Genomic DNA, 47,084 nt, shown 5'->3' with positions numbered 1-47,084 from the left:
AATTATTTTACAGACTCTATTTTCGCTAGGTTCAATCTTTATGAATACCAACGGCATTAAGTTTTTAATTATTAACTTAGAAATTTTACCTCTATTTTAAAATACATGGATATTATATAATATAGAAAATTGAAGTGCTTTAAAAAGCTGAAATTTACTAAACTGGCTTAAAGCTTTATTAACTGAAGTAGTAAGGGATGATTTGGATTATGGCCAGGGAGTAGTGGTTATGAAAACACTGTAAGATTATAATATTTAACTTTAGATTTTATAGGCTTTAGAACGAAAAATAACCAAGGTTTCTTAGAATTTAGTAATAAAAGGTGAACATGTTTATATTAGTTTTTATTATACAGTGTATTAGTTTTACTTATATATGGAGGAGTCAATATGAATTTAAAAGAACAACTATATGTATGTACTTTAGCTGAAGAAGGTAATATGTCAAAAGCAGCTAAAAAATTATTTATTTCTCAGCCAGCCTTGAGTCTATATATTAACAATTTGGAAAAGACTTTAGGTGCTAAATTGTTTTTAAGAAAGGGCAATTCTTATACATTAACTTATATGGGAGAAAAATATGTTGCAAAGGCTAGAGAAATGCTTTTCCTAGAACGTGAGTTCAATACTGAGTTACATAATTTTTTTAGAGGTAGCACAGGAAGATTAAGAGTAGGCGTACAGCTCCGAAGATCCCCATATATAGTAGCTGAAATTGCAAGTCATTTTAGGGAGACTTATCCAGAAATAGAATTAGTGTTTACTGAGTCTAATACCAGTGTATTAGAGGCTATGGTTGCAAATTACGAACTAGATTTGATTATTTATAGTTGTATGAAAAGAAGAAAAGATTTAAATTATGTACATATTTTTAACGATAACTTATTTTTAGCTGTTAACTCATCTAGTAAACTAAGAAGAAAAGCTAAGTGGCTTGAAGATGGGAATTTTCAATATATTGATTTTAAAGAATTAGAGGAAGAGACTTTTATTTTGCCTCAAAGGGGACAAAGCTTAAGAGAAGCTAGTGATATTTTGTTTGAAAAGGCAGAAATAATTCCTAAAAAGATTATAGAAATTAGAAATATAGAAACTATAATGAAGCTAGTTTCAGCAAACTTTGGCATCGGATTCAATAGAGTAAGCTATATCAACTACATGTCCCACATAAAAAATGTTGAATATTATAATGTAATACAGGATGAGATAACTTCGGAACTAGTTATTGCATACCCAAATGTTTCAATGGAAATTAAGAATTTTAATAAAATTATTAATTCAATTAAGGGCATATTTAGTGGAGATGTATAAGTTAAACTTATACTAAATATAAAATTTAAAACCTTTACATAAATATTTTGAATGTTTACAATTACACTAAGTTATACGGCCGTGTAAGTGATTTGATAAATTTGTAAAGGAGTTTTTCATATGAGTAAAAAGGTTCATAAAGAAAATAAAAAAAACTTTAAAATGCCGCATTCCTTAGTAATTATTGCTCTTATTGTATTTGTAGCAGCGATTTGTACATGGATAGTTCCAGCAGGACAATATGACAAAATAGTAAATTCAGCTGGGAAAAAAGTTATTGATGCAGAATCATTTAAATACATAGCTAATACACCAGTAAATATTTTCAAACTAGGTAATTATGCAATAAGCGGTTATATTGAGACCGCAAGTCTTATATTTGTAATTTTATTTTCAGGAGCTGCCTTTAATGTAATAGTAACTAGTGGAGCTTTACAGTCTCTTATAGCAATGGTTTCAAAAAAGCTATCTTCTAAAGAGACAATATTCATTCCAATTGTTACATTAATATTTGCTTTAATTTGTACAACTCAAGGTGTTAATACCTTTATAGGATTTGCACCAGTCATGGTAATGTTTGCAAAAGTCTTAGGATTTGATTCTATAGTTGGTGCTGGAATCATACTTTTAGGTGGTGCTGTAGGATTTTCAACAGGAACATTAAATGTAAACACTACTATAGTGGCACAAAATATAGCAGGGTTACCACCTTACTCAGGTATAGGATACAGAGCCATATGTTTTATCGTATTTTATATAGTAACTAACATTTACCTTATTAGGTATGCAAAGAAAGTTAGACTTAATCCAGAATCCAGTTATATGTATGATTTAGATATAGCAAATGAATCAAATAATAGTGATGCAGCAGAATTTGATAAGCCAATGGATGCAAGAAAATGGCTTGTAATAGTTACACTATTTGCCTTACTAGGACTTATTGTATATGGTGGAGTAAAGCTTGATTGGGACTTAGAAGAAACTGCTGCAGTATTTATCTGGATGGGTATAATAGCTGGTGCATGTGCTGGTTTTGGGCCAAGTAAGATTGCAAAGTGTATGGTAGAAGGCGCAAAGAAAATGATAGGAGCAGCGTTGGTTATAGGTCTTGCTCGTTCAGTTTCGGGAATACTAACTGCAGGTAAAATAATGGATACATGCATCTACGGAATGGCTCAAGTTTTAGGATTTTTACCAGCTTATGTACAAGGAGCAGCAATGTACATAGCAAACCTTATACTGAACTTATTTATAACATCAGGAAGTGGACTTGCGAACACTGTAATGCCTTTATTTGTACCATTAGCAGATTTAGTTGGACTTACAAGACAATCAGCAGTACTTGCATTCAACTTTGGTGACGGCTTTGGAAACTATGTACTGCCAACATCTTCTGCACTTATGGGTATACTTGGTGCAGCTAACATTCCATACGATAGATGGATGAAATTTATGGGGAAATTATTCCTTATATGGGTAGCTGTTGGATGTACCTTAATGGTAATTGCACAAATGATAAAATATGGTCCTATGTAAGGGAGAGATAAAATTGAAAGAAAGCTTATTTAAGAATATAGATGATAGAAGTAGTGATTTAATAGAAATGGCTGACTATATTTTTGATAACCCAGAACTTGCCTTTAAAGAATATAAAGCTAGTAAATTACTTACAGATTACTTAAAGGAACAGGGCTTTATGGTTGAACTAGGGCTTGGAAGCCTAGATACAGCATTTAAAGCTATATTTGAAAATGGAGTTGGTGGACCCAATATAGGACTTTTATGTGAATATGATGCATTGCCTATGGGACATGGATGTGGACACCATATGCAGGGTCCTGCAATTATTGGAGCTGCAACTTCAATTAAAGAATTATATAAGGACAAGCCATATAAATTAACAGTTTATGGAACACCAGCAGAAGAAGGTGGCGGCGGTAAAATAAAGATGATAAAAGAGGGCTATATCAAAGAGCTAGATGTGGCACTTATGATGCATGGTGGCCCCGCTACTCAAGTAGATATTAAATCCTTAGCAGCTAGCAGTATTAAAGTTATTTACCACGGTAAGAGTGCCCATGCAGCCTTAAAACCAGAGCAGGGAAGAAGTGCGTTGGATGCCCTGTTGTTAACCTTCCAAGCAGTTGAATTTTTAAGAGAACACGTTCAAGAAGATACAAAAATGCATTATACAGTTGTTGATGCAGGTGGTCCAAATAATGTAGTACCTAAAATAGCATCTGGTTCTTTTAGCTTGAGATCTTATAATTCTTCCTATTTAAAGTCAGTAGTAGAACGATTTGAAGATATTGTTAAGGGTGCTGCACTTATGACAGGAACCACCTATGAGATTATAAGAGAGAAAGATTTGGATAGTAAGGTACCAGTTTACTGCTTAAATGATGTAGTTATGAATAATGCAAAGTTAATAAATGCACCTAATATTAAGCCTGCAAGAGAAAAAACTGGATCTTCAGATTTTGGTAATGTTATGTACATTATACCAGGGTCATGTATAAGAATATCTTTCGTAGATGAAAATGCTTCATCCCACTCACAAGAGTTTTTAGATGATGGAAAAACTCAAAGGGGACACGATGCAGTAATAAATGCAGCTAAAATAGTTGCTGGAACTGCTTTTGATTTAATTGATAATCCTAGTATTCTCTCTGAGGTAAAGCAAGAATTTAATGATACAAAGGCTAAAATGAGTTTAGTATAAAATTTTATCTCCCTCAAACTTAGGGTTGGGGGAGATTAGTATTTTCTAGAATAATATAAATTTTGATTCTAGTTAAAAATATTGGATATATTTAGCTTCTAAGTTTTTATAGTAAGGTTACTTTCTTTAATAGCAAATTTTGCAGTCAAAGTTAAGTGAAAATTTAAATTTATTGAAATAAGTAAGATCTGCTTAAAAATTAAAAAACTATTCATTAAATTGTAAGTTTATACCTTTGATTACTACAGTATTTTGGGTTATAATTTATTAGTACAAGTTATCGATAACTTTATATAATTTATAGAACTTAAAGCAGATGGGCGGCTTATCACCCATTTGCTTTATTTTTTTATGTACAATAACATAGGAAAAGGAGGGGTAGTATGAAAAGACTTTTTAAAGACAAAGAGTTTTTTGCAACTATTCTTACATTGGTTATTCCAATAACACTTCAAAATTTAATTAGTTCCTCATTAAACATGGTGGATAATGTGATGATAGGAAGATTAGGAGAAAATGAAATAGCAGCAGTTGGACTTGTTAATCAGTATTTTTTCATTTTCATGCTTTGCTTATCTGGGATAAATGCTGGAGCTAGCATATTTATGGCACAATATTGGGGACGAAAAGACAAATCCAGCATTAAAAAAGTACTTGGCTTGGATTTAGTTTTAGGAACTATTGCTTCAGTTATATTTACATTAATTGCGCTATTTATACCGGAATCTATTATGAGAGTATTTACCAATGAAGTAATAATAATTGACTTAGGAGTTCAATACTTAAGAATTATATCAATAACTTTTATGCTCACTAACATAACTCAAGGTTTTTCAACGGCTTTAAGATGTACAGGCATTGCGAAGCCACCTATGTTTGCAAGTTTAATTGGAGTATTAACAAATGCTTTTTTAAATTGGATATTTATATTTGGAAATCTTGGTGCACCTGTAATGGGAGTTGCTGGAGCAGCTTTAGCTACAAGTATAGCTAGGTTGGTTGAAACAGCTATAGTTTTAGTTTATGCATATAGTCCTCAAAGTGTTGTTAGAGGAAAATTTAGGGAACTTTTAAGCTTTAATCTGGAATTTATTAAGAATTATTTTAAAACTTCTTACTCAGTAATTTTGAATGAATTAGTTTGGGCTTTAGGGATGACTACTTATTCAGTAATCTATGCAAGGATTGGAATTAAGGAAGTTGCAAGTATGCAAATTGCCACTACGATAAATAATATGTTCATGGTATTATGTATAGGTCTTGCTGTTGCAGCTAGTATAATGGTAGGTAATAAAATTGGAGCAGGTGAAGAAGAAGTTGCTATTAATTACGCAGGAAAACTTGGTGTGCTTGCTCCTATGATTGGAGTAGTAATAGGAGCAGCTCTATGGATTTCCGCACCAATAGTAACGGGAGCTTTCAAGATTAGTGAGGATACAATAAAACTAACAGTTACTGTGCTGAGAACTATGGCTTTTTTTGCACCTTTAAGATTTTTTAATGTACTTATGATCGTTGGTATATTTAGAGGTGGTGGAGATACCACTTATTCCATGCTTGTTCAACTTGGTACTATTTGGTGTTTCTCTATTCCTGTAGGATTTATTGGAGCAGTGTACTTTAAATTATCTCTTCCAGCTGTTTATTTAATAATTTGCATGGAAGAATTGATAAAAGTCATATTTGAGTGGGCTAGGCTACGATCAAAGAAATGGGTTAAAAGCATTATAGATGATAAAGAACCAATAAAAGTTAGTGCTTAGAAACATATAAGTGAAGGCTACCAGAAAAAATTACTGGTAGTCTTCACTTATATGGCTTAAATTTTCTAAGCTTAAAATGTATGGCTGCAAGAAAAGCTCCAATAGTATTTGCAATCATATCTACATCTGTATCAATCAAGGATTCCTGTGCTGGATTTGAAGGTTTTAAGAAAATATCAATTGAAAACTCTAGAAATTCAAAACATTGCCCTAAAGCCATACCTAAAACCACAATAAAAATAAAATCATAAATTCGGAGAGGTAATTTGGTTTTAGTAAGTTTTAGAAAAACTGAGTAAATAAGAAGAGTAAAAGCATAAGTTCCCAAAACATGAAGAAATTTATCAAAGATAAATGATGTAGTGTAAAGCTTAAGGTAATCTCCTACAGAGGTATGGAGAATTAAGGTTAGCATAACAATTAATCTAGTATAGTTATTTATGTAAAAGTCATATTTTATTTCTAAAAAAGTTCCTAGTAAAACCAATATTACTATAGCAACAACTTCATATAAATAATCAAGTTCACTCTGTTTAAATAATCCAAGCCCGATGATGACTTGAGTAGCTATAAAAATTACTGTCATAAAATTTATTAATTTTATTTTGTATTTCATTTATATACCTCCAGTTACATATTATTTTTAGAGTAACCAATAAATTATTTCTTATGTAGAAAAACAAATGAATAATAGGACAAAATAATAAAACCTATGAGGTGCATAGGTTTTATTAGGTGGTAAATTCCAAATATAATTAGTAGGGTTTAAAAGCAACTTATGGTAGAGTTTTACTTTGAAGCTTCCTCAAAAGCCATACGCACTATATCTTTTGTAGTGCCGCCTTCATAGATTTTATTTTTTCCAACATAGTAGGTTGGAACATAATAGTAGTCATATTCTTTAGAAACTTCAGGATGTTTTTCTTCATCAATAACTTCCACATTAATATCCTTATACTTTGGATTTTCAGCTTTAACTTCCTCTATCCAAGTAAGAGCTCTTTTACAGTGAGGGCACCAGTCAGTTATAAACATAGTAATATTTTTCATTAATTTTCCACCTTTCATTTAGAATATATTGGTCTATATAAGCTGCAACACTGCTTTGCATTTCAAGAGCTTATGAAGCAACTTATACAAAAAAGAATGCAAAATAAAATTTTATATTTTTGTTTCTTTATTGCATTCTATACTAATATTATATACCTTTAATAAGTATTTTAAAGATTCATATGGAATTTTATGTTTGACTTATAACTGTAAATATTAAACTTTAATATTGCAATTTATTAGCTTATTTACAAAATAGGCTTAGAAGAACTAATTTCTTTTAGGTTAATTCAATGTTTTAGTGACCTTTATTGTTGAATAATGTTTATTTATGGTATATAATTTAAATAATGTTTTGGAGTGTTAATAATAAGAATTCCAAATTAAGACTATAATAGACATATAGATGTCTATTATTTTTTTATGGGGGTATTAACTATGGATTTTTTAGTTAAAGCTAATGAAATAAAGGATGAGTTAATTCAAATTAGAAGAGATTTTCACAGAAATCCTGAGCTAGGATTTGAATTACATAGAACTTCACAAAAGGTTAGAGATTTTTTGGAAAGAGAAGGAATAGAATATAGAATCGTTGCTGAAACTGGAATTGAAGCTATTATACGAGGAGGAGAAACTGGTAATGGTAAAACTATTGCTATAAGAGGAGATATGGATGCATTGCCCCTATTAGACAAAAAGAACGCTTCATATTCTTCCAAAGACATGGGTAAAATGCATGCTTGTGGACATGATGCCCATACTACCATGCTCCTTGGAACTGCTAAAATAATGAACGCTATGAAAAAGGAACTTAAAGGAAATATTAAGTTGTTTTTTGAGCCAGCAGAAGAAACTGTTGGTGGAGCTAGATTAATGATCGAACAAGGTGTCCTTGAAAATCCCCATGTTGATGCTATAATCGGATGTCACGTGGATGAAGGGTTGCCAGTTGGTACCATTGGTATAAAAAATGATGTAGTATATGCGGCGTCTAATCCTTTTAAAATAACCATTTATGGAAAAGGTGCTCATGGTGCTAGTCCCCATAAGGCAGTAGACCCAATAATTATAGGAAGCAATGTAATAGTTGCTATACAAACTTTAGTAAGCAGAGAAGTTAGCCCCACATCACCAGCAGTGGTTACAGTTGGTACATTTAATGGAGGCACTGCTCAAAATATAATACCAGAAGAGGTAATCATTAGCGGAATTATTAGAACTATGAAACTAGAAGATAGGGAATATTTTAAATCAAGGTTGAAAGAAATAGTTGAATCAGTAGTTAAGGCTTTTAGAGGAACCTGTGAAATAGAAATTCAGGAAAGTTATCCTTGTCTTTATAATAATAATGAAATGTATAAATTTTTTCAAAGGGTAGCTACTGATGTTTTAAGTGATAAAAATGTAAACATAGTAAAAGAGCCAACTATGGGAGTTGAAAGCTTTGCATATTTTTCTCTTGAAAGACCAGCTATGTTTTACTGGTTGGGATGTGGAAATAAGGAAAAAGGAATTATATATCCTGCACACAGTAGTTTGTTTGATATTGACGAAGAATGTATTCCAATTGGTGTAGCATTACATTGTGCTGCAGCTTTTGAGTTTTTAAATAATAACTAAAGCAACATTTAGTAATTTGGAGGAAGAAATGAAAATAGATATAGGAATAAATGAAGCAGGTCAAAGAAGTGATAAATTTGTAAGGAAATTATTAAAGGATGTACCATTAAGTGCTATTTATAGAGCCTTTAGAAAAGGTGATGTTAAAGTAAATGGAAAGAAAATAAAAGAAAAATATTCTCTAGTAGAAGGGGATGTTTTGGAAATAAGAGAAATACAAAGTAATAGTGAAAAGAAGCATTTTGAAAGAATTGAAAACAAACTTAAAATTACTTATGAAGATGAAAATATAATAATGGTTGAGAAATGGCCAGGTGTTTTAGTACATAGTGATAAAAAGAATGGAGAGGCTACGCTTACTGATTATGTGCTATCTTATCTTTATGACAAAGGGGACTATGAACCTGAAAAAGAACTAACTTTTACACCAGCTCCCTGTAATAGACTAGACAGAAACACCTCCGGAATAGTTATTTTTGGGAAAAACTTTTCTTCTTTAAAGCTTTTAAATGAAATGATTAGAGAAAGAAAAATAAAGAAACATTATATGGCTCTAGTAAAAGACCGTATAAAAGATGGAATTTATGAAGCATATATATTGAAAAATGAGGAAAATAATGTATCTAAAATATATGATAATGAAGTTAAGGGTTCTAAAAAAATAGCTATGGAAGTAACAAATATTCAAAGCTGCGGAACTTTTTCATTAATTGAAATTGATCTTATAACTGGCAGAAGCCATCAATTAAGAGCACATCTAAAACATCTTGGGAATCCAATAATCGGAGATCCAAAGTATGGAGATAAAAAGGTTAATAACTTTTTTATAAACAGGTATGGGTTAGATTATCAATACCTATATGCATTTAAGGTATTATTTAAGGATACTCCACAAGAGTTAGCTTACATGGAAAATAAAACTATAGCTGAATCATTGCCACCAGTATTAAAAAAGATTAAGAATGATGTTTTTAAATTTTAGTGGAGGTTTTGTATGGAAGAAGGTTCAAAGTTAACACAGCAATCAGCAGCAAAAGGCTTTGCTGTGCTTACAGCTTCTATGCTGCTTGTAAAAGTATTATCTCTTTTATACGTACCAGTGTTAAGAGGAATTTTAGGAAAACAAGGATTAGGTGTATATTACTCAGCTTATTCTATATTTTCCTTTATCTATGTTCTTGCTAATGCAGGAATTCCAGTAGCAATATCTAAAATGGTAGCTGAGTTAGATGCATTAGGCAATTATAAGGATGCTTTAAAAACTTTTAAGATTGCCAGATCTCTATTAGTAGGCTTCGGATTAACTATATCCATATTTATGTTTATTTTTGCAGGACCTTTATCTAGGAGCTTAGAAAGCTCAGAGTCTACTCTTGCAATTCAAGCACTATGCCCAACTATCTTTATTACTGCAATTTTATGTTCTTATAAGGGATATTTTCAAGGGAAAAGTAATATGACTCCCACGGCAATATCGCAAGTAGTAGAACAAGTATTTAACATAGTATTTAGTTTATTGTTTGCCTATATTCTCATATCCTTTGGGGATAGCTATGGAGCCGCAGGAGGAACTGTTGGTACTACCTTAGGTGCTCTTGGAGCTGCACTGTATTTAATTTATGCTTACAATAAAAATAAGAGATTTAGCATACCTAAGGGTGGAAATAATCCAGAGGTTAAAAGACTTTCAAATGAAGAGATAATAAAAAGAGTATTGGCATATGCAGTACCTATAACTATTGGGGTAGCTCTTCAGAATTCAGGCATGATTGTAGACTTAAAGATAGTTAAGTCTAGATTGTTAATCGCAGGTTTTGGTAGTAATATTGTTGAAGAATTATGGGGAGTGCTTAGCCAATATAATACCTTAGTATCAGTTCCTATGGCCATTATTGGTTCTTTATCAATATCCATATTAACAATAATATCAAGGCATAATGCTATTAAAGATAAGAAAGCTCTAAAATCTAGCGTGAGTTCCACTTATAGAGTTACCTATATCATTGCAGCGCCTTGCGCTTTTGGACTTGCAGCACTTAGCACTCAGATTCTAACGCTTATTGGTTATGATATTCAAGCAGCGCCTTTATTTACTTATGGGCCTTTAGTTATAATTCTAACAGGAATATCACTAGTACAAACCTCAATTCTACAAGGTTTGGGAAAAGTAAAAATGGTGACAGTGTATTCCTTAATGGGACTTTTAGGGAAAATAATTGTAAACTATATTTTTGTTGCTATTCCCTCAATAAATATCTTAGGAGCAGTGATAGGAAATGGTGTGGGCTTTTTAATTATGGTTATACTTAGCCAAAGATTAATAAACAATACTTTAAAACTAAGAATAAAATTAATTAAGCCTAGTATTAAACCTATATTTGCAAGCTTAACTATGTGGATTGCAACTGTATTGGCTTATAAGGCGATAAATATAGTGTTTTCTATATTTATATCAGGATATATTTTAAATGCTCTTTGTACAATGATAGCTATAATTATAGCAGTGCTTGTATATATTATTGTACTATTTAGTATTGGGGGAATAAGAAGAAAAGATTTAGACTCTTTGCCAAGAAAAATAGTAAGATTTGTACCAACTAAGCTATTGAATAAAGTAAAATAAAATAAAATTATATAATTTAAAAATAAAATGACTTTGAATTAATTAAAGTCATTTTATTTTTTTCTTTTAAGAGGATTTCCTCACTAAAAATGTTGAAACTAAAAATAATGAAAAACCGGTGAAAATTATAATAATATTTTTTACTAGGAAAATGTTATCTGGAATTGTAGAGTTTAAAATCAATATTAACATGATTACTAATACTGTAAGAAGACACATTATGAGAAATTCTCCTAAGGAAAACCTTAATGTGACTACTTTGGAGATTTCATATAAATTCATAATAAGGCCGATAAGGGCTGAGGCCGCCATGGAAATCCCATATCCCATAATATTAATTGAAGGAATTCCAATTAATATAAATATTAAAACTAACTGAATTAGGGATGTGATTATAGAGTTTATGAGAATAACTTTTTGTTTTCCAAGTCCATTGAGTATTCCGTAGGAGCAAGCAGAAGCATAAAGAAAAGGTGCGCTTATTGCAGCAATCTTAATAAAAGAACCTAAATCAGTTCGATTAAAGAATAATTTACCTAAGGAATCTGGGATAAGATAACAAATTAAAAGAGTTGAAACTCCTAGTAAAAAGCACATTTTAATTACTTCGCTAACTCTAGCTTCTAAGTTACTATAATCCTTTTGGGTTATGCTTCTTGAAATATCTGGGATTAATACTGTAGACATTGATGCAACGATAACTATAGGGAAGAACACAATTGCTAGAGCCATACCATTAAATTTACCAATAAGCTCTAAAGCTGTTACATGATCAAAACCTGCAACCATTAATCTTAAAGGAACTAACAACGTAGACACACTGTGAATGGCTGTTGAAAGAAATCCATTGATAGCTAAAGGTAATGCCATCACTAATACATTAAATAATAACTGAGCACGGTTTTCACCTTTTTCTCCACTAGGTATAAATTTGCGTTTGCTTCTTTTAAAAAACATATAAAGAAAAACAAAACTAATTATTTCACCTATGGTAAAAGAAAAGTAAGTAGCTGCCACAGTAGATTTGATATCTTTTAAGGCAAAATAATTAATTACTCCTACCATTAAAAACATCCTCACTGCTTTTTCTACAATGTCAATTACTGATGGAGTAATCACCTCTGAAACACCATAAAAATACCCTTTATATACTGAGGATAGAGCAATAAAGATTAACGCTGGGCAAATGATCCAAAGTGAATAAAGTGAACGACTATCTCTAATTATATAAGTGCTTAGTAAAGGTGAGATTAAAAAAATAATAAGTGTTATGGTGATAGACCAAAGCAAGGTAAAAGCAAAGGTAATACTAACACTTTTATTTAAGTTGCCGTAGTGGTTTGTCCCATAATAAGCTGAGGCTTCCTTCGATAAAGCAGCAACTAAACCACCACAAACAAGACAAGTGAATAAATCATATATAGGCATTATTAAGCCATATAGGCCTACTCCTTCTGGACCAAGCTGTCTAGATAAAATAATTGAAAACATAAATCTTAAAATACCCATGGCTAAATTAGATATAGTTAATACAAATGTATCTCTATAAAAAGTATCTTTTCCCATAAAAACCCCCACATAAATAATATATTAATACTTATGTAGGGGTTCTGGTTATTATTCTATTATTTTAAGTTTTCAGGGTTTAAGCATTTTAGCTCGTCTATAACAAATAAACCATCTTTTCTTATTAGTACATCATCAAAGTAGATTTCTCCGCCACCATATTCTGGTCTTTGAATATAAACAAGATCCCAGTGTATTGCAGATTTGTTACCATTAAATGCATCATCATAAGAACTTCCAGGAGTAAAGTGAATTGAACCTGCGATTTTCTCATCGAATAATGTATCTTTCATTGGTGTTAAGATATAAGGATTTACGCCTATTGCAAATTCACCAATATATCTTGCACCTTCATCTGTATCAAAGATGTTATTAATTTTTTCTGTGTTATTAGCAGTGGCATTAACTATTTTACCATCTTTGAATTCTAGCTTTATGTTTTCGTAAGTATATCCTTGGTAAACAGCTGGTGCATTGTAGCTTAAACAGCCATTTACAGAATCCTTAATTGGAGCTGTATAAACTTCTCCATCAGGTATATTAAGCTCTCCAGCACATTTAATAGCATTCATTCCCTTAATTGAGAAAGATAAGTCAGTACCTTCACCCTTAATATGAACTTTATCAGTTCTTTCCATTAGATTAACTAAGTTATCCATAGCCTTTGACATCTTGCTATAATCTAAGTTACATACATTAAAATAGAAGTCCTCAAATCCTTCAGTACTCATATTAGCTGATTGAGCCATAGAGTAGTTTGGATATCTTAAAACAACCCATCTAGTTTTTGGAACTCTTATTCCACCATGAACTGGAGCCCATAAATACTTAGAGTATATAGACATTTTTTCAGAAGGTACATCAGATTGCTCAGTAATGTTGTTACCAGCTCTTATACCTATGTATGCATCCATATCAGACATTCTTTCAGCCTCATACTTTGCCATCATTTCCATTTGCTCTTGAGAGCAACCCATAAGTATAGCTCTGTCTACCTCTTTATCTTTAATAGTAACAAAAGGTAGAGCACCTACAGCATAAGTTTGTTTAACTAATTCTGTTACTAGTGGTGTTTCAAGACCTACAGCCTCTATAAGCACCTTTTCTCCTGCTTTTAATTTACATGAGTAATTAATTAAGTTTTTCGCCAAAGTTTCAATTCTAGGATCCTTCAAAATAATTCCTCCTTCGTTTTAAATTGCAATACATATTATATGTATCCTAAAAAATATAATAACAGTTTATATTCAATTGGTAAATATTATTAGTAAAACTTTTCAGTGGATTTTAATTAAACTAATAATTCTATATTTTCTTTCTTTCAAATATATATAAACTAAGAAATATATAGTGGGGGATTTTATGAAGAAATTAGTTGGTTGGATAATAATAATTATATTTTCAATATCTATATTGTTTTTAGTAAGCAAAAATAACAATCAATATAGTATTAGTTGCAACGACAAAAAGATAGAAGTACAATTAAAGTACAAGGGGTTAGAAAACTCAGTAGATTTTACTAAGGATAATAAGGGAACTTATTTCATAGCTTTCACAAATAAAGTTGTAGCTATAGAGAAAAATGGAAAAAGTTACGTGCTAATGGAAGATAATGATTTTAATATTTGGAGCATGGAATACTATAATAATAAGTTATATATTGCAACTAAGGATAAGTTAGTGTCATATGACATTGAAAGTAGACAAATGGAAAACTGCATAGAAAATATCCCAAACTATGGGGATTTTCCTAGGATTTTAATGAAAGTGAAGGGTGATTATCTATTTATAACAGTAGGTGCAGCTACCAATTCTGGTGTGGTTGGACCGGATAATAAGTGGATATCTACTTATCCTAGTCATCATGATTATACTCCTAAAAAAATAACTCTAAAGGGAACTAAGTTTGGTGAAAATAACAATGGGGCTTTTGTCCCAAATAATACGGAAAATATAAAAGGCCAGATTATAGAAGGTAGTAAAATTGGAACATCAACAGTTCTTATATATAATCTTAATACAAAGGCCTACGAAACCTTTGCATGGGGAGTTAGGAACATTTCTGGTTTAGATTTTTCAAGTGAGGGTAAAATTTATGGAACTATAGGTGGAATGGAAGATAGAGGGTTAAGACCTGTTGCAAATGATTCTGATTATATTTATGAAATAAAAAAAGGGGTTTGGCATGGCTTTCCAGATTTTTCGGGTGGGGACCCAGTTACCTCACCAAGATTTTCTAGTAAAGAAAATGTAACTAATTCTTTTTTATTGGAAAAGCATCCTAGCAACAATCCACCTGCACCTGTTTACCAGCATAATGACGTAAAAACTCTTGGTAGTCTTTGTATCGATACTAAAGGACTATTAATAGGTAAGGATAATATTATTTTTTACGATAAAAAAAATAATGAAATTTTATCATACAATACAAAAGAAAGACCAGTAACCTTCCTAAGTCTAGGAGACAAGAGTAATATAACAAGTATGAAAATTATAGAGGATCAGTTATTATTATTAGAAAATAGTGAGGGTATACTATATAGTGTTAGTTCTAAAACAGACAGTGATTCAACTTATTTTAACAATAATATGTATCTAAGTTTATTAGTTATAACTTTAACTTCCATTGTATCTATTATTTTATTGCTATTAAGAGTAAAACATAAATAATATTAATATAAAATTTATATACTAACATAGTAAATAAGTTTTATAAATAAATAAAGTACTAGATATTTAGACGTGTTTCTAATAAAATATATTAGGCATCTTCAAAAAATAAATAAGTCATTATGCTGGCCTATTTTGTGTTATACTTCGTTAACAGAACCCTTAGATAGCGGAACCTGCTTCCTTGCCTAACTCAAAATATCCTTCACATCTTTGACTTGTTATTTATTTTAAGATGCCTTAGTGAAAGAATTAGTAGTGAAAAAGTTACTTAATAAGCTAAAGATCTGCAAAATATAAATTTCTTATGATACTTGTAAAATATTATAAACTGAAGGTGAAATCATGAAAAAACGAATAGAAAGCACTTACAGTAATACAATGAAAGTATTTCTTTATATGGTTAATCCCATAAAGAAAAAAGTTAAAAGGACAGATTGTGTAGTTCATAAATTCATTAATTTAGAAGCTTTAGACATGTTAAAAAGTGAAGGTTATGATAAAGAATACAGTTTTTTCAAGAAATATGAGGAGTCGTTAAATAAAGGGGTGGTTTGGGCAGATTCAGATTTTAAAAGTACTAATCACTTTTATCATCATGAAGAAGGAAATGGCCTTTATGGTTTTTCTAATGCATTCACAGAATGCACTAGGTATTACAATACAGCAATATGTTATGCTAAAAATAAGGAGTATGAAAAATCTATGTTTTTTCTGGGGGCTGCTTGTCATTTAATTCAAGATTCCACAGTGCCTGCCCATGCCAAGAGAAAATTAAGGAATCACAAAGGTTTTGAAACCTATGTGATAAGCGAAGTAACTAATGGATATAAGCATCACATAAGGCATGGAGTTTTGACATTCAAAAGTCCGGAAGAATTTATAATGGAAAACACTAAGTACGCTGTTGCTGTAGAGAAAAAATTTCAAAATTTAAGGAATAAGGATGAAAGGTTTAGTAAGATTACTGAAAAAGTTTTGTTAAGAGCAAATCAAACCACTGCTGGATTCCTATTGATGTTCTATGAAAATTTTAAAAATTTATATAGCTAAGAAGGAATTTACACCTCTTTGGAGAAGTATATGGTAAAATATTCCAAAGAGGTGAAATTATGAATAATATTTTTATAAGCTTAGAAAAGGAAATATTTAGAGGTAACATCTTAGATGTTGGATTAGATAACAGTGGAGTGATTTATAATGTTTATAAATACTATGATGAGGATTTAGATGTAGATTATTTAGAAGGGCAACAAAGTAATGAAGCTCTGAAGAATAATTACTATGATTCCTGCATATTATTTTTTTCTTTGCACAATATAGTCAATAGTAAAGAAAAGAAAAAGTTATTTGAAAATATAAATGGTTCTCTAAAGAGTAATGGATATGTTTATATTTGGGATGTAGACAAAAAGCCATTAAAACTTTTTAAGGGAAATATTAAGGTTTCTTTGCCTGATAAATCCTTAAAAGATTTCAAAATAAATTGTTATAACCCATTTACAAATAATTCAAAAGAAAAAATAATAAGTGTATTAAAGGAGTTTTTTGAAGTTTTAGATATAAAGCACTCTGATAATATATTTAGTATAGTTTGCAAAAAGAGAGGAATTTGAAGAGTATGAAAGTAGTTTTAGTTGGTGTTAATTCCAAGTTTGTTCACAGTAACTTAGCAATTAGGTATTTAGAGGCTTATACTAGAGACTTACGATATAGCTGTGAACTTATGGAGTTTTCCATTAATGATAGGCCCGAAAGAGTTGTAGAGGATATTTTAGCTGAAAAACCTAGCATACTAGGTTTTTCCTGTTATATATGGAATGTTGAATTTATTAATAGATTAACAACTTTAATTCGATTAATTAAACCAGAGATAGAGATATTTTATGGAGGACCTGAATCTAGTTTCGATGCTGAGGATTTTATAAGCAGAAATGTAGGGGAGTATGTTATTGAAGGTGAAGGCGAAGAAACTTTTAGAGAATTTATTCAGGGAAAAATATATGAAGATGAACACAAGGAGAGGTTTAACTTCCAGCAAGTCAAGGGACTATATATAAGAAAAGATAATAAAATAACTTACGGTGGAAAAAGGCAACTCATGGATATGAATAAAATAGTTTTCCCATATACAGAACAAGAAGACTTAAATAACAAGATTGTATATTATGAAGGCTCAAGAGGCTGTCCCTTTAACTGTAAATATTGTTTATCATCCACTACTCATGGAGTTAGATTTTTAGATATGGAGAGGGTAAAAAGGGATTTAAAATTTTTTATTGAAAAAGGGGTAAGGTTAGTTAAATTCGTAGATAGAACCTTTAACTGTAATAAAAAATTTGCCAACGAAATATGGGAGTTCTTGGTAAAAGAAGGTGGAGATTGTAGTTTTCATTTTGAGATTTCTGCTGATTTATTAAGCAAGGAGTCTTTAAAAGTTTTAGCTTGTGCAAAACCAAATACTATTCAATTTGAAATAGGAGTTCAAAGCACAAATAAACAGGTATTAAAGAATATAAATAGGGAAATTGATTTTTCAAACATTAAAGAGGAAGTAGAAGAACTAAAGAAAATAAAGAATGTTAAGCAGCATTTAGATTTAATTGCGGGACTTCCTGGAGAAGATTATAAGTCTTTCAGAAACTCTTTTAATGAAGTGTATGAAATAGAACCCGATGAACTCCAACTGGGTTTTTTAAAACTTTTAAAAGGATCCTCTATGCGAGAAGAAGCTGAAAAATGGGGAATGGTTTATTCGCCTTATCCGCCTTATGAAATTTTAAAGACAAAGGACATATCTTACGAAGAACTAATTGTTTTAAAGAAAATAGAACATGTGGTTGATAAATATTTAAATAGTGGTAAATTTAATAATATTCTGCAGTGTTTTATTAATAGTGCCTATTTTGAAACACCTTTTGATTTCTATTATGAACTTGCTCAATTTTTTGAGAATATGGGGTATTTTAAAAGAAATATTTCTTCATCTGATTACTACAAGGTTTTCATTGATTTCAACGAAACCATGAGTATAAAAAATACTGAACTAGTTAAGGATATAGTTAAATTTGATTATTTAAGATTTAATAAGAAAAAAGGACTTCCTACTTTCTTGGAAAATAAGATAGATAAAACCATAGAAAGAGCTATTAAAGATGAGTTAATTGAGGAAAGGAAAATAGATAACCCTAATGAGATTACAATACATAAATTTAACTTTAATATAGAAACTTTTATAGTTGAAAAATTAGAGATTTTCAAGGAAACCTATATTGCCTTTTCAAACACTGATGATGATTATGTTTTCATTAGCAAAAATAAGAAAAAATAGCTGTTAGATTAAATTTAATTAAATATAAATGAAAAATGTTAGGGAGCCAAAGTTAGAAAGTATCTAATTGGTTCCCTATTTAAGGAAAAAGTAACAATTATAATTGGAAAAAGTGTTAAAGTATTATGAATTATAAACGATAGTATAGGCATATACATTTAATAAATGCGTTTATGATATTTTGAAATAAAATACTTGATGATAATAACATATTGAATTACCACAAATAAATAAATAACAAATTATTAAAAAAGCATGCAAATATTAAGATAATATTAACAAAATATGTACTAAATATTAAGTAAATATTTCAGAATACTTGAAATATTTGGATTAGAAAATAAATTTTAATATAAAAACACCAATTAACACTTTTAAAAGTTGGCAATTTGATGTAATATAGTATCATATACTATATTTTATTAATAACACAAAGTTATGTCGAAGGTGGTGATATTTTGGCAATGGATGCAATTAATAAAATTAAAGAGGCAGAATGCAATGCTTCAGCTATTTTGGAAAAGGCAATAGAAGATAGTAAGAACATTATTAAGAATGCTGAGCTTAAAGGAGAAAATGAATACAGTACACTTATAAACAAGGCGGAGGAAGAAACAAAACTTATAAAGGAAAGAGCATTATTAGAAGGTAATATTAAAGCAGAACCTATCTTAAAAATAGGAGAAGAACAAATTAACAAAATAATTAATATTCAAGAAGACAAATTCAATTTAGCTGTAAATTTAGTAATTGAGAGGATAGTGAATTTCAATGGCAATAGTTAAGATGAATAAATTTACACTCTTAGCCTTTGAATCACAAAAATATTCTTTGCTTGAAAAACTACAAACATTTGAAAATGTTGAGTTTGCATATCTTGCAGACCTAGAAGAAAGTGGGTTTAGTGAACTTAAAAGAGATAATGAGAGCATTGAAATATCTGAAATCGAAGGTGAATTATCAAAAATTAATTTTGCAATTGAGCTTTTAAGTAGTCATAGTAAAAAGATAGGTATGTTAAAGAGTTTAAAAGAAGGTAAAAAAGAGATAGGCTATAATAGTTTATCAGAAATGGTATCTAAATCTAATTGGAGCATCATTTATAATGAGTTAAAAGAAAAAGAAAATCTAATTAATAAAAGTAAAAGTGAGATATCTAAGCTTTCAAATAGCATTGAAGAGCTTAGAGCTTGGGAGAACTTAGATGCATCTTTTTCGCAACTTAGTAGTAAATCTACAGTCAGCTTTTTAGGAGTTATTCCACAAGTTTTCATGGAAACTCTTAGAAAAGATTTACAAGATGGATTTGCTGGATACTATTTAGAGGTTGTTGGGGAAGATACACGTGAAGCTAATGTTCTTATGATTTTCCATAAAGATGAAGAAGAGTTAGCTAGCGGGCTACTAAAAAAATATTCCTTTAGCAAAATAATTTTAAATTATGATGGAATTCCTAGAAAGCTTATAGAAGATTATATAAAAAAAATAGCTGAATTAAATCACTCTATTAACAACATTGTTGAAGAAATCAAAAACTATATAATACACCTAGAGGAATTCAAAATGGTGCATGAGTACTATGAAAATAAACTAATAAGACTTAAGTCTGTGGGGTTGTTTTTAAAGAGCGAAAATATTATTGCTATAGAAGGGCATTATCCAACAGAGAACCATGATAAGTTTTTAAAGGTTTTAAGTAGTGCTTTAGGTGAGGAATATTACATTGAGTTCTCAGAGGCCCAGGGGGAAGATGTACCAATACTATTAAAGAATAATGGTGTATTTTCAGCTTTTGAGCCTATTACAGCAATGTATAGTATGCCAAGATACAAGGAAATTGATCCTACACCCTTGTTTGCACCCTTTTATATACTGTTTTTTGGAATGATGCTATCTGATGCTGGATATGGGATCTTAATGCTATTAGCAACTGGTATTGCCTTAGCAAGGTTCAATTTAGATAGTGATATGAGAAAAACTGTTAGAATGTTTTTTTATTTAAGTATATCAACAATTGTATGGGGAGTTCTCTATGGAAGTTACTTTGGGGGCGCAATTAAAATACCTCCAGTATGGATGACTCCTGATAGTGATGTAGGTTTATTAATGATTGTTTCTATAGCTATGGGACTAATTCAAATATTTGTTGGATTAGGAATTAAAGCTTATATACTTATTAGAGACGGAAATCCCTTAGCAGCATTCTTTGATGCAGGATTATGGTATTTTACTCTAACAGGATCAATTATTTGGGCAGTAAATGCATTAGGTGCAGGAGAAACACTTGGTCTAAGTCCTCAAGTTGTAAAAGTTGCAGGAATAATTACTGTAATATCTATGATTTTAATAGTACTTACCCACGGAAGAGGAGAAAAGTCTATAGGTGGAAAACTTGGAACTGGCTTCTACTCACTATATGGAATTACAGGATATGTAGGAGATTTAGTATCTTATACAAGACTTGCTGCTCTTGGACTAGCTACTGGCTTCATAGGTTCAGCATTTAATATTATGGTTGATATGTTAGGAAGATCATTTTTTGCTATTATATTTGCAGCCATAATCTTTACTTTTGGACATATATTTAATTTACTAATAAACGCATTAGGTTCATATGTTCACACAAGTAGATTACAGTATCTTGAATACTTTGGTAAATTCTATGAGGGTGGAGGTAAAGCCTTTAGCCCACTTAAATTTACTTCACAATACTATAATATATTAAAAACAGGAAATGAGGAGGAATAAAATTATGATGGAATTATTTAATGGTCTTGGAGGTATTTTCTTTGGAGCTGTGGGAGTTGCCTTAGCAGCTGCAATGCCAGGGATTGGTTCGGCAAAAGGTGTTGGTATGGTGGGTGAAGCTGCCTCAGGATTATTAACAGAAGAGCCAGAAAAGTTTGGTAAAGCTCTAATTCTTCAATTATTGCCAGGTACACAAGGTCTATATGGGTTCGTTATTGCCCTGTTAGTATCGCTTCAATTATCACCAGATATGAGCCTTGCAAATGGTGCTTATTTAATGATAGCTTGTTTACCTATAGCTTTCGCAGGTTGGAAATCAGCAATTGCACAGGCAAGAACAGCAGCTTCAGCAGTACAAATTCTTGCAAAGAGACCAGAACACAATACTAAGGGTATTATATTAACAGTAATGGTTGAGACATATGCTTTATTAGGTTTCGTTATGTCATTACTACTAGTAACTAGTGCTAACTTTTAATTAAGGGTGTGAAGTACATGTCTAATTTAGAAAACTTAACTTCTAAAATAATAGAGGATGCAGAATTAAAAGCAGAAAATGTAATTAAAGAAGCTAAAGGTAAAGAAATAGAAATAATAAGTAAAAGGGTTGAAGCTGCAAAAAAAGCGGCAGCTACAATGACTGAAAATGCTAACATAGAAGCTAAATCTATGATAGATAGAGCATTATCAAAAGCTGAGCTTGAAGTTAGAAATAGAAAGCTATTTGCTAAGCAACAAGTTATGGATAAAGTTTTTGAGGAAGCTGAAAAGAGACTTAGTAAAATTAATTTAGAAACATTTCAAGAATTTGTAAAAACCTCAATTTTAGCTTTAGATATTGATGGAGATGAAAAAATAATAATGTCTCTTGATGACAAAGCAAAGCTACCGCAGGATTTTTTAGAAAAGCTAAATAAAGCACTTGTTAGTGCTGGCAAAAAAGGAAATATGGAGTTTAGCGATGAAACAAGAAATTTAAATGGTGGATACATTTTAGCTAAAGGTGGAATTGAAATAAACAACTCTTTTAAATCGATGATTTCCTCCTTACGAGATGAACTTGAATATGGGGTTAATAAAATATTATTTGATGAAAACTAAGGAGGTTACGGAAAATGGACAGAATGGATTTTACCCATGCTGTAGCTCGCTTAAGAGTTATTGAAAAGAGACTCCTTGATAAAGTAAAAGTTGAAAGATTACTAGAGTGTGAAACCCCAGAAGAAGTTCTTAAAATCCTTCAAGAAATGCAGTATGGGGAAAGCATTACTGATATTAATGATGTTCATAACTACGAAGATATGTTAAGACAGGAGTTAAAGGATTTGTACCTGAATATGTATAAATTAACTCCTGAAAAATCAATAGTAGATATCATGAGTATAAAGTATGATTATCATAATATAAAGGTTCTAGAAAAAAGTAAGTTAGGTGAAAAAGATTTCTCCAATCTTTTAATTCCAATTGGAACAATACCAATTGATGCACTAAAAAACATGGTTTTTTCAGGTGAAATTAAAGATTTGAGTCCCCTGATGAGAGAGGGGATTAATAAAGTTGAAGAAGACTTTTCCAAAAGCAAAGATCCTCAGAATATAGATATAATACTAGATAAGTTTATGTATAGTGATATTCTTCAAAGAGCTTTATCAACAGAAATAGAGTTTATTATAGAGTTTGTTAAAGCAACTATTGATATTGCAAATATTAAAGCCATGTTAAGAGTTAAAAAACAAAATAAAGATGGTAAATTCCTTGAGAGTATATTAATACCTGGTGGGGAAATAGAAAAAAACATATTTATTTATGGTCTTAATGATACTTTAGAAAACTTTATTAATAATATTTCTAAATCTTCTTATGCAAAGATATTAACATCAATTTTAGAAGAGTACAATAACACAGGAAACTTTTCCTCTATAGAGGTTCTTTTCGATAATAACATTATTGATAGAGCTAAATATGCAAAGAGAGTTAACTTTGGACCTGAACCATTAATTTCATTTATCTTAGCAAAGGAAAATGAGATTAAAATAGTAAGAATTATTATGGTTGGAAAAATAAATAAAGTGCCAACTGAAATAATTAGAGAAAGGTTGCGTGACATATATGCATAAAATAGGTGTAGTTGGTGACAAGGACTCTATTTTGGCCTTTAAAGCAATTGGTATAGATGTTTATCCTGTGATTGATGTTGAAGAAGCAAGAAAAAGAATAGATAGAATGGCCTTCGAAAATTATGCAGTAATTTTTGTCACTGAACAACTAGCTCAGCATTTAGAAGAAACAATTCAAAGATATAACAATAAGATGATTCCTGCAATTATTTTAATACCGAGTAATCAAGGAACTTTAAATATTGGAAAGAAACGAATTAGTGATAATGTTGAGAAGGCTGTAGGTGTGAATATCTTATAGAAAGGCAGGTAAGAAACTTGAAGATTGGTAAAATAGTAAAAGTTTCAGGTCCTTTAGTTGTAGCTAAAGACATGGATGAAGCTAATATATATGACGTTGTTAAAGTTGGAGATAAAGGTCTTATTGGTGAAATAATTGAAATGAGAGGAGATAGGGCTTCTATTCAAGTTTATGAAGAAACTACTGGATTAGGACCAGGAGCTCCAGTAATAACAACTGGAGAACCTTTAAGTGTAGAGCTTGGACCTGGACTAATGGAAGCTATGTTTGATGGAATACAAAGACCACTTGATGCAATAAGAGCTAAAGCTGGAAACTTCCTGACAAAAGGAGTTAGCGTATTTCCATTAGATAGAGAAAGATTATGGAGTTTTGTGCCTTCAGTAACTGAGGGTCAATTGGTGTACAGTGGATATACTATAGGAACAGTAAAAGAAACTTCAATTATTACTCAAAAAATAATGGTTCCCTATGGTGTTGAGGGAAAAGTAAAATCAATAAAAGCTGGGGATTTTACTGTTGATACTGTAGTATGCGAAATTGAAACCTCAAGTGGAATTAAAGAATTGACATTAATGCAAAAATGGCCTGTTAGAAAAGGAAGACCTTATAAGCAAAAGTTAAACCCTGCAGAACCTCTTACTACAGGACAAAGAGTAATAGATACTTTTTTCCCGGTAACAAAGGGTGGAACAGCTTGTGTTCCTGGACCTTTCGGAAGTGGTAAAACTGTAGTTCAGCATCAATTAGCTAAATGGGGAGATGCAGAAATAGTGGTATACGTTGGTTGTGGAGAACGTGGTAATGAAATGACAGACGTACTTAATGAGTTTCCAGAATTAAAAGACCCTAAAACTGGAGAGTCTTTAATGAAGAGAACAGTACTTATTGCTAACACCTCTAACATGCCCGTGGCAGCAAGGGAAGCATCTATTTATACAGGAATAACCATTGCTGAATATTTTAGAGATATGGGATACTCTGTAGCTATAATGGCAGACTCTACTTCAAGATGGGCTGAAGCCTTGAGAGAAATGTCAGGGAGACTTGAAGAAATGCCTGGTGATGAGGGATATCCAGCTTATTTGGGTTCAAGAGCAGCTGACTTTTATGAAAGAGCTGGAAAAGTGGTGTGCTTAGGAGAAGATGAAAGAGAGGGGGCGCTGACTGTTATTGGTGCAGTTTCTCCACCAGGAGGAGACCTTTCGGAACCGGTTACTCAAGCAACCCTTAGAATTGTTAAGGTGTTTTGGGGATTAGATGCAAATTTAGCTTATAGAAGACACTTCCCAGCAATAAACTGGCTTAATTCTTATTCTCTTTATTTGGAAAAAATAGGCACATGGATGAATGAAAATGTAGCTAAGGACTGGACTGATTTAAGAATTGAAGCTATGGCATTGTTGCAAGAAGAAGCGAATCTTGAAGAAATAGTTCGTCTAGTTGGTATTGATGCTCTTTCAGAGGGTGATAGATTGAAACTTGAGGCTGCAAAGTCTATTAGAGAAGATTACCTTCAGCAAAATGCTTTCCACGAAGTAGATACTTATGCTTCTTTAAGTAAGCAATATAAAATGCTGAAATTAGTTCTTAATTTCTATAAGTTAGGAGTTAATGCATTAAATAATGGTGTTTATCTAGAGAAAGTATTAGACCTTCCTTTAAGAGATAAGATAGCAAGATCAAAGTATATAGATGAGAGTAAAATAGACTCCATTGATGAAATTGAAGAAGAATTGAATAAAGAAATCCAAAGATTAATTGTAGAGGGAGGTGTAGTTGATGTTTAAAGAGTACAGGACTGTATCAGAAGTAGTAGGACCATTGATGGTTGTTGAAAAGGTAAAAGACGTAACTTACGATGAACTGGTAGAGATTGAACTTCAAACTGGAGAGAAAAGAAGAGGAAGAGTTTTAGAAATTAGTGAAGATAAAGCAATGGTTCAGCTCTTCGAAGGATCTGCTGGTATAAACTTAAAAGGTAGCAAAGCGACCTTTCTAGGAAGACCTCTTGAATTAGGAGTGTCTGAAGATATGTTAGGAAGAGTATTTGATGGGCTAGGCAGACCAAAAGATGGCGGTCCTAAAATTATACCTGAAAAAAGAATGGATATTAGTGGTGAACCAATAAATCCTGTTGCTAGAAACTATCCATCTGAGTTTATTCAGACGGGGATTTCAGCAATAGATGGACTTAACACCCTAGTTAGAGGTCAAAAGCTTCCTGTATTCTCAGGATCAGGACTTCCACATGCTGAACTAGCAGCTCAAATTGCAAGGCAATCAAGAGTTCTAAGCTCAGATTCAAAATTTGCTGTTGTTTTTGCTGCAATAGGTATTACCTTTGAAGAAGCACAGTTCTTCGTAGATGATTTTACTAAAACAGGAGCTATTGATAGAACGGTTTTATTTATGAATTTAGCAAATGATCCTGCTGTAGAGAGAATAGCTACCCCTAGAATGGCACTAACAACCGCTGAATACTTAGCATATGAAAAAGGTATGCATGTGCTTGTTATTATGACAGACATAACAAATTATTGTGAGGCTCTACGTGAAGTTTCGGCTGCAAGAAAAGAGGTTCCAGGCAGAAGAGGTTATCCGGGATACTTGTATACAGACCTTGCAATGTTATATGAAAGAGCTGGAAGAATAAAAGATAAACCAGGTTCTATTACACAAATTCCAATACTTACTATGCCAGAGGATGATAAAACTCATCCAATCCCAGATCTTACAGGTTATATCACAGAAGGCCAAATAATTTTAAGCAGAGAATTATACAAAAAAGGTATTATGCCACCTATAGATGTATTGCCTTCTCTATCAAGATTAAAAGATAAGGGAATTGGAAAAAATAAAACAAGAGAAGATCATGCAGATACAATGAATCAGTTATTTGCTGCTTATGCTCAGGGTAAGCAAGCTAAAGAACTTGCAGTAATTCTAGGAGAATCTGCACTTTCTGATACAGATAAACAATATGCAAAATTTGCAGAAGCCTTTGAAAGGAAATATGTATCTCAAGGATTTACGTCTAATAGAACTATTGAAGAAACACTAAATTTAGGTTGGGAACTATTAACCATACTACCTAGAACAGAGCTAAAGAGAATTAGAGATGAATATTTGGAGAAGTATTTACCTCAAAGAGGGGATGAGTAGTAATGGCTAGGCTTAATGTTAATCCTACTAGAATGGAGCTCACCAAGCTCAAAAAGAGATTAGTAACTGCAACAAGAGGCCATAAGCTATTAAAGGATAAACAAGATGAGCTTATGAGAAGATTTATAGAACTCATAAAATATAATAACAAGCTTAGAAATGAGGTTGAAGACAAGCTTCAATTATCTTTTAAGCAATTTGTCATGGCATCCGCTGCTATATCTCCAGAGTTTCTTGAAGAAGCAATAGCTTATCCAAAAGAGAGCATTTCTGTGCAGGTAGAACAAAAAAATGTTATGAGTGTTAATGTACCAGTTATGAAGTTTATTAGAAAGCTAGAAAATGATCCTGGTAGTATCTATCCCTATGGATTTGCTACAACATCTTCAGAGCTAGATGATTCTATTGAGCATCTGTATTCAATTCTACCAAAGCTTCTAGAGTTAGCAGAGGTTGAAAAGTCATGTCAGCTAATGGCTGATGAAATAGAAAAAACAAGAAGAAGAGTTAATGCTCTTGAATACATGACCATTCCTCAGTTAAATGAAACTATAAAATATATAAAAATGAAGCTGGATGAAAATGAAAGAAGTGCATTGACAAGGCTTATGAAAGTTAAAGATATGATGGAAAAGCAAAATAGGAGAGCGGAGTAATTTACTTCGCTCTCCTATTTTGGGAATAAAATTTTAAGGATTTAAAAATAAGTATAAATAAACCAGTTCTCTTTGATAAAAAAATATTATATAATGGAGTTAACAAAGTGAGGGAGCAATTTCAATAAAGATATAGGAACTAATAGTAAAATCCTAAGCGATGAACTTAAATACAAGTAACTTTTTGTAGCTTTTTTTATAAAATCACAATATAATGTTTAAGAATAAATTTATAATATTTTTGGTTATAATTTATGGAAAAATTTCAGATAGAAGAGGGGGGACTAACAATGGCAGTAAGAGAAATTTTACAATATGGTGACGATAGATTGAATACTACTTGTGAACCAATAAAGGAAATTAATCAGGAAGTTTTGGATATAGTACAAGACTTAAAGGACACCTTATATGATGGTACGGGGATTGGTTTAGCAGCACCACAAATTGGAATATTAAAAAGAGTAATTCTTATCGACTTAAGAGTGGGTGGTGAACCAATTATATTAATAAATCCTGAAATAGTAGAAAGCAGTGGAAGTGAATGTGATTATGAGGGTTGCTTAAGCTATGTAGGATATGAAGGTGAAGTTGTAAGGCCAACTAAGGTTGTAGTTGAAGGTTTAAATGAGAATGGTGAAGGCATTAGATATAATGCTAAAGGATTATTGGCAAGAGCTTTTTGCCATGAAATTGATCATTTAGATGGAATACTCTACATGTCTAAAGCAGATTCAATGTATGAACTTGTAGAAGAAGAGGAATAAAGAGAGCTAAAAGCTCTCTTTATTTATGGGCTTAAATGATGCTAATTCCTTCAAAGTATAGTTTATTGCCTAATATGGAAGGGGTTTTCTTTAATTTTATTACTGCATTATCCGAAACAGTAAGTTTAGTGTCTACATAAATTTTTATACCTTCATATTCATACAAATCTAGATTATCGGTAGGAGTAAATGATTTCTTAACCTCAATCCATGGGGTTTTAGTAGGAGTTGTACCTCAACATAAATTAGTATTTATTATTTTTAATATTATTATATAGTTGTTTTTTCTTAAATAATCCAAAGCACTATCGCAAATTTTTATCATAAATTACTCCTAAAAATTATTTTTATATAGACTTAATTATTATAATATATTATTATAATATTCTTGCAATGAAATACAATACCCAATTTTAAGTGAGGTGAAGTTATATGGCAATTGAAAAAAATCAAACTATTAAAGAAAGATACAGGTTTTCGAAAACCAAAGAATGGATAGATGAAGAATTTATAAAGATAGAAAATAAGTTCAACCACTATGAGGAAAAAATATCTTCATTGAAAAAATCATCTGGAGGAACCTATAGTGATGATTTACTTCTAGCACAGAAAGTTTTTGAGTTTGTGACAAAAAACCTTTACAAATATAAGGAGGCAAAGGAACAACCATACTTTGCAAGAATAGATTTTAGGGAAAAGCGTAGAGAAGAGGAAAGCTTCTATATAGGTAAGTTTGGACTAAATGATGAGGAACAAAGTGAGGAAGTAGTAATTGATTGGAGAGCACCTATCGCAAATTTGTACTATAGTGGAACTTTTGGACAATCGTACTATAACTCTCCTGCTGGAATTGTTGAGGGAGAACTTTCACTTAAAAGAAAGTTTCTTGTGAAAGATGGAAGTATTGTAGATATGTTTGATGAGGGGATTAATGAATTAATTGTAAAAACTTCTGCTGAAGGCGATGGACTTGTTGATGAGTTTTTGAAAGTTACCTTAGAGCAAAGCATGAGCAAAAAGCTAAAGGATGTAGTAGCAACTATTCAAAGAGAGCAAAATGAAATTATTAGAGCTTATAAAAATAAACCTATAATAATACAGGGTTCTGCTGGGTCTGGAAAAACTACTGTGGCACTTCATAGACTTGCTTATTTAATATATACGTATAGTAATGAAGAAAAAAATGGTAATATATTAGTTGTTGCGCCAAATAAATTATTCTTGGATTATATTTCCGATGTGCTGCCTAATTTAGGTGTATATAATGTGAAACAAAATACTTTTGAAGAACTTTGCGTAGAAATTATGAAAATTAAGGGGAAAATAATTACTAAGGATGAAAAACTATCACAAATCATAGAATGTGAATATCCAAACAAAATAAAGTATATAACTTCATCTAGTAAAGTAAAGGGCTCGTTAGTTTTTAAATCTATTTTAGATAGATATATTAAATACTTGGAAGCAAAGGATACAGAAGTAGAGGATATAGAAGTTGAAGGATATACACTTTTTACTTCTAAGGAAGTGAAGAGACTTTATATAAGGGATTTAGCCCATTTACCAGTAAAAAAAAGAAAAGATGAAATTAAAAAATATTTTAAATCCAAAATGAAGTATAAAATTTCGGATTTAGAAGAATTAATAGATAAAGATTATGGTTTTAAAGTTAAGGATATAAAATCTAATAGTAGCTTTTCAGAAGAAAAAAAACGTGAAAAAATAATTAATATTTATGACGAAAGAGATGAAAAAAAGAAGTCTTTAAAAAGCCATAGTACTAAAGCTTTAAAAGAGTTTTTTACAAATTGGGAGTCTTTAGATTTGTATAAGAGTTATATTGATTTATTTAATGATGAAAATGTTTTTAAAGACATAGCGAAGGATACTATACCGGATAAATTATACCAATATATGAGGGATGAGCTAAATCATAATCATGAAAAGAAAGTAATAGATAGTGATGACCTTACTCCATTAACCTATTTAAAGTTAAAATTTGAAGGGAATACAGTTGATAAATTTATGCATATTGTGGTGGACGAAGCTCAAGACTATAGCTATTTTCAAATGTATTTATTAAACGAAATATCACAAAATAATTCTATGACTATAGTTGGAGATTTAGGACAGGGAATTTATAATTACAAGGGCATTGGGTCATGGAACAAACTTATTGAAAGTGTATTTAGGGAAGATGGTACATATATATCCTTATCTCAAAGTTATCGCTCTACAGTTGAGATAATAAACTTGGCAAATAAGGTGCTAGAGAAACAAAAACTCCATTTAACTCCTGCAATACCTGTATTAAGACATGGAGATAAGCCTCAGATTATTAAGGTTCCTAGCAAGAATCATGAAGTTTCTATAATTGATTCAATTATTCAAGAAGTTCATGAGAAGAAAAAACACTCTGTAGCAGTTGTTTGCAAAAACTATTCTCAGTGTAAGGAACTATATAAAGTTTTAAGCAAGAAATCTTCTTATTCTTGGATTTTAGTTAATAATAGTGAGAAGAATATTAATATGGAAAGACTTATAATTCCAAGCTATATGACTAAAGGATTAGAATTTGATGCCACAATTATTTATGAATGTAATGAAGAAAATTATAATGACAATGACTTAGATAAAAGGTTATTGTATGTGGCATTGACAAGAGCTTTGCATCTTGAATACATTATGTATAACGATACACTAACTAAATTATTAGAATAATTAATAATTAATATTAATTATTCCTATAATATGAAATATGTTATATAATAGTAGTGTTATATAATTTGGTAAAATATTTGTCAAATGGAGGTTTGATTAATGAAGTCAGTTGAGTTAAAGAATAAAATTTATTGGATTGGTGCTGAAAACCCAGAGTTAAGAGTTTTCGATATAATTATGGAAACAAAAAGAGGAACTACATATAATTCCTATTTAATAGATGATGAAAAAGTTGCAATTATTGATACTGTAAAAGATGGATATTTTGAAACTTATTTAGAAAACATAAAAAGCATTATTGGTGATAGAAAAGTTGATTACATAGTAGTTCAGCATACAGAGTTAGATCATAGTGGTTCCCTGATTAAATTATTAGAAGTATATCCTGAGGCAAAGGTTGTAGGTTCAAGAGCAGCTATTAAATATTTAGGTGGTATATTAAACACAAGTTTTCATAATGCAGTTGCAGATGGTGAGATTAATTTAGGAAATAGAAGTTTAGAGTTTATATCAGCCCCAAATCTACACTGGCCAGATACTATATTTACTTATGTTAAACAAGATAAAGTTTTATTTACTTGTGATGTAATGGGTTGTCATTACTGTCCAACCAATTGCATTACTGATTCCTGTTCAGGTGATTATGAAACAGAAATGAAATATTATTTTGATGTAATTATGGGACCTTTTAAAAAGTTTGTTAATGCAGGGTTGGATAAAATTGAAAATCTAGATAAGGAAATTATTGCTCCAAGTCATGGACCAGTGCATATTAGTGATTTAGAGCACTATTTCAATTTATATAGACAATGGGCTAAGGAAGATGCCCCTGAGGACAAGAATATTCAAATATTCTATATATCAGCTTATGGAAATACAGAAGCAATGGCAAAGTTTATAGCCAACACTATTAGTGAAAAAGGAATTAGAGCTGAAGCTCATGAGATAACATCTATGAATATGGGAGATATGATTAATTTGATTGAGAAATCTTCCGGTATATTAATTGGTTCTCCTACGATAAACCAAGATGCAGTAGAACCAGCATGGAATCTGTTAGCTCATGTTAGTGCAATCACTAACAGAGGAAAAATTGGGGGAGCTTTTGGATCTTATGGATGGAGCGGTGAAGGCGTTCCTATGATAAACTCTAGATTAAAGGATCTAAAGTTTAAGGTTTTAGAGGAAGGTTTCAAGTTTAATTTTGTTCCAAGTCAGAATGATTTCGAAGCAGCAAAATCTTACGTAGAAAATTTCTTGCAACTAACTAAATAAGTAAAGAAATCCTGCTGTAACTTAGTTGTTACAGCAGGATTTTTGCTTGTAAAGTACTTATAGATATTATAGATGCTTTGAAATATAATCTATTAAATCCATGCAAATGGAAATAGTACTATCTCCTGTTTCTAACTTAGTATTTAGTTCTACAAAATCCATAGACTTAACTAAACGAGTTTCTATTAAGTGTTTTAGCATATACTTACATTCATCTACAGATAGGCCATCAGCCACTGGTGTGCCTGTGCCTGGAACTAAGGTTGAATCAAGAGAATCTATGTCGTAGCTTAAATGGATGGCATCAATCTTTTTTTCTATTAATGCATTTTGAACTCTCTTCATTACTTCTTCTAAACCTAATTTTCTTATATCTTCTGTTGTATACACATTCAAATTATAGTCTTCAATTAGTTTTAACTCGCCTTCATCTAAATCCCTAGCACCTAAAATAAATACATTTTCTGGTTTTACCTTTTGACCTTGGTAATATAAGTCAGTCAGTGTGTCGTGACCAATACCCATAGCTGCCGCAAGAGGCATACCATGGACATTTCCTGATGGAGAAGTTTCATGTGTATTTATATCTCCATGAGCATCTATCCAAATAACTGCCATATTATCATGATACTTACTACAACCAGATATAGATCCTAGTCCCAAGGAATGATCTCCACCTATCACAAGTGGAAAAGATTTAGACTCTAGGCTGCTATAAACTTGATGAGCTAAATTTTTATTAACATTCAATATAGCATTTAAATATTTCATTTTATTGTGGTGAGTATATTTATCGCACTCAAGAATTTCAGGCACATGTAAGTTTCCTAAATCATATACCTCATGATTGTTTCTCTCTAGCAATTCTATTACACCTTTTTCTCTAAGATCATTTGGACCTAGGTTTACACCTTCTCTATCACAACCATAGAAAAGTGGTACTCCTATAAAGTTTATTTTCATTTAACAATCCTCCTTTGTAATTCAAGTGACAAGCAATTATATAACAAAGTGACAAATTTTATAAGTAGTTTTTAAATTTACAGTAAATTAAAAATATTAAAATAACCAACTATATGTGTTAATATTAGGATACGAGGAAATAATACTTTCTATGTAGAATAATTAAAATAATAATTTAGTATTGGAGGAATAAACTTGAATAAACATAAAATTCTTAACATGCTTGAAGATAATGGGCTCGATGACATAAAGGAAATTAAGAAAAATGAAGATGTGGTTGTAGTAAGCTTTAAATACGCTTTTGACGATTTAGAAGTTTCAGGAGCAGAAAGTTATGCAGCTGAAGAATATGATGGAACTGAAAAGGATGACACATGGTACGAAGATTATTTCTTTCCCTATTTAAATGATACAGCAATAGATAATGTAGAAGATATAATAGATGAAATTAGTGAGGACGAAGATTTAGATTATGAGTTTATAGCCTATGAAGTTTCAAAGGAGCAATCAAACTACGTAGAATTTATTACTGTATTCTATAAAGATGAACTTAATTTTGAATTGGATGAGTTAGATTTTTAGATAAATTTAATTTGTGTACAGGGTTAAGAAACTCCTTTTAGGAGTTTCTTAAAATTTTAAGCTAAAAACTTAGCTTGCTTTTTTATGTAGCTTTTGATATTGAACTATATATTGATCTAACTGTTGTGAACAAAACACAACTATTCTGTCAGTTGGCTTTCTAAATGTCAGTAAAAAATGTAGTAGCTTCTTAAAGGAATTAATCTTATGTTTTAATATACGAATTTTTAAGATCATAGTTGTTCCTCGCTAAACTTATAATTTGTACTTCATATTATAAGTTTAACAAAGAACAAAATAAATGTTAAATACTTTCTTCAGTCAAAATATTTTGTTATTTTACAAATTTTACATAGCTTCGAATGAAAGTTATGGATAATTACAAAAATTACCATTAAATAATTCAGGAAAACTAAGTTATTTCAACATATGTAAATAAATGTAAAAAGGGAACTGTGTCGTAAAGTTAATTTATTCCAAATTATATTTTATACAATTATACTTATTTATAAATTATCATTAGGTTAATTAGTTGTTGAAATTGAAAATACATAGCAATCATAAAGGATATAGCACCTATTTAATTATTTCTATTTTCACAGTTAATAAAGTGTATTTATTAGCAAAAATCACAGAACAATATAGATGTAAATGTTATTAAATATATTTTAGTAACCGCTCTTTACTTTTAGTCATAATTAATAAGTCAATTTTATATACAATACTTTATTAATGGCCATATTAATAGTAAAATAGTTAAGAAATTATTTTCTGTATGCTTAGGTAGTCTTGCATACTATAGTTAATAATTATATTAGCAAAATAAAGTTGCTAAGTTTAATAAACTATTGGATAAAGAAAGGATGAATGTAATGAACATCGAAGAAATGATTGAGAGAATAAATTATTTGTATAGGAAAAGTCAGAATGAAGGTCTTACTGCAGAGGAAAAAAAAGAGCAAGAAGAATTAAGAAAAAAGTACATAGAAAATGTTAAATCCAACTTCAGGCAACAATTAAATGGAATAAAAAGAGTTCCTCCAAAAAAAATACATTAGATGTAGGTGAGAGTATGTCTGTTTATGTTAAAGATTTAATTAGAAATTTTGACCTAGAAATTTTAGTTGAGGGAAACTTAAATGTTGATATCTCTGTTAGTGATATTAATAGACCAGGATTACAATTTGCAGGTTTCTATGACTATTATGACAATAAAAGGGTTCAAATTGTAGGAAAGACTGAGTGGAGTTATTTAGAGTCTTTAAGCACAGAACTTAGAAAACAAAGATTGGATAAGTTTTTTTCTTTTGAAAATCCATGCATTATTGTAACAAGGGGGCTTGAACTCCAAGAAGAGTTTATTCAGGCTGCAAAAAAGTATAAGGTTAATATTTTTAGAAGTAATATTAAATCTACAAGATTTGTAAGTAGAATTACAAACTACTTAGATAGTGAACTAGCACCTGAAACTAGGATTCATGGGGTACTAGTAGATGTTTATGGCATAGGTATTCTTATTACAGGTGAAAGTGGCATCGGCAAAAGTGAGACAGCTTTAGAATTAATTAAGCGAGGACACAGATTAATTGCTGATGATGCAGTAGATATAAAAGAAATTGATGGGTTCTTGTATGGCAATTGTCCTTATATAACAAGAGGAATGCTAGAAGTAAGAGGTATGGGTATTATAGATGTATCTGCAATTTATGGTAGTAGTTCTATTGTAACAAATAAGAAGATTAGCCTTATCATATCTTTAGTTAATTGGGATGATAAACAGGATTTTGATAGACTTGGAGTAGATAAAGAATATACAGAAATTTTAGGAGTATCTGTGGAAAAGATGTTACTACCAATTAGACCAGGGCGTAATATTGCAGTGATAATTGAAGCAGCAGCAGCAAATTTTAGATATCATGCTACCTCTAATAGTACTCCAGTTGAAACTATTGAAAAAAGAATAAGTGAAATGAATTATTAGAAAGTATAATAAACTTTGGCAATTCATGAAATTTTAATTGTAATTCATTCAACTATTTAGTAAAATGAAAGAGATAAATCATATTTTAGGAGGATAAAGCCATGGGAGATTTAAGTAAGCTAGTAAAAAAATATGAATTAGCTTGGGACAAGTATACTAAAGAGGATTTAGATAAAGTTTTTGCGTTATCAGAAAGATATATAGATTTTATGTCAAAATGCAAAACTGAAAGAGAATGTGTAAACGAGTTCATAGTTCTTGCAGAAAAAGAAGGATATAGAGATATAAACTCCTTTATTGCTGAAGGAAAAAAACTTCAAGCTGGAGATAAAGTATATGCAAACTGCATGGGAAAAACTTTAGCTTTATTTTTAATTGGTTCGGAGCCAGTAGAAAAAGGTTTTAAAATTTTAGGTGCTCACGTTGATTCTCCAAGATTAGATCTTAAGCAAAATCCATTATACGAGGATTCAGATTTTGCTATGTTAAAAACTCACTATTATGGTGGAGTAAAGAAATATCAATGGGTTACTATTCCACTAGCAATTCACGGAGTTGTAATTAAAAAAGATGGAACTACTGTTGATGTAGTTATTGGTGAAGATGATAAAGAGCCAGTAGTAGGTATTTCAGATTTATTAATACATCTTGCTGGAGATCAAATGGCTAAAACTTTAGCAAAGGGTATTGAAGGTGAGAGCTTAAACGTTTGCATAGGAAGTATGCCAATCGAAGATAAGGAAGCTAAGAATAGAGTTAAGTTAAATGCTTTAAGATTACTTAACGAAAAATACGGAATAGATGAAGAAGATTTCGTTTCTGCTGAATTAGAAGTTGTGCCAGCAGGAAGAGCAAGAAGCTACGGATTAGATAGCTCAATGGTTATGGCTTATGGTCATGATGACAGAATCTGCTCTTACACATCCTTCGAAGCTATGATGAATATTAAAGAAACTGATAAAACTTGTATAACTTTACTTGTTGATAAGGAAGAGGTAGGAAGCATAGGAGCTACAGGAATGCAATCAAGATTCTTTGAAAACACTGTAGCTGAAATAGTGAACTTAATGGGAGATTATAGCGACTTAAAAGTTAGAAGAGCATTAGCAAATTCTAAAATGTTATCTTCTGATGTAAGTGCTGCTTTTGATCCAAACTATCCATCAGTAAGTGAAAAACAAAACAATGCATTCTTTGGTAAAGGTATAGTATTTAACAAATATACTGGAGCTAGAGGAAAAGGTGGATGTAACGATGCAAATCCAGAGTTCATTGCTGAGTTAAGAAGAATAATGGATAAACATAACGTATCATGGCAGACTTCAGAACTTGGAAAAGTTGACCAAGGCGGCGGTGGTACAATTGCTTATATCTTAGCTGAGTATGGAATGGAAGTTATTGACTCAGGTGTTGCTCTCCATAATATGCATGCACCATGGGAAATAGCAAGTAAAGCTGATATATATGAAGCATGCAGAGGTTATGAAGCCTTCTTATTAGAAGCTTAAAATATTTTAAAGTAAATATTAAAGGGTAGACTGTTTAATTATAGTCTACCCTTTTGAATTATGATGTTAATTTACCTATAACTTCGCATATAGATGAAGAGGTAATTTAGTAGTAAGTGTTCCTGTTACATAAGTACACATTAGTTATCAGGTAAATAAAATTTGCAAACTCCGTAGAGATTATAGGCTATAGGAATAGTTGACATGTCTACAAAATCCATATCATATTTTCCATCCCAAGGATAAATTGAGACGTACTTTTCATTGTAAATATTTAAAACATACTTTATTTTTTCAAATTCTATATAAATCTTATATAATGGTACTTCTGGTAAGTTTGAAGGCTTTTCTACAAAGTTTTCAGTTTTTAAAGAGTTTAAAAAGTTATCCATATCTACATAATTAGCTTTATCTAAAGTTTTTTCCTTATATAAGTCTGAATAAAACACCACCATTGATTGTGGAACTTCATTTTTGTAGAAAGTAAGAAGCCCATTAGTATAGTAATAGTTTGTAGGCTTTTCGTCATGAGAAATTTTACTAATCATACTGCAACCAGTGAAGTTTATTAAGGTGAAAATTAATAAAAATATGATTATGACTTTTCTTTTCAATATATCAACCCCTTTTTCCATATAACATTATGAAAAATATTACAAGATTATTACTTATTTTATTACTTTTCAAAATAAATTCAGAATTTATTCTTTAAGTCTTGGCGGTACATTCAATATGGATGAGAAATTAATAAGTTTTTGTTTTGTATAAGTTTAGATCATCTTTGAGAAAATATTTTGACGACCCAAATTCTACGGCACCAGCTTTTGAAAATCCAAGAAAGTAAATACTATAATAACGTAAAAAAACCATATTCTTTTGAACATGGTTTTTTTGTGGTGCCGATGGAGGGATTCGAACCCTCATGGTTTCCCGTTCGATTTTGAGTCGAATGCGTCTGCCATTCCGCCACATCGGCAAATATAGTTTATGAAAGTAATTATCTTAAAATCTTTAATAAAATAATCAACAAATTTATATTACCATAGATGTTTATCCATTTCAATATATATAAGAAAAAAATAGCAAAAAAGTTCAAAAGTTATTCTTTAATAAAGTTGAAAAACCATTTTTATACGTATATAATTAGTTTGTAATTATAATGTTTATATTTAGATTGGAGAGTATCATAATGAAGAAAGTCCTAGAAAATATTATTGAAAAAAACAAGGAATGGTCGAAAAGGGGAGAAGTTGCATCATATATTCCGGAACTTGCTAAAGCTAATCCCAATGCCCTTGGAATTTGTGTTACCACTCTTGATGGTGAAGAACACTTTGCCGGTGATTATGATGCCAAGTTCACTATTCAAAGTATTTCTAAGGTAGTCACTTTGATGCTTGCTATTTTAGATAATGGGACTGAATATGTTTTTTCTCAAATAGGAATGGAACCAACAGAATCAGCTTTTAATTCAATCGTAAACCTAGAAAATAACAAGCAAAAAAAGCCTTTAAACCCAATGATAAATGCAGGAGCTATAGCCACTGTTTCCCTAATTAGTGGTGACACTGCTGAAGAAAAGTTTAATAGAATACTAAAGTTTACAAGAAAAATAACAGGAAATGATAGCATTGATGTGAATAACAATGTCTATTTATGTGAAAAGGCTACTGGTGATAGAAATAGAGCTTTGGCATATTATATGAAAGGAAACGGAATAATACAAGGTGATGTTGAAGATATCTTAGATGTATATTTCAAAGCTTGTTCTATGGAAGTAACTTGTAAAGATATTGCAAGAATTGGAGCACTGCTTGCAAACGCAGGAGTACTTTTAAATAATGAGAGAGTTATATCAAGAGAAGCTTGTAGAATTATTAAAACAATAATGGTAACTTGTGGCATGTATGATGCCTCAGGGAAATTTGCTGTACATATAGGAATCCCAGCTAAGAGTGGAGTTGGTGGAGGTATTATGGCAGCAGTACCAAGAAGAATGGGAATTGGCGTCATTGGACCAGCACTAGATCATAAGGGAAATAGTATTGCTGGAATAAAGGTTCTTGAAAGCTTGTCACATGAGTTCGATTTAAGTATTTTTTAAATTTATTTTAAATTTGGTCTTTTTTAACACGGTCTAATTCATAATTAGGGCGTGTTTTCATTAATTATAAAATTTTATTGATATGCAATGTATTTGATTATATGTCCTTAGGTAGCTTAAAGTATAAAATGATGTAGGAACTAGATAATTGGTTTCTATAAGGGAATTATTGTTATGGATAGTTGGTAATGCTATAATTAAATAATAACTTTATCTAAGAAGTGAGGAAAATAAATGTTAAGATTTCTAGATGCAGGTGAATCTCATGGAAAAGCCTTGGTAGCAATTCTTGAGGGTGTGCCATCAAATATTAAAATAAATATAGACAACATTAACTATGAACTCAGCAGAAGACAAAAGGGGTATGGCAGAGGAAATAGGATGAAAATAGAAAAGGATAGAGTTGAAATTTGGTCTGGATTAAGAGGGGGATTTACTACTGGAAATCCTATAACTTTAGTGATTTTTAATAAAGATTATGATAATTGGCAGAATACCATTCATGATGAACCAGAAGGTACTGAAAAAATAGGCATTGCAAGACCTGGCCACGGAGATTTTGTGGGTTTTATGAAATATAAAACGGGGGATATTAGAAATACTATAGAAAGAACCTCTGCAAGAGAAACTGCAATAAGGACAGCTGTTGGGGCTATTTGTAAAGAAGTTCTTCAATTTTTACATATAGATATTAGGAGCAGAGTAAAAAGTATAGGACATATAATTGATAAAGAAGTAGATATTTTTGATGATACAATATATAGAGTTATTGAGGAAAGTGAACTCCGAGTTTTTGATAAAGAAGTTGAGAGTAAAGCTAAAAGAGTAATTGATAAACTAACTCTTGAGGGAGATACTATAGGTGGTAGAGTTAAAGTTGAAGTAAGGGGATTACCCATTGGAATAGGTAGTTATAGTCATTACGATAGAAAGCTAGATGGAATATTAGCCCAGGGTATTATGTCAATTCAGGGTATAAAAGCCCTAGAGTTTGGAAATATAATAGACTCATCTATGATTGGAAGCAGTTTTCATGATGAGATGTATTTAAATAATGGCACAGTTTGCAGAAATACTAATAATAGTGGGGGAATAGATGCTGGTATTTCAAACGGCAATAATATTGCTATTACAGCCTATATGAAACCCATACCAACAGTAAGAAAAAACCTTAAAACTGTAAATTTAATCACAAGGCAAAATACAACTACAAGGTATGAAAGATCTGATGTTTGTGCAGTAGTGCCTGTTTCAATTGTTATTGAAAATATTGTGGCATTTGAAATATTAAAAGAAGTATTAAAAGTTTATCCTGGTGATGAATTTAACACCTTATTAAAATATATAGAAGAAGATAGGAAGTGACTCAATGGAGAAAAAGAGATTACTCATTTTAGATGGTAACAGTTTATTATATAGAGCTTTTTATGCTATACCTGAGCTAACAACTTCAGATGGAATACATACCAATGCAGTTTATGGATTTACAAGTATGCTCTTAAGAATGATTGATGAATTAACACCAGATTATATTGTTACAGCTTTTGATAGAGCAGCGCCAACCTTTAGACATGTAGAGTATGGAGAGTATAAGTTAGGAAGAAAAAAAACACCTGATGAGCTGTCTATGCAGTTTCCAATAGTTAGGGATTTACTATCTAAACTAGCTATCAATATTTTTGAACTTGATGGTTATGAAGCAGATGATTTAATTGGTACCTTATCTGTATTTGCTGAAAATAATGGTATAGAATCCTATATAGTAACTGGAGATAAAGATGCACTTCAATTAGCTACAGATAATGTAAAAGTAGTAATAAATAAAAAAGGTATGACAGAAAAAGAAATATACGATAAGGAAAGAATGATTACGGAACTTGGAGTAACACCAAAGCAATTTATTGATGTAAAAGGGTTAATGGGTGATAAATCAGACAATATACCAGGGGTGCCGGGTATAGGAGAAAAAACTGCATATAAGTTAGTTAAGGAATATGGAAATATAGAAAACTTACTTAACAATTTAGATAAAGTAAGTGGGAAAAAGCTTAAGGAGTCCCTTATCGAGTACAGTGAACAAGCAATTTTCAGTAAGAAACTAGCAACTATAATAACAGATGTACCAGTAGATATTGATTTAGAATCCATTAAATCTAAAGAGGAGTTTGATATAAAAGGCATAAGGGAGCTCTTCTATAAACTTCAGTTTAAATCTCTTTTAGAAAAAGTAGAAAAAATCAATGGAAATGCTAATGAAGCCAAAGATGAACCTATAGTTAATGCAGAGTACACAGATATAAATAAAGTTTCAGATTTAAATCAGTTAATTATAGATTTAGAAAAGAGTCCTGTTTATGCGCTTTTTGATGTGAAAGATACCAATGTATTTTCAAAATTATATCTTAACAAACTCTATTTAAATTATGAAGGTAATAATTATTCTATCCATATACAAAAGCTCATAAATGAAAATATGGAAGAGACTATTCAATGGTTAAAAAAAGTATTTCAAGTATCACAAGGAAAGATTATAAGTCATAGTGTTAAAAATGCTTATAGTGCTATGTTAAAGTTAGGAGTAGACCTATCACTTATAAAATTTGATACTGAAATCGCAGCCTATTTAATTGAGTCATCCAAATCTGAATATAGTTTAAAGACTTTAGTAGAGGAATATTTAAGAGAAAGTTTTCAAGGTGAAGAGGAAAACTTGTTCGTCAATGGACTATCCTTCCTTCCAAAGTTATATGAAGTTCAGAAAACACGTATTGAAGGATTAAATATGGAAAATTTACTATATAATATAGAGCAGCCATTAACTAAGGCAATAGCACTTATGGAATGTGAAGGCTTCAATATTGATAATATTACTTTAGATACTTTAGGAAAAAAATTCAAAGAAGAAATAGATAGCCTTACAAAAGAAATATATGAATTAGCGGATGAAAGTTTTAACATTAATTCTCCAAAGCAATTAGGAAAAATACTGTTTGAAAAATTAGACCTTCCTGTTATAAAGAAAACAAAGACAGGATATTCAACTAATGCAGAAGTGCTAGAAGCACTTAAGGGAAAGCATCCTATTTTAGAAAAGATTCTTTATTATAGACAAATAACAAAACTTTATTCCACATATATTGAAGGGTTAAAAGCTGTAATAGATGTGGATGGAAGAATACACTCCAATTTCACACAAACAGTAACTACTACAGGAAGGTTATCAAGTACAGAACCTAATTTGCAAAATATACCTATTAAATATGAAAATGGAAGAGCAATTAGGAAGGTTTTTATTCCTTTTAATGAGGAATCTATGATTTTATCAGCTGACTATTCTCAAATTGAACTGAGAGTATTGGCTCATATATCTGGTGATGATAACTTAATAAGTGCTTTTACACATAGTAGTGATATCCATACTAAAACTGCTTCGGAGGTTTTTGGAGTACCAGTAGAAGAAGTTACAAAAACTATGAGAAGCAATGCAAAAGCAGTTAACTTCGGAATAGTTTACGGAATAGGAGATTTTAGCTTAGCTCAGGATTTAGGGATTTCTAAGGCACAAGCTAAGGAATACATTGATACCTACTTAGAAAGATATCCAAAAGTAAAAGAATACATGGATAAAGTAGTAGAAGAAGCAGAAGGTAGTTCTTATGTAACAACTATTTTGAATCGTAGAAGGTTTATACCTGAAGTTAATTCATCTAATAAAGTAGTTAAGGCCCTAGGGAAAAGATTGGCAATGAATGCACCAATTCAGGGAAGTGCAGCAGATATTATAAAAATTGCTATGGTTAATGTTCACAAAAAGCTTTTAGAAAAACAGCTGAAAAGTAAATTGATTTTACAGGTTCACGATGAATTAATTTTAAATGTATATAAGGATGAATTAGAACAAGTTAGTGCTCTTGTAAAAGAAGAAATGGAAAATGTATTGTCCTTATCTGTTCCTTTAGTTGCAGATGTGAGTGTTGGAGAAAATTGGTATGAAGCAAAGTGATGGTGGGATTTTTGTTGTAGGATTAACAGGCAATATAGGAAGTGGGAAAAGTACCATATCTAATTTCTTAAAAGAAAAGCAAATTCCCTTAATAGATGCTGATATTATATCTAGGGAAGTAATGATAAAGCATCCAAGTATACTAAAGGAAATAGAAGATAATTTTGGGAATGATTTCTTCGATGAAAATGGTAACTTAATAAGAAAAAAGTTAGGGAATGCCATATTTTTAGATATCACAAAGAAAATTAAACTTGAGGAGATCATTATCCCTTATATTATTAAAGACATATTTCAAAAAGTTAAGGAGTATGATGATAATGGGGATAAAATTTGTGTTGTAGATGCCCCAACTCTTATAGAAAACAATTTGCATTTTTATATGAATGCCATTATACTTGTTATGGTAGATAAGAATCTTCAACTTAAAAGAGTAATGGAAAGAGATTCACTAAATTTACAAGACGCAATAAGTAGAATAGATAACCAAATGCCACAAGAAGAAAAATTAAAATATGCAGACTTTGTAATAAGTAATAATGGTACTAAAGATAACGCTAAGAAGCAACTTGATGAAATATTAATATTATTAAATAATTTTAGGGGGAAAGATGGCAAAAAGAAAGAATCGTGTAATGTTAATCATACTAATCATATTATTGCTAATGGGGATTAACTTTAAAACAATCGTAAAATTTGCATATCCACTAAAATATGAGGAGTATGTGATTAGATACAGTAGTAAATATAATGTTGATCCTTATTTAGTAATATCGGTGATAAATACTGAAAGCAAATTTAATGAAAAAGCTATTTCTTCGAAAGGTGCTTATGGGCTAATGCAAATAATGCCTGAAACGGGTCAATGGATTTCACAATATGTAGGAATTAGTCCATTCAATGTTGATATGATGTATGACCCGGAAATTAGTATCAAAATGGGATGTTGGTATTTAAATAATTTAAGTAAAGAATTTAATGGAAATACTGAACTTATTTTAGCAGCTTACAATGGTGGAAGAGGAAATGTAAACAAGTGGCTTTCTAATGAGGAATATTCAAAGGATGGAAAAACTTTGCATAACATCCCATTTAAAGAGACTGAAGAATATGTAAGAAAAGTTAAGTTTAGTTATAAGATTTATAAGTTGTTATATAATTTAAATGAGAATCCATAGTTTCATTGGATTCTCATTTAAATACTAAGCAAATATTGATATTTAATATTGAACTTATTCTTTTTTAGTGCTATAATATTTAAGAAAGTTAAAGTTTAAGCAGGTGTGCTGGAATCGGCAGACAGGCACGTTTGAGGGGCGTGTGTACATCGTACGTATGGGTTCAAGTCCCATTACCTGCACCACTTTTTATACAGTCATGCAGATGTGGCGGAATTGGCAGACGCACTAGACTTAGGATCTAGCGCCTACGGCGTGGGGGTTCGACTCCCTTCATCTGCACCAAAAAACACCTACAATAATGTAGGTGTTATTTTATTTAAATAAACTATATTATTAATTGAACATAAAGCATATAATGTATTAGATAATAATGTTTTGGAGGGATTATGTGTCAAGGCATTTTACTAATCCAATTTATCTAAGTGAAAGAATAGAGAACATAATCAAAAGTTCTGAGTTTTTAGGTAAAGGAAATAATGGAGTTGTATATAGAATTGACGAACATACTATAATTAAGATTTTTAACGAAGAAAAAGTATGTAAAAAAGAATATGAAGTTTTAAGACGGTCAAGAAAATCCTCCTCATTTCCTAAAGTCTATGGGCATGGAAGATATTATATTATTAGAGACTATGTTGAAGGAATACGATTAGATAAATACTTAAATAAAAATAACTTTAATTTTAAACTAGCTAAAAGTGTGGTGGAATTAATAAGGGATTTTAAGAAAATGCAGTATAAAAAGCTAGATATAAGATGCAAGGATTTATATGTACAACCTGACTTTTCTCTTAAAGTTATTGATCCTAAAAATAATTTTCAAAGAGAAATGCCTTATCCAAGACACTTAATGAAGGGTATGCATAAGCGAAAGAAACTAGAGGAATTTTTAGATTATGTAAAGTTTATTGATCCTATACTTTATAAGTATTGGAGTGAAAATGTTTATTTGTATTTAGAAAAAAGGCAAAATGATAAATAAAATTTTCAGGGGAATAATATTTAAGATATTATTCCCTTTTACTATATGTAATTCAAACCAAATAAATAGAATTATTAATATATATTAAGAAAGGAACATAAAAGTTATGATAAATAGAAACTTTAATAAGCCAACAAAAGAAGAACTAAAGAAGAGTCTTACATTAATACAATTTACTGTGACTCAAGAAAATGGAACAGAAAAGCCTTTTGACAATGAGTACTATAAAAATAAAGAACCAGGCATTTATGTAGATATAATATCTGGCGAACCACTTTTTAGTTCTATTGATAAATTTGATTCAGAATGCGGCTGGCCATCTTTTACAAAACCATTAGTAAAAAATAATATATTTGAAAAGGCAGATTTTACTTATGGAATGCACAGGATAGAAGTAAGAAGTACATTAAGTGATTCTCATTTAGGGCATGTTTTTTCAGATGGACCTATAGATAAAGGTGGCTTAAGATACTGTATTAATAGTGCGGCGTTAAAATTTGTTCATGCAAATGACCTACAAGAACAAGGTTATGGACAGTTTAGTAACTTATTCCAATAAAATCACTAGTAGAATAAATTGCTCTGTTGATTTTTGAAGAGTAATGTTATACTATAGATGTGCACCCCAGGGGGGACTCTTTTTAAGGAGGAATATATTATGAATAAAGAAAAAAAGGATGCAATTAAATATTTAAATATAGCTAGAGGTCAAATTGAGGGGATAGTGAGAATGATTGAAGAAGAAAGATATTGTATAGATATATCTAATCAAATTATATCTTCAGTTTCTCTTCTGAAGAAAGCTAATGGTGTAATTATTAAGCAACATCTTCAGCATTGTATTAAAGATGCATGTTGTGAAGGAGATTTAGATAATAAGTTAGATGAAATTTCAACTTTATTAGAGAAATTAATTAACAAATGATTATTTTAAGTTAAAATGAATCTATAAAAGTTTTACATAGTAAAATGAAAAATATAAAATTTTAATAAAAATATTTATTATAGAGCTGTAATAAATTTAAGCTGAGTGTGCGGTAATCCTAAATAGCACTTTAATTTATTTATAAATAAAAACCTTAAAGTATGTAGTTGTATTTTCAAATTTCACCAAGTGTATTAGCAAAGCTCATATTTTGTAACATTAATATAATATATTCATAAAATATAGTAGAGTATTAAATACTCTACTATATTTTTATAAAGGTGGCATAAGACATGTATTATTACAACTGTAGCTTATTAACAAAGCTCAAGCTGTTAATTATATTACTAATATTATGTGAATTAGAAAAACATCCATGTCCCAACCCATGTCCATGTCCATGCCCAAGACCTTGCCCAACGGGACCAACGGGACCAAGAGGTGAAAGAGGA

42 protein-coding genes and 3 tRNA genes are annotated in these 47,084 nt (G+C 30.7%); 37 read left to right on the top strand and 8 right to left on the bottom strand.

Annotated features, from left to right (window positions below; genetic code table 11):
- Nucleotides 1-390 precede the first annotated feature (390 nt).
- The 4 genes from B3040_RS15150 (at nucleotide 391) to B3040_RS15135 (ending at nucleotide 5,796) form a co-directional block, all read left to right on the top strand.
- On the top strand, nucleotides 391-1,311 hold the full coding sequence (locus B3040_RS15150) for a LysR family transcriptional regulator (protein ID WP_291574899.1): 921 nt from the start codon (nucleotides 391-393) through the stop codon (nucleotides 1,309-1,311).
- A gap of 120 nt (nucleotides 1,312-1,431) precedes the next feature.
- A complete protein-coding gene (locus B3040_RS15145; RefSeq protein ID WP_291574896.1) occupies nucleotides 1,432-2,847 on the top strand; it encodes a YfcC family protein in 1,416 nt (471 codons plus the stop codon).
- Nucleotides 2,848-2,860: 13 nt separating this feature from the next.
- Nucleotides 2,861-4,033, top strand: coding sequence for a M20 family metallopeptidase (locus B3040_RS15140; protein ID WP_291574894.1), 1,173 nt, complete (start codon nucleotides 2,861-2,863; stop codon nucleotides 4,031-4,033).
- Between the two features lie 383 nt (nucleotides 4,034-4,416).
- Complete coding sequence (locus tag B3040_RS15135; RefSeq protein ID WP_291574892.1) at nucleotides 4,417-5,796, top strand: MATE family efflux transporter; 1,380 nt, start codon at nucleotides 4,417-4,419, stop codon at nucleotides 5,794-5,796.
- Nucleotides 5,797-5,839: 43 nt separating this feature from the next.
- Here the strand turns inward: B3040_RS15135 and B3040_RS15130 are convergent, their stop codons facing one another.
- Both B3040_RS15130 and B3040_RS15125 read right to left on the bottom strand, forming a co-directional pair.
- The gene (locus B3040_RS15130; protein ID WP_291574890.1) at nucleotides 5,840-6,412 is read right to left on the bottom strand and encodes a hypothetical protein; all 573 of its coding nucleotides are present in this window, start codon (nucleotides 6,410-6,412) and stop codon (nucleotides 5,840-5,842) included.
- 173 nt (nucleotides 6,413-6,585) lie between these two features.
- Nucleotides 6,586-6,846 carry a glutaredoxin family protein gene (locus tag B3040_RS15125; RefSeq protein ID WP_291574888.1) on the bottom strand — a complete coding sequence of 87 codons (261 nt, stop codon included), beginning with the start codon at nucleotides 6,844-6,846 and terminating at the stop codon, nucleotides 6,586-6,588.
- 438 nt (nucleotides 6,847-7,284) lie between these two features.
- Here B3040_RS15125 and B3040_RS15120 point away from each other — a divergent pair, with 438 nt between their 5' ends.
- From B3040_RS15120 to B3040_RS15110, 3 genes are read left to right on the top strand one after another with little or no spacing between them, the layout of a single operon-like run.
- Nucleotides 7,285-8,466, top strand: coding sequence for a M20 metallopeptidase family protein (locus tag B3040_RS15120; RefSeq protein WP_414632544.1), 1,182 nt, complete (start codon nucleotides 7,285-7,287; stop codon nucleotides 8,464-8,466).
- Nucleotides 8,467-8,494: 28 nt separating this feature from the next.
- Nucleotides 8,495-9,448, top strand: coding sequence for an RluA family pseudouridine synthase (locus B3040_RS15115; protein ID WP_291574884.1), 954 nt, complete (start codon nucleotides 8,495-8,497; stop codon nucleotides 9,446-9,448).
- A gap of 12 nt (nucleotides 9,449-9,460) precedes the next feature.
- Nucleotides 9,461-11,089 (top strand): putative polysaccharide biosynthesis protein, encoded by a 1,629-nt coding sequence (locus B3040_RS15110; RefSeq protein ID WP_291574882.1) that lies wholly within the window; start codon nucleotides 9,461-9,463, stop codon nucleotides 11,087-11,089.
- A 66-nt stretch (nucleotides 11,090-11,155) separates the two neighbouring features.
- On the opposite strand, the gene spoVB is transcribed toward B3040_RS15110, so the two are convergent.
- Nucleotides 11,156-12,655 (bottom strand): stage V sporulation protein B, encoded by a 1,500-nt coding sequence (gene spoVB / locus B3040_RS15105; RefSeq protein ID WP_291574881.1) that lies wholly within the window; start codon nucleotides 12,653-12,655, stop codon nucleotides 11,156-11,158.
- 59 nt (nucleotides 12,656-12,714) lie between these two features.
- Nucleotides 12,715-13,830 carry an aminopeptidase gene (locus tag B3040_RS15100; protein ID WP_291574879.1) on the bottom strand — a complete coding sequence of 372 codons (1,116 nt, stop codon included), beginning with the start codon at nucleotides 13,828-13,830 and terminating at the stop codon, nucleotides 12,715-12,717.
- A gap of 187 nt (nucleotides 13,831-14,017) precedes the next feature.
- Between B3040_RS15100 and B3040_RS15095 the strand changes: the two genes are divergently transcribed.
- From B3040_RS15095 to B3040_RS15020, 16 genes are all read left to right on the top strand, one after another.
- Entirely contained in the window at nucleotides 14,018-15,325 is a 1,308-nt protein-coding gene (locus B3040_RS15095; protein WP_291574877.1) for a hypothetical protein, read from the top strand.
- 345 nt (nucleotides 15,326-15,670) lie between these two features.
- Nucleotides 15,671-16,378: a zinc dependent phospholipase C family protein gene (locus B3040_RS15090; RefSeq protein ID WP_291574875.1), complete on the top strand. Its 708-nt coding sequence runs from the start codon at nucleotides 15,671-15,673 to the stop codon at nucleotides 16,376-16,378.
- Between the two features lie 59 nt (nucleotides 16,379-16,437).
- Nucleotides 16,438-16,941, top strand: coding sequence for a class I SAM-dependent methyltransferase (locus B3040_RS15085; protein ID WP_291574873.1), 504 nt, complete (start codon nucleotides 16,438-16,440; stop codon nucleotides 16,939-16,941).
- A gap of 5 nt (nucleotides 16,942-16,946) precedes the next feature.
- On the top strand, nucleotides 16,947-18,656 hold the full coding sequence (locus B3040_RS15080; protein ID WP_291574871.1) for a B12-binding domain-containing radical SAM protein: 1,710 nt from the start codon (nucleotides 16,947-16,949) through the stop codon (nucleotides 18,654-18,656).
- A gap of 458 nt (nucleotides 18,657-19,114) precedes the next feature.
- The gene (locus tag B3040_RS15075; protein WP_291574869.1) at nucleotides 19,115-19,441 is read left to right on the top strand and encodes an ATPase; all 327 of its coding nucleotides are present in this window, start codon (nucleotides 19,115-19,117) and stop codon (nucleotides 19,439-19,441) included.
- A 1-nt stretch (nucleotide 19,442) separates the two neighbouring features.
- On the top strand, nucleotides 19,443-21,404 hold the full coding sequence (locus B3040_RS15070; RefSeq protein ID WP_291574867.1) for a V-type ATP synthase subunit I: 1,962 nt from the start codon (nucleotides 19,443-19,445) through the stop codon (nucleotides 21,402-21,404).
- A 4-nt stretch (nucleotides 21,405-21,408) separates the two neighbouring features.
- A complete protein-coding gene (locus B3040_RS15065) occupies nucleotides 21,409-21,882 on the top strand; it encodes a V-type ATP synthase subunit K (RefSeq protein WP_291574864.1) in 474 nt (157 codons plus the stop codon).
- Between the two features lie 17 nt (nucleotides 21,883-21,899).
- The gene (locus B3040_RS15060; protein WP_291574862.1) at nucleotides 21,900-22,505 is read left to right on the top strand and encodes a V-type ATP synthase subunit E; all 606 of its coding nucleotides are present in this window, start codon (nucleotides 21,900-21,902) and stop codon (nucleotides 22,503-22,505) included.
- A gap of 14 nt (nucleotides 22,506-22,519) precedes the next feature.
- Nucleotides 22,520-23,521: a V-type ATP synthase subunit C gene (locus B3040_RS15055; RefSeq protein WP_291574860.1), complete on the top strand. Its 1,002-nt coding sequence runs from the start codon at nucleotides 22,520-22,522 to the stop codon at nucleotides 23,519-23,521.
- Entirely contained in the window at nucleotides 23,514-23,822 is a 309-nt protein-coding gene (locus B3040_RS15050; RefSeq protein WP_017416204.1) for a V-type ATP synthase subunit F, read from the top strand. The genes B3040_RS15055 and B3040_RS15050 overlap by 8 nt, the downstream gene beginning before the upstream one ends.
- Before the next feature lie 17 nt (nucleotides 23,823-23,839).
- Nucleotides 23,840-25,612: a V-type ATP synthase subunit A gene (locus B3040_RS15045; RefSeq protein ID WP_291574857.1), complete on the top strand. Its 1,773-nt coding sequence runs from the start codon at nucleotides 23,840-23,842 to the stop codon at nucleotides 25,610-25,612.
- Nucleotides 25,605-26,987 (top strand): V-type ATP synthase subunit B, encoded by a 1,383-nt coding sequence (locus tag B3040_RS15040; protein ID WP_291574856.1) that lies wholly within the window; start codon nucleotides 25,605-25,607, stop codon nucleotides 26,985-26,987. The genes B3040_RS15045 and B3040_RS15040 overlap by 8 nt, the downstream gene beginning before the upstream one ends.
- Before the next feature lie 2 nt (nucleotides 26,988-26,989).
- Nucleotides 26,990-27,643: a V-type ATP synthase subunit D gene (locus B3040_RS15035; RefSeq protein ID WP_291574854.1), complete on the top strand. Its 654-nt coding sequence runs from the start codon at nucleotides 26,990-26,992 to the stop codon at nucleotides 27,641-27,643.
- A gap of 290 nt (nucleotides 27,644-27,933) precedes the next feature.
- A complete protein-coding gene (def, locus tag B3040_RS15030; protein ID WP_291574851.1) occupies nucleotides 27,934-28,407 on the top strand; it encodes a peptide deformylase in 474 nt (157 codons plus the stop codon).
- A 432-nt stretch (nucleotides 28,408-28,839) separates the two neighbouring features.
- Nucleotides 28,840-31,128, top strand: coding sequence for an RNA polymerase recycling motor HelD (gene helD, locus B3040_RS15025; protein ID WP_291574848.1), 2,289 nt, complete (start codon nucleotides 28,840-28,842; stop codon nucleotides 31,126-31,128).
- Between the two features lie 99 nt (nucleotides 31,129-31,227).
- Nucleotides 31,228-32,403, top strand: a complete 1,176-nt coding sequence (locus tag B3040_RS15020) for an FprA family A-type flavoprotein (RefSeq protein ID WP_291574846.1) — start codon at nucleotides 31,228-31,230, stop codon at nucleotides 32,401-32,403.
- Between the two features lie 66 nt (nucleotides 32,404-32,469).
- On the opposite strand, the gene rocF is transcribed toward B3040_RS15020, so the two are convergent.
- Nucleotides 32,470-33,366 carry an arginase gene (gene rocF, locus B3040_RS15015; RefSeq protein WP_291574844.1) on the bottom strand — a complete coding sequence of 299 codons (897 nt, stop codon included), beginning with the start codon at nucleotides 33,364-33,366 and terminating at the stop codon, nucleotides 32,470-32,472.
- A 195-nt stretch (nucleotides 33,367-33,561) separates the two neighbouring features.
- Between rocF and B3040_RS15010 the strand changes: the two genes are divergently transcribed.
- Nucleotides 33,562-33,948: a hypothetical protein gene (locus B3040_RS15010; RefSeq protein ID WP_291574842.1), complete on the top strand. Its 387-nt coding sequence runs from the start codon at nucleotides 33,562-33,564 to the stop codon at nucleotides 33,946-33,948.
- Nucleotides 33,949-34,017: 69 nt separating this feature from the next.
- On the opposite strand, the gene B3040_RS19555 is transcribed toward B3040_RS15010, so the two are convergent.
- On the bottom strand, nucleotides 34,018-34,185 hold the full coding sequence (locus tag B3040_RS19555; RefSeq protein WP_083861702.1) for a Spo0E family sporulation regulatory protein-aspartic acid phosphatase: 168 nt from the start codon (nucleotides 34,183-34,185) through the stop codon (nucleotides 34,018-34,020).
- Nucleotides 34,186-34,820: 635 nt separating this feature from the next.
- Here B3040_RS19555 and B3040_RS15005 point away from each other — a divergent pair.
- The 3 genes from B3040_RS15005 to B3040_RS14995 all read left to right on the top strand — a co-directional run bounded on the left by B3040_RS15005 (nucleotide 34,821) and on the right by B3040_RS14995 (nucleotide 37,437).
- Complete coding sequence (locus B3040_RS15005) at nucleotides 34,821-35,006, top strand: DUF896 domain-containing protein (protein ID WP_291574839.1); 186 nt, start codon at nucleotides 34,821-34,823, stop codon at nucleotides 35,004-35,006.
- 14 nt (nucleotides 35,007-35,020) lie between these two features.
- A complete protein-coding gene (gene hprK / locus B3040_RS15000) occupies nucleotides 35,021-35,929 on the top strand; it encodes an HPr(Ser) kinase/phosphatase (protein ID WP_291574837.1) in 909 nt (302 codons plus the stop codon).
- A gap of 101 nt (nucleotides 35,930-36,030) precedes the next feature.
- Nucleotides 36,031-37,437: an aminopeptidase gene (locus B3040_RS14995; protein WP_291574835.1), complete on the top strand. Its 1,407-nt coding sequence runs from the start codon at nucleotides 36,031-36,033 to the stop codon at nucleotides 37,435-37,437.
- Nucleotides 37,438-37,577: 140 nt separating this feature from the next.
- On the opposite strand, the gene B3040_RS14990 is transcribed toward B3040_RS14995, so the two are convergent.
- Nucleotides 37,578-38,051, bottom strand: coding sequence for a DUF4883 family protein (locus tag B3040_RS14990; RefSeq protein ID WP_291574834.1), 474 nt, complete (start codon nucleotides 38,049-38,051; stop codon nucleotides 37,578-37,580).
- A gap of 280 nt (nucleotides 38,052-38,331) precedes the next feature.
- Nucleotides 38,332-38,413: transfer RNA gene (locus B3040_RS14985), tRNA-Leu, on the bottom strand.
- A gap of 213 nt (nucleotides 38,414-38,626) precedes the next feature.
- Between B3040_RS14985 and glsA the strand changes: the two genes are divergently transcribed.
- The 10 genes from glsA (at nucleotide 38,627) to B3040_RS14935 (ending at nucleotide 46,632) form a co-directional block, all read left to right on the top strand.
- A complete protein-coding gene (glsA, locus tag B3040_RS14980) occupies nucleotides 38,627-39,541 on the top strand; it encodes a glutaminase A (RefSeq protein ID WP_291574832.1) in 915 nt (304 codons plus the stop codon).
- Between the two features lie 234 nt (nucleotides 39,542-39,775).
- On the top strand, nucleotides 39,776-40,906 hold the full coding sequence (gene aroC, locus B3040_RS14975) for a chorismate synthase (protein ID WP_291574829.1): 1,131 nt from the start codon (nucleotides 39,776-39,778) through the stop codon (nucleotides 40,904-40,906).
- A 4-nt stretch (nucleotides 40,907-40,910) separates the two neighbouring features.
- Nucleotides 40,911-43,544 carry a DNA polymerase I gene (gene polA, locus B3040_RS14970; RefSeq protein ID WP_291574826.1) on the top strand — a complete coding sequence of 878 codons (2,634 nt, stop codon included), beginning with the start codon at nucleotides 40,911-40,913 and terminating at the stop codon, nucleotides 43,542-43,544.
- Nucleotides 43,531-44,220 (top strand): dephospho-CoA kinase, encoded by a 690-nt coding sequence (gene coaE / locus B3040_RS14965; protein ID WP_291574824.1) that lies wholly within the window; start codon nucleotides 43,531-43,533, stop codon nucleotides 44,218-44,220. Before polA ends, coaE begins: the two co-directional genes overlap by 14 nt.
- Nucleotides 44,156-44,722, top strand: coding sequence for a lytic transglycosylase domain-containing protein (locus tag B3040_RS14960; protein ID WP_291574822.1), 567 nt, complete (start codon nucleotides 44,156-44,158; stop codon nucleotides 44,720-44,722). The genes coaE and B3040_RS14960 overlap by 65 nt, the downstream gene beginning before the upstream one ends.
- A 99-nt stretch (nucleotides 44,723-44,821) precedes the next feature.
- Nucleotides 44,822-44,907 (top strand) — tRNA-Leu (locus tag B3040_RS14955).
- A gap of 16 nt (nucleotides 44,908-44,923) precedes the next feature.
- Nucleotides 44,924-45,007 (top strand) — tRNA-Leu (locus B3040_RS14950).
- Nucleotides 45,008-45,113: 106 nt separating this feature from the next.
- Nucleotides 45,114-45,707 (top strand): protein kinase, encoded by a 594-nt coding sequence (locus tag B3040_RS14945; RefSeq protein WP_291574820.1) that lies wholly within the window; start codon nucleotides 45,114-45,116, stop codon nucleotides 45,705-45,707.
- Nucleotides 45,708-45,813: 106 nt separating this feature from the next.
- The gene (msrB, locus tag B3040_RS14940) at nucleotides 45,814-46,266 is read left to right on the top strand and encodes a peptide-methionine (R)-S-oxide reductase MsrB (protein WP_291574818.1); all 453 of its coding nucleotides are present in this window, start codon (nucleotides 45,814-45,816) and stop codon (nucleotides 46,264-46,266) included.
- A 99-nt stretch (nucleotides 46,267-46,365) separates the two neighbouring features.
- Nucleotides 46,366-46,632, top strand: coding sequence for a metal-sensing transcriptional repressor (locus B3040_RS14935; protein WP_017416184.1), 267 nt, complete (start codon nucleotides 46,366-46,368; stop codon nucleotides 46,630-46,632).
- Nucleotides 46,633-47,084 lie beyond the last annotated feature (452 nt).

This window comes from Clostridium sp. UBA4548 (genome assembly GCF_002387895.1).
Classification (GTDB): Bacteria; Bacillota; Clostridia; order Clostridiales; family Clostridiaceae; genus Clostridium_J.
This window is presented reverse-complemented; position numbering and strand designations above follow the sequence as displayed.

Bases quoted from the DNA above. Each gene is read 5' to 3' on its own strand.
- B3040_RS15055 (WP_291574860.1), top strand. From the start codon at position 22,520: ATGGACAGAATGGATTTTACCCATGCTGTAGCTCGCTTAAGAGTTATT.
- B3040_RS15065 (WP_291574864.1), top strand. From the start codon at position 21,409: ATGATGGAATTATTTAATGGTCTTGGAGGTATTTTCTTTGGAGCTGTG.
- polA (WP_291574826.1), top strand. From the start codon at position 40,911: ATGGAGAAAAAGAGATTACTCATTTTAGATGGTAACAGTTTATTATAT.
- hprK (WP_291574837.1), top strand. From the start codon at position 35,021: ATGTCTGTTTATGTTAAAGATTTAATTAGAAATTTTGACCTAGAAATT.
- spoVB (WP_291574881.1), bottom strand. From the start codon at position 12,655: ATGGGAAAAGATACTTTTTATAGAGATACATTTGTATTAACTATATCT.
- B3040_RS15020 (WP_291574846.1), top strand. From the start codon at position 31,228: ATGAAGTCAGTTGAGTTAAAGAATAAAATTTATTGGATTGGTGCTGAA.
- B3040_RS15110 (WP_291574882.1), top strand. From the start codon at position 9,461: ATGGAAGAAGGTTCAAAGTTAACACAGCAATCAGCAGCAAAAGGCTTT.
- B3040_RS15135 (WP_291574892.1), top strand. From the start codon at position 4,417: ATGAAAAGACTTTTTAAAGACAAAGAGTTTTTTGCAACTATTCTTACA.
- B3040_RS15035 (WP_291574854.1), top strand. From the start codon at position 26,990: ATGGCTAGGCTTAATGTTAATCCTACTAGAATGGAGCTCACCAAGCTC.
- glsA (WP_291574832.1), top strand. From the start codon at position 38,627: ATGAAGAAAGTCCTAGAAAATATTATTGAAAAAAACAAGGAATGGTCG.
- rocF (WP_291574844.1), bottom strand. From the start codon at position 33,366: ATGAAAATAAACTTTATAGGAGTACCACTTTTCTATGGTTGTGATAGA.
- B3040_RS15070 (WP_291574867.1), top strand. From the start codon at position 19,443: ATGAATAAATTTACACTCTTAGCCTTTGAATCACAAAAATATTCTTTG.
- B3040_RS15115 (WP_291574884.1), top strand. From the start codon at position 8,495: ATGAAAATAGATATAGGAATAAATGAAGCAGGTCAAAGAAGTGATAAA.
- B3040_RS15130 (WP_291574890.1), bottom strand. From the start codon at position 6,412: ATGAAATACAAAATAAAATTAATAAATTTTATGACAGTAATTTTTATA.
- B3040_RS15150 (WP_291574899.1), top strand. From the start codon at position 391: ATGAATTTAAAAGAACAACTATATGTATGTACTTTAGCTGAAGAAGGT.
- B3040_RS15005 (WP_291574839.1), top strand. From the start codon at position 34,821: ATGAACATCGAAGAAATGATTGAGAGAATAAATTATTTGTATAGGAAA.
- coaE (WP_291574824.1), top strand. From the start codon at position 43,531: ATGAAGCAAAGTGATGGTGGGATTTTTGTTGTAGGATTAACAGGCAAT.
- B3040_RS15120 (WP_414632544.1), top strand. From the start codon at position 7,285: ATGGATTTTTTAGTTAAAGCTAATGAAATAAAGGATGAGTTAATTCAA.
- B3040_RS15090 (WP_291574875.1), top strand. From the start codon at position 15,671: ATGAAAAAACGAATAGAAAGCACTTACAGTAATACAATGAAAGTATTT.
- B3040_RS14995 (WP_291574835.1), top strand. From the start codon at position 36,031: ATGGGAGATTTAAGTAAGCTAGTAAAAAAATATGAATTAGCTTGGGAC.
- B3040_RS15060 (WP_291574862.1), top strand. From the start codon at position 21,900: ATGTCTAATTTAGAAAACTTAACTTCTAAAATAATAGAGGATGCAGAA.
- helD (WP_291574848.1), top strand. From the start codon at position 28,840: ATGGCAATTGAAAAAAATCAAACTATTAAAGAAAGATACAGGTTTTCG.
- B3040_RS19555 (WP_083861702.1), bottom strand. From the start codon at position 34,185: ATGATCTTAAAAATTCGTATATTAAAACATAAGATTAATTCCTTTAAG.
- B3040_RS15095 (WP_291574877.1), top strand. From the start codon at position 14,018: ATGAAGAAATTAGTTGGTTGGATAATAATAATTATATTTTCAATATCT.
- def (WP_291574851.1), top strand. From the start codon at position 27,934: ATGGCAGTAAGAGAAATTTTACAATATGGTGACGATAGATTGAATACT.
- msrB (WP_291574818.1), top strand. From the start codon at position 45,814: ATGATAAATAGAAACTTTAATAAGCCAACAAAAGAAGAACTAAAGAAG.
- B3040_RS15125 (WP_291574888.1), bottom strand. From the start codon at position 6,846: ATGAAAAATATTACTATGTTTATAACTGACTGGTGCCCTCACTGTAAA.
- B3040_RS15050 (WP_017416204.1), top strand. From the start codon at position 23,514: ATGCATAAAATAGGTGTAGTTGGTGACAAGGACTCTATTTTGGCCTTT.
- B3040_RS14935 (WP_017416184.1), top strand. From the start codon at position 46,366: ATGAATAAAGAAAAAAAGGATGCAATTAAATATTTAAATATAGCTAGA.
- B3040_RS15040 (WP_291574856.1), top strand. From the start codon at position 25,605: ATGTTTAAAGAGTACAGGACTGTATCAGAAGTAGTAGGACCATTGATG.
- aroC (WP_291574829.1), top strand. From the start codon at position 39,776: ATGTTAAGATTTCTAGATGCAGGTGAATCTCATGGAAAAGCCTTGGTA.
- B3040_RS15080 (WP_291574871.1), top strand. From the start codon at position 16,947: ATGAAAGTAGTTTTAGTTGGTGTTAATTCCAAGTTTGTTCACAGTAAC.
- B3040_RS15145 (WP_291574896.1), top strand. From the start codon at position 1,432: ATGAGTAAAAAGGTTCATAAAGAAAATAAAAAAAACTTTAAAATGCCG.
- B3040_RS15085 (WP_291574873.1), top strand. From the start codon at position 16,438: ATGAATAATATTTTTATAAGCTTAGAAAAGGAAATATTTAGAGGTAAC.
- B3040_RS14960 (WP_291574822.1), top strand. From the start codon at position 44,156: ATGGCAAAAAGAAAGAATCGTGTAATGTTAATCATACTAATCATATTA.